This window comes from Arenimonas maotaiensis, assembly GCF_014638745.1.
In the GTDB taxonomy this organism is placed as follows: Bacteria; Pseudomonadota; Gammaproteobacteria; order Xanthomonadales; family Xanthomonadaceae; genus Arenimonas; species Arenimonas maotaiensis.
In genome coordinates, this window is sequence record NZ_BMFO01000002.1 from 221,239 (window position 1) to 278,909 (window position 57,671).

General features: G+C 65.0%; 48 protein-coding genes (2 of these 48 only partly in view). 23 read left to right on the plus strand and 25 right to left on the minus strand.

Features of this window, described 5'->3' with window-relative positions; translation table 11 throughout:
- The 4 genes in view from IEV56_RS05045 to wecB are tightly spaced (each overlapping or abutting the next) and all read left to right on the plus strand, a layout consistent with a single transcriptional unit that may run on beyond the window.
- A protein-coding gene (locus tag IEV56_RS05045; protein WP_188448422.1) for a glycosyltransferase family 2 protein crosses the window boundary here: on the plus strand, positions 1-367 show its 3' end. The gene continues 488 nt to the left of window position 1, outside the view; only the last 367 of its 855 coding nucleotides appear in the window; the start codon falls outside the window, past its left edge; the stop codon is at positions 365-367.
- Complete coding sequence (locus tag IEV56_RS05050; protein ID WP_188448424.1) at positions 360-1,541, plus strand: glycosyltransferase; 1,182 nt, start codon at positions 360-362, stop codon at positions 1,539-1,541. The genes IEV56_RS05045 and IEV56_RS05050 overlap by 8 nt, the downstream gene beginning before the upstream one ends.
- Positions 1,538-2,656, plus strand: a complete 1,119-nt coding sequence (locus IEV56_RS05055; protein ID WP_188448426.1) for a glycosyltransferase — start codon at positions 1,538-1,540, stop codon at positions 2,654-2,656. The genes IEV56_RS05050 and IEV56_RS05055 overlap by 4 nt, the downstream gene beginning before the upstream one ends.
- On the plus strand, positions 2,653-3,741 hold the full coding sequence (gene wecB / locus IEV56_RS05060; RefSeq protein WP_188448428.1) for a non-hydrolyzing UDP-N-acetylglucosamine 2-epimerase: 1,089 nt from the start codon (positions 2,653-2,655) through the stop codon (positions 3,739-3,741). The genes IEV56_RS05055 and wecB overlap by 4 nt, the downstream gene beginning before the upstream one ends.
- Positions 3,742-3,773: 32 nt before the next feature.
- On the opposite strand, the gene IEV56_RS05065 is transcribed toward wecB, so the two are convergent.
- From IEV56_RS05065 to IEV56_RS05090, 6 genes are all read right to left on the minus strand, one after another.
- Positions 3,774-4,970 carry a glycosyltransferase family protein gene (locus tag IEV56_RS05065; protein WP_188448430.1) on the minus strand — a complete coding sequence of 399 codons (1,197 nt, stop codon included), beginning with the start codon at positions 4,968-4,970 and terminating at the stop codon, positions 3,774-3,776.
- Positions 4,963-6,234 carry a lipopolysaccharide biosynthesis protein gene (locus IEV56_RS05070; RefSeq protein WP_188448433.1) on the minus strand — a complete coding sequence of 424 codons (1,272 nt, stop codon included), beginning with the start codon at positions 6,232-6,234 and terminating at the stop codon, positions 4,963-4,965. Before IEV56_RS05070 ends, IEV56_RS05065 begins: the two co-directional genes overlap by 8 nt.
- The gene (locus IEV56_RS05075; RefSeq protein ID WP_188448435.1) at positions 6,231-8,153 is read right to left on the minus strand and encodes a hypothetical protein; all 1,923 of its coding nucleotides are present in this window, start codon (positions 8,151-8,153) and stop codon (positions 6,231-6,233) included. Before IEV56_RS05075 ends, IEV56_RS05070 begins: the two co-directional genes overlap by 4 nt.
- Positions 8,154-8,237: 84 nt before the next feature.
- Positions 8,238-8,666 carry a pilin gene (locus tag IEV56_RS05080; protein ID WP_188448437.1) on the minus strand — a complete coding sequence of 143 codons (429 nt, stop codon included), beginning with the start codon at positions 8,664-8,666 and terminating at the stop codon, positions 8,238-8,240.
- 218 nt (positions 8,667-8,884) lie between these two features.
- On the minus strand, positions 8,885-10,159 hold the full coding sequence (locus tag IEV56_RS05085; protein ID WP_188448439.1) for a sigma-54-dependent transcriptional regulator: 1,275 nt from the start codon (positions 10,157-10,159) through the stop codon (positions 8,885-8,887).
- Between the two features lie 47 nt (positions 10,160-10,206).
- Entirely contained in the window at positions 10,207-11,802 is a 1,596-nt protein-coding gene (locus tag IEV56_RS05090) for a sensor histidine kinase (RefSeq protein WP_188448442.1), read from the minus strand.
- Positions 11,803-11,938: 136 nt separating this feature from the next.
- Here IEV56_RS05090 and sucC point away from each other — a divergent pair, with 136 nt between their 5' ends.
- The 3 genes from sucC to IEV56_RS05105 all read left to right on the plus strand — a co-directional run bounded on the left by sucC (position 11,939) and on the right by IEV56_RS05105 (position 15,722).
- Entirely contained in the window at positions 11,939-13,102 is a 1,164-nt protein-coding gene (gene sucC, locus IEV56_RS05095; protein ID WP_188448444.1) for an ADP-forming succinate--CoA ligase subunit beta, read from the plus strand.
- Between the two features lie 17 nt (positions 13,103-13,119).
- Positions 13,120-13,995, plus strand: a complete 876-nt coding sequence (sucD, locus tag IEV56_RS05100; protein WP_188448446.1) for a succinate--CoA ligase subunit alpha — start codon at positions 13,120-13,122, stop codon at positions 13,993-13,995.
- Positions 13,996-14,072: 77 nt separating this feature from the next.
- Entirely contained in the window at positions 14,073-15,722 is a 1,650-nt protein-coding gene (locus IEV56_RS05105) for an NAD+ synthase (RefSeq protein WP_188448448.1), read from the plus strand.
- On the opposite strand, the gene IEV56_RS05110 is transcribed toward IEV56_RS05105, so the two are convergent.
- Positions 15,723-16,574, minus strand: a complete 852-nt coding sequence (locus tag IEV56_RS05110) for an outer membrane protein assembly factor BamD (protein ID WP_188448450.1) — start codon at positions 16,572-16,574, stop codon at positions 15,723-15,725.
- A gap of 106 nt (positions 16,575-16,680) precedes the next feature.
- Here IEV56_RS05110 and rluD point away from each other — a divergent pair, with 106 nt between their 5' ends.
- Complete coding sequence (gene rluD, locus IEV56_RS05115; RefSeq protein ID WP_188448453.1) at positions 16,681-17,682, plus strand: 23S rRNA pseudouridine(1911/1915/1917) synthase RluD; 1,002 nt, start codon at positions 16,681-16,683, stop codon at positions 17,680-17,682.
- On the plus strand, positions 17,679-18,410 hold the full coding sequence (gene pgeF / locus IEV56_RS05120) for a peptidoglycan editing factor PgeF (protein ID WP_188448455.1): 732 nt from the start codon (positions 17,679-17,681) through the stop codon (positions 18,408-18,410). The genes rluD and pgeF overlap by 4 nt, the downstream gene beginning before the upstream one ends.
- A 45-nt stretch (positions 18,411-18,455) precedes the next feature.
- On the opposite strand, the gene IEV56_RS05125 is transcribed toward pgeF, so the two are convergent.
- Positions 18,456-20,885: a TonB-dependent receptor plug domain-containing protein gene (locus tag IEV56_RS05125; protein ID WP_188448457.1), complete on the minus strand. Its 2,430-nt coding sequence runs from the start codon at positions 20,883-20,885 to the stop codon at positions 18,456-18,458.
- Positions 20,886-21,094: 209 nt separating this feature from the next.
- Between IEV56_RS05125 and IEV56_RS05130 the strand changes: the two genes are divergently transcribed.
- The 3 genes from IEV56_RS05130 to IEV56_RS05140 all read left to right on the plus strand — a co-directional run bounded on the left by IEV56_RS05130 (position 21,095) and on the right by IEV56_RS05140 (position 26,558).
- Entirely contained in the window at positions 21,095-22,444 is a 1,350-nt protein-coding gene (locus IEV56_RS05130) for an APC family permease (protein ID WP_188448459.1), read from the plus strand.
- A gap of 99 nt (positions 22,445-22,543) precedes the next feature.
- Positions 22,544-25,135, plus strand: a complete 2,592-nt coding sequence (clpB, locus tag IEV56_RS05135; RefSeq protein ID WP_188448461.1) for an ATP-dependent chaperone ClpB — start codon at positions 22,544-22,546, stop codon at positions 25,133-25,135.
- Positions 25,136-25,232: 97 nt separating this feature from the next.
- On the plus strand, positions 25,233-26,558 hold the full coding sequence (locus tag IEV56_RS05140) for a dicarboxylate/amino acid:cation symporter (protein ID WP_188448464.1): 1,326 nt from the start codon (positions 25,233-25,235) through the stop codon (positions 26,556-26,558).
- Positions 26,559-26,636: 78 nt separating this feature from the next.
- Here the strand turns inward: IEV56_RS05140 and hemE are convergent, their stop codons facing one another.
- From hemE to IEV56_RS05165, 5 genes are all read right to left on the minus strand, one after another.
- Entirely contained in the window at positions 26,637-27,692 is a 1,056-nt protein-coding gene (hemE, locus tag IEV56_RS05145) for a uroporphyrinogen decarboxylase (protein ID WP_188448466.1), read from the minus strand.
- Positions 27,689-27,946 (minus strand): WGR domain-containing protein, encoded by a 258-nt coding sequence (locus IEV56_RS05150; RefSeq protein ID WP_188448468.1) that lies wholly within the window; start codon positions 27,944-27,946, stop codon positions 27,689-27,691. The genes hemE and IEV56_RS05150 overlap by 4 nt, the downstream gene beginning before the upstream one ends.
- A gap of 52 nt (positions 27,947-27,998) precedes the next feature.
- Entirely contained in the window at positions 27,999-28,184 is a 186-nt protein-coding gene (locus tag IEV56_RS05155) for a YgaP family membrane protein (RefSeq protein WP_188448470.1), read from the minus strand.
- Between the two features lie 66 nt (positions 28,185-28,250).
- Entirely contained in the window at positions 28,251-29,333 is a 1,083-nt protein-coding gene (gene aroB, locus IEV56_RS05160) for a 3-dehydroquinate synthase (RefSeq protein WP_188448472.1), read from the minus strand.
- Positions 29,326-29,871: a shikimate kinase gene (locus IEV56_RS05165; RefSeq protein WP_188448474.1), complete on the minus strand. Its 546-nt coding sequence runs from the start codon at positions 29,869-29,871 to the stop codon at positions 29,326-29,328. The genes aroB and IEV56_RS05165 overlap by 8 nt, the downstream gene beginning before the upstream one ends.
- A 52-nt stretch (positions 29,872-29,923) precedes the next feature.
- Between IEV56_RS05165 and IEV56_RS05170 the strand changes: the two genes are divergently transcribed.
- The 3 genes from IEV56_RS05170 (at position 29,924) to IEV56_RS05180 (ending at position 32,169) form a co-directional block, all read left to right on the plus strand.
- Complete coding sequence (locus IEV56_RS05170) at positions 29,924-30,709, plus strand: Rossmann-fold NAD(P)-binding domain-containing protein (protein WP_188448476.1); 786 nt, start codon at positions 29,924-29,926, stop codon at positions 30,707-30,709.
- Between the two features lie 75 nt (positions 30,710-30,784).
- Positions 30,785-31,381, plus strand: coding sequence for a pyridoxamine 5'-phosphate oxidase (gene pdxH, locus IEV56_RS05175; RefSeq protein WP_188448478.1), 597 nt, complete (start codon positions 30,785-30,787; stop codon positions 31,379-31,381).
- Complete coding sequence (locus IEV56_RS05180) at positions 31,378-32,169, plus strand: cobalamin-binding protein (protein ID WP_188448481.1); 792 nt, start codon at positions 31,378-31,380, stop codon at positions 32,167-32,169. The genes pdxH and IEV56_RS05180 overlap by 4 nt, the downstream gene beginning before the upstream one ends.
- Here IEV56_RS05180 and proC read toward each other — a convergent pair.
- Positions 32,166-32,984, minus strand: coding sequence for a pyrroline-5-carboxylate reductase (gene proC, locus IEV56_RS05185; RefSeq protein ID WP_188448483.1), 819 nt, complete (start codon positions 32,982-32,984; stop codon positions 32,166-32,168). The genes IEV56_RS05180 and proC overlap by 4 nt on opposite strands.
- 14 nt (positions 32,985-32,998) lie before the next feature.
- Positions 32,999-33,673 (minus strand): YggS family pyridoxal phosphate-dependent enzyme, encoded by a 675-nt coding sequence (locus IEV56_RS05190; protein WP_188448485.1) that lies wholly within the window; start codon positions 33,671-33,673, stop codon positions 32,999-33,001.
- Positions 33,674-33,747: 74 nt separating this feature from the next.
- On the opposite strand from IEV56_RS05190, the gene IEV56_RS05195 reads away from it, so the two are divergent.
- Together IEV56_RS05195 and IEV56_RS05200 are read left to right on the plus strand one after the other, a co-directional pair.
- Positions 33,748-34,785, plus strand: a complete 1,038-nt coding sequence (locus IEV56_RS05195) for a type IV pilus twitching motility protein PilT (protein ID WP_188448488.1) — start codon at positions 33,748-33,750, stop codon at positions 34,783-34,785.
- Positions 34,786-34,806: 21 nt separating this feature from the next.
- On the plus strand, positions 34,807-35,937 hold the full coding sequence (locus IEV56_RS05200; protein ID WP_188448490.1) for a PilT/PilU family type 4a pilus ATPase: 1,131 nt from the start codon (positions 34,807-34,809) through the stop codon (positions 35,935-35,937).
- A 9-nt stretch (positions 35,938-35,946) separates the two neighbouring features.
- Here IEV56_RS05200 and IEV56_RS05205 read toward each other — a convergent pair whose 3' ends face one another.
- On the minus strand, positions 35,947-37,533 hold the full coding sequence (locus tag IEV56_RS05205; RefSeq protein WP_188448492.1) for a GMC family oxidoreductase: 1,587 nt from the start codon (positions 37,531-37,533) through the stop codon (positions 35,947-35,949).
- 125 nt (positions 37,534-37,658) lie between these two features.
- On the opposite strand from IEV56_RS05205, the gene IEV56_RS05210 reads away from it, so the two are divergent.
- Positions 37,659-38,987 carry an NTP/NDP exchange transporter gene (locus tag IEV56_RS05210; protein WP_188448494.1) on the plus strand — a complete coding sequence of 443 codons (1,329 nt, stop codon included), beginning with the start codon at positions 37,659-37,661 and terminating at the stop codon, positions 38,985-38,987.
- Positions 38,988-38,994: 7 nt separating this feature from the next.
- Here IEV56_RS05210 and IEV56_RS05215 read toward each other — a convergent pair whose 3' ends face one another.
- On the minus strand, positions 38,995-39,468 hold the full coding sequence (locus IEV56_RS05215) for a hotdog fold domain-containing protein (RefSeq protein WP_188448496.1): 474 nt from the start codon (positions 39,466-39,468) through the stop codon (positions 38,995-38,997).
- A gap of 129 nt (positions 39,469-39,597) precedes the next feature.
- Positions 39,598-42,066, minus strand: a complete 2,469-nt coding sequence (locus tag IEV56_RS05220; RefSeq protein ID WP_188448498.1) for an acyl-CoA dehydrogenase — start codon at positions 42,064-42,066, stop codon at positions 39,598-39,600.
- Between the two features lie 131 nt (positions 42,067-42,197).
- Here IEV56_RS05220 and IEV56_RS05225 point away from each other — a divergent pair, with 131 nt between their 5' ends.
- From IEV56_RS05225 to IEV56_RS05240, 4 genes are all read left to right on the plus strand, one after another.
- Positions 42,198-42,788, plus strand: coding sequence for a TetR/AcrR family transcriptional regulator (locus tag IEV56_RS05225; RefSeq protein ID WP_188448500.1), 591 nt, complete (start codon positions 42,198-42,200; stop codon positions 42,786-42,788).
- Positions 42,789-42,855: 67 nt separating this feature from the next.
- Positions 42,856-44,604: a phosphoenolpyruvate carboxykinase (GTP) gene (locus IEV56_RS05230; RefSeq protein WP_188448502.1), complete on the plus strand. Its 1,749-nt coding sequence runs from the start codon at positions 42,856-42,858 to the stop codon at positions 44,602-44,604.
- Between the two features lie 62 nt (positions 44,605-44,666).
- Positions 44,667-45,581, plus strand: a complete 915-nt coding sequence (locus IEV56_RS05235; protein WP_188448504.1) for a histone deacetylase family protein — start codon at positions 44,667-44,669, stop codon at positions 45,579-45,581.
- 335 nt (positions 45,582-45,916) lie between these two features.
- Entirely contained in the window at positions 45,917-48,856 is a 2,940-nt protein-coding gene (locus IEV56_RS05240) for a TonB-dependent receptor domain-containing protein (RefSeq protein WP_188448506.1), read from the plus strand.
- A 126-nt stretch (positions 48,857-48,982) separates the two neighbouring features.
- Here the strand turns inward: IEV56_RS05240 and IEV56_RS05245 are convergent, their stop codons facing one another.
- Both IEV56_RS05245 and hslO read right to left on the minus strand, forming a co-directional pair.
- Entirely contained in the window at positions 48,983-49,873 is an 891-nt protein-coding gene (locus tag IEV56_RS05245) for a hypothetical protein (RefSeq protein WP_188448508.1), read from the minus strand.
- Between the two features lie 50 nt (positions 49,874-49,923).
- Positions 49,924-50,814 (minus strand): Hsp33 family molecular chaperone HslO, encoded by an 891-nt coding sequence (hslO, locus tag IEV56_RS05250; protein ID WP_188448510.1) that lies wholly within the window; start codon positions 50,812-50,814, stop codon positions 49,924-49,926.
- A 69-nt stretch (positions 50,815-50,883) separates the two neighbouring features.
- Here hslO and mtgA point away from each other — a divergent pair, with 69 nt between their 5' ends.
- Positions 50,884-51,609, plus strand: coding sequence for a monofunctional biosynthetic peptidoglycan transglycosylase (gene mtgA / locus IEV56_RS05255; protein WP_425488563.1), 726 nt, complete (start codon positions 50,884-50,886; stop codon positions 51,607-51,609).
- Here mtgA and trhA read toward each other — a convergent pair whose 3' ends face one another.
- From trhA to IEV56_RS05280, 5 genes are all read right to left on the minus strand, one after another.
- Positions 51,610-52,239: a PAQR family membrane homeostasis protein TrhA gene (gene trhA / locus IEV56_RS05260; protein WP_188448512.1), complete on the minus strand. Its 630-nt coding sequence runs from the start codon at positions 52,237-52,239 to the stop codon at positions 51,610-51,612.
- Positions 52,240-52,275: 36 nt separating this feature from the next.
- Positions 52,276-53,883 carry a peptide chain release factor 3 gene (locus IEV56_RS05265; RefSeq protein ID WP_188448513.1) on the minus strand — a complete coding sequence of 536 codons (1,608 nt, stop codon included), beginning with the start codon at positions 53,881-53,883 and terminating at the stop codon, positions 52,276-52,278.
- A 76-nt stretch (positions 53,884-53,959) separates the two neighbouring features.
- Entirely contained in the window at positions 53,960-54,706 is a 747-nt protein-coding gene (locus IEV56_RS05270; RefSeq protein ID WP_188448514.1) for a M23 family metallopeptidase, read from the minus strand.
- Complete coding sequence (locus tag IEV56_RS05275; protein ID WP_188448515.1) at positions 54,703-56,892, minus strand: putative bifunctional diguanylate cyclase/phosphodiesterase; 2,190 nt, start codon at positions 56,890-56,892, stop codon at positions 54,703-54,705. Before IEV56_RS05275 ends, IEV56_RS05270 begins: the two co-directional genes overlap by 4 nt.
- Positions 56,893-56,936: 44 nt before the next feature.
- Positions 56,937-57,671, minus strand: the 3' portion of a protein-coding gene (locus tag IEV56_RS05280; protein WP_188448516.1) for an L-serine ammonia-lyase. Its footprint extends 648 nt past the window's final position; the window shows 735 of its 1,383 coding nt (coding positions 649-1,383); its start codon lies off the right edge, out of view; its stop codon occupies positions 56,937-56,939.

A 57,671-nucleotide genomic window follows, 5' to 3' on the forward strand; every position in this document is an offset into this window, starting at 1 on the left:
GAACGGCTTCTCTTACCCCACCACCAGCACCATGGCATTCTTCCGCAGCGGCTACCCGGTGGCCTATGTGCCGGTGGACGTGCAGAAGCGCGTGGGCAACAACAGCCATATCCATCCGCTGAAGGACGGCATCCGCTTCCTGCTGATCATCTTCAAGATCGCCACGCTGTATTCGCCGGTCAAGCTGTTCGCGCCCACCGCCCTGCTGTTCTTCCTCACAGGTCTGGGCTACTACGCCTTCACCTTCATCACCGAAGGCCGACTGACCAACATGAGCACCCTGCTGTTCAGCGCCTCGGTCATCATCTTCCTGATCGGCCTGGTGTCCGAGCAGATCACGGCCTTGATGTATAAGCAGCATGGCTGAGAAGAAGCGCCTGCTGGTTCTGGCATCCACCTATCCCCGTTGGCAGGACGACCCCGAACCCGGTTTCGTGCATGAGCTGAGCAAACGCCTGACCGACGCTTTCGAGGTTACCGTGCTGTGTCCGCATGCCGCCGGCGCCAAGATCAATGAGCGGATGGACGGCGTGGATGTGCGCCGCTACCGCTACGCGCCGACTGCGCTGGAGACGCTGGTCAATAACGGCGGCATCAACGGCAACCTGAAGAAATCGCGGTGGAAGTGGCTGTTGGTGCCGGGCTTCCTGCTGTCACAGTGTTGGCACACGTTGCGGATAATTCGGCGTTTGAAACCGGATGTGGTGCATGCGCATTGGATCATCCCGCAGGGCTTGGTGCTCTGCATGGCCCGCCTGTTCACGGCGAAAGCGCCTTTCGTGTTGACGTCCCATGGTGCCGACCTGTTCACCTTGAAGGGTAGCTTGATGGCTGGTTTGAAAGCCAACATCCTGAGCCGGGCGGCATTCGTCACCGTGGTCAGCGAGCCGATGCGACAGCAGGCTTTGCGCTTGGGCGTTCAGGAAGACCGCGTGGCGGTGATGCCGATGGGCGTGGATTTCGAGAAGTTCACGCCTTCGGCCGATGTGGCAAGAAACCCGAATGAAATCCTGTTCGTCGGTCGTTTGGTGGAGAAGAAAGGCCTGTCCTATCTGGTCCGGGCGCTTGAGCGTGTCCGCCACGAGATCCCGGATGTCCGCTTGACGGTCATCGGCTTCGGCCCGGAAGAGCCCGCACTCCGCAAGTTGTCAACCGAACTCGGTTTGGATGCGCATATCGACTTCATCGGACCCAAGCCGCATGCCGAACTGATTGCCCATTACCGACGTGCGGCCCTGTTCGTGGCGCCGTTCATAGAGGCGGCGGATGGCGACCAGGAAGGGCTTGGTTTGGTCACGATTGAGGCGATTGCCTGTGGCTGTCCGGTTCTGGTAGGCGATGTTCAGGCCGTAAATGATGTGCCAATCAATCGGGTTGATTGCAGGGATGTCGATAGACTGTCTTCGGCTGTTCTCCGATGCCTGAGAATTCCAGGAAACACATCTGACGATACGCTAAGAGAATTCATCGAGCACCGTTTTTCATGGAATTACAGCGCAAAGCGCTACATTGGCGTCCTTGGCTCGAGCTGCTTGCCGTGAAAAAGTCACGCATATTTTTTGTAGGTAAACGTTACTACACGAATCGTGATGCGTTACGCGAGAAGTTCGGCCGGATTTACCAATTGCCAAGTCGCTGGGCCGACTCGGGCGAGGATGTTTCCCTCTGGCTAATGGATTACCATGGCGTAGAGTGTCGTGACCAATCGGTGGGTGGCTTGAAGATAGTTTCCCTGCCGCTAAGACGCATTCAAGGCTGGCTTGGTCTATTGTCTTTGACTTCAAAGGTGATGTTCCGACGACCCGCAGTTGCTGTAGCCAGTGGTGATTGCTATATCGGGCTGATGGTATGGCTTTTCGCGCGGATATCCGGCAGCAAGTTCATCTTTGACGTTTATGATAAATACGATGAGTTTCCGGGATATCGGCGGATTCTCGGCTTCGACTTGTTCGCATTCCTGCTCAGGCACGCTGATCAAGTCTTGTTCGCCAGCCAAACCTTGCTGTCGGCGCTCGGAATGCCGGCGCGCGGCGATTTCGTGGTTCCGAACGGTATCGAACTTGAGCGCTTCCGCCCTATGGATAAGCGGCTCGCCAGAGACGTCGTCGGCTTGCCACGAGAACGGATTTTCGTCGGTTACTTCGGAAGCATGGAATTGGACCGAGGAGTTGACGATCTTATTCAGGCGATTGGCATATTGAGGGCAAAGGGCGAAGAGGTTTTTCTACTCCTGGCGGGCAAGCTGAGAGATGGATTAAAGGTTGATTCCGATGGCGTGATGTATCTCGGAAATGTGCCTTACGAGAAAATTCCATTTTATCTTTCAAGTTGCGATGTTTTGGCAATTCCATATCGCCGTTCGGAATTCATGGACGCAGGGTCTTCCAATAAAATCGCTGAATCCATAGCGGCCGGAAGGCCGATAGTCGTTACGCGAACGCCGAACTTCCTCGCGAACTTCCCTGGCCTGGACGGACGGCTTGGATCCGCTTTGTGTGAGTGTGGCAGCCCGCAAGGTCTTGCCGACGCATTGCGTCGCCAACTCAGGGATCCGGTTTTGGTGGGTTTGCCGGAAGGCATGGATTGGGAATCAATCGCAAGCCGTTCACTCGGAAACATCATCGAAAATTTCAGGCAAGGAAAAATAGCTCAATGACTTCCGATAAAGTCGTCGCATGCATCATCGGGACTCGGCCAGAAGCCATCAAAATGGCGCCGGTCATTTCCGCCATGAAAGAATCAAGCGCCTTCAGGTGCGTGGTGGTCACCACCGGGCAACACCGTGAGCTGCTGAACCAAATGCTCGAAAAGCTGGACATCCAGCCGGATCATCATTTGGACTTAATGACCGAAGGTCAAGGGCTCTCGGATCTGTTTGCCAGGATGCTGCCTGGCCTGGAAACCGTCTTTGCCAAGGAGCGAGTCGATGTGGTTTTGGCACAAGGAGATACCGCAACCACATTCTGCGCCGCATTGGCGGCTTTTCACCAAAAAATCCCATTTGGCCACATCGAAGCCGGGCTCCGAACCAACGATTTGCTGAACCCGTTTCCGGAGGAAGGGTACAGGCAAATGGTTTCAAGAATCTCGCGTTGGAATTTTGCGCCGACCAAGTCGGCGGCGGATAACCTGATTTCGGAAGGCGTTGCTCCGGATCGGATTCATGTGACTGGCAATACCGGAATCGACTCGTTGCTTAAATATGCCGGAAAGTCGCCGGCCAAATCACTGTCAGGAAAGCGGATGATCCTGCTCACCGCGCATCGGCGCGAAAATTTCGGAGAGCCGATCAAGGCGATTTTCAGGGCAGTCAAGCGGGTTGTCGAGCGCTTCGATGACGTGGAAGTCATCTACCCCGTACATCCAAACCCGAATGTTCGCGAGCTGGCTAAAGAAATGTTGGGAAATCACCCAAGAATTTCCCTTTTGGCTCCTCTGGACTATTTCCAATTCATCGGCGCGATGAAAGAATCAACGCTAATCCTTACCGATAGCGGCGGAATTCAGGAAGAGGCTCCGGCGCTTGGGAAACCTGTATTGGTGATGCGTGAAACTACCGAGCGGCCGGAGGCCGTGCAAGGCGGGCATGCGCTGCTTGTCGGCATGGCTGAATCGTCAATTTTCTATGCGACAGAAAATCTGCTTACCAATCATAAGCTGCTCTCGGCTATGAGTAGGTCGGGATTTCCGTTTGGTGACGGGAATGCGTCGGGGAGGATTCTCGGGGTTTTGCTGGATTAGGCCTGTTACGGCTCGTCTTCCGCCAGTGGATTTCAAGTATGGCTATTTAAGATGATTTCATTGTAGTTTTTCACCACGCCATCCGGACTGAAATGACTGTTGAGCTGCGGGCTTACTTGGAGGCTGCTTTTCTCGATTGAAGTCAGTGCGTTTAATATGCTGTCTGAGTCATGTCCGCATACGATTCCGCCATTGGATTCCGATATAAGCTTCGCGGAAGGGCTCTGCTTTCCGGTTATAGCCAAAATCGGAAGTGTTATGGAGCTGTAATCGGCAAGCTTGCTTGGCAGGAACGGGTATTCTTCCATCTCCGCCTCAATCAGCAAAAGCGCATTGCCCTCTGATGACTTCTTCATGGCTTCCTCTTTAGCCAGCAATCCTGTATACCGGACACGGCTTGAAGCGCCGCTCCGTTCAAACGCATGCCGCATCTCGTCATTTACATTCCCTATGAAGTTAATGACAACGGCGCTTTGTTCCGGAAGCCTCGACAAGGCGGACGCTAGACTAAGGCATACCCTTTCGCGTGACAAAGACCCGCAGTGGCTAATGACGAACTCGCCGGTTCTTTTCTGGCTTCCTTCTAATATGCCAGGCGCTATATGTGGGATGATGGATGATTTCGATTCCGAAACGGATTGATAGTACTTTTTCATGAAATCAAGCTGATCCCTGCAGGTAAAAACCAGGTGGTCCGCAGACTGCAAAATGTCGCCAACCACTTTTTTCTGCGCATGGGAAAGAAAAGGGATTGAGAAGTCGGAATACGGCTTTGGCAAAATTGACTCGGGCCATGGGTCGCTCATGCACGCGATCCACTGCCGCGGCCGGACTTTGGCGTTAAGCACCGCCAAATGCGACTCCATCGGCAAGGCGATTGAAATGACGGCGGAATAATCATTCGTAGCGCTGAGTTTCGATATTCTGCGGGCGGCATTCAATGACCATTTGCTTTGGATAATGGAGACTAGGCTGCGATACAGTTTTCTATGTATTTTTCGGATCAGGGATTTTCCGTCAGAATGCCAGCTGGCCGGTAGCGCGAAGAGCCTTGCGTTCTGAGGGATTTTTACTCCATCTAATTGGCCGGTCCGGCTATCCGCAGTGACGATGTCCAAATAATATCCGGAGTCGCATAATGCATTTACTAGGGCAAATGACTGCTGTGACTGGGCATCTGACATGTCCAGAAGATTTTTTGTAACTAGAAGAACTCTTTTCTCATTCATTCTTGGATCTCATGATCAGTGTAATCCATGCTATAGCAGCCATGGTTGTTTCCGATGCAGTGACAGCGATGCATAGACCCATCACGCCGTGCTTAGGAAGTAAAGTAACTGCCAATAGAATCAGTAGAGTCACGCCAATGCCTTCGATTGCTGATCTGTAAAGCGGCATGGATTGCGTAGTTAGGATTGTCGTTCCCGATATCCTCAATGAAAGCGAGATGGAAAAAACAGATAGATACGGCAGGATTTCGGATAAATAGGCATACTCACTTCCAAAAGCAAGACTTAACAGTGGCGCGGCATGCCAGGTCGTGGCCGCCAAGAGCAGTCCATACAGCCCCGAAGCCGTGAATATTGCAAGCGTTTTCTGTTTCGCGGCGGAACGATCTTTTTCTCCGAACAGGGAGGGCATCACAGAAATCATCAGTGCCATTACCGGAAGCGTGGCGGCACTAATCAGCCTGGCCGAAAGTGAGTAGTGGCCTGCTATGTCGGCAGTCAGAAGCTTGGCGGCGACTGTCTTGTCCGCCTCGGATGGACCTATTGTGGTAGCGCTCTGCACAGCAAAGCCTGATGCGGATTTCACTTCTGCCATGGTCGGTCTCCGCCAGTATTTAGGTCCTGGCCATTTGCCTGGCTGCAGCTTAATTGCTACGAATAGGCTTATTACTGATGATGCCAGGTACAATCCGGCATAAGTTGACTCAACGTTCTCGTTTGGCCAAGCGGCAAGGAAAAAGACAGAAGCACACCGCAGGGCAATTGGCAGGGTGAGGATTATCTGAGATCGGGCTATCTGATTCCTTGCTTGGTACTCCATGCAAGACAGTAGAATAAATGGCTGTATGACGGTTTCTGCTATTCCCAAGGCTATGACCGTATGCAAGTTCGCGCCCAAGTTTATTAAACTCAACGCAAACAGATACAGAAGAAGCATTAAGATTCCGGCCACGAGCGTTGTCCAGAGAGCATATTCAGCTACTATGCTTCTGCTCTTGCCTTGATCCCCTGCCGATGCTTTCAGGATAATGAAATGCATGCCAAGCGTTGATAGTGAACCGGAAAGCACTGCCGCCGCGGAAAGTCCGGCAAAAATGCCGAAACTTGAGGCTCCCAGAGTCTTGGCAAGAACAATCAGCGTTGAGGCCTGAAGGAAAAGTCTGAGCAGGAGTACGTTGCTAGTCAGTAGCGTGTTTCTGGCAACTGATCCCTGGCTAAAATGCTTTTTCATGAATGGCATCATGATTCGTAATTTTTTGATCATTCAGGTGGTGGAGCTATTTGGGATTGGCTCATTTTGGCTATTTCAATAGCCTTCAGCCATTTGCGGGACTGATCTTTTGGATCGTACATCAGCGTGTCGAAAAAAGGCTGTTTGATTTCCAGGCCTTTTTTAAGCCATTGCTCCGCGTCATCCACTAGGCCGGCACTAAGCAGCACTTCAGCGATTTTCTGGGTCAATTCCACCGATGGCCCGACTGTATATGCCCTCTCAAGTTCGGTCATGGTCAGGTCGAGATCGCGTCGGTGAATAAACAGCTTGGCGCGCTCCACACGGATGTGCTGTTCCGACACGGCGCGGAATTTGGGGTTGGCGAGCAGGGCATCCGTCAATGTAAGCCATTGCGTCTGATCGATGGCGTCCGGACAAGCGTTTTCCTGCACGGCCTGGCGAAGCAGCAACAGGCTGCTCAAGACGCTGTTCGAATAGCTGCTGACCCCAATTGCCTGAGTACTGTCTTGGTATAGGTCACGGCTTGTCTGAACAGTGGGATTCCAGCATTTCACCAGCAGAGCCGCCATCGGCAGGTCGGCCTGCCGGATGCCGCCGTCGTAGGCCTGCATCAGGCCATCCAGCGCCTCTTGCGGCTGTCCGCTATCGTAACGGTACTTGGCGACGTCTTGCGCGGCGCGAAGGGACAGCGGCCGCTCCTTGACCCAAAGCGCCGTCATCAGCTCCGCGTTGCCCCACACCGGTGCCTGCAATGCGGTAATTATCGCCAACAATGCAAGCCATAGTGAAAACAGTGCGGTAGCTAGGCGTTGACGCTCGCCCAATAGAAAAGGCAGTGCTGACAGCGCCAAGACCGGGCCGAGCAGGGGCAGGTAGTTGCGGTGCTCGAAGAACAGTTCCAGGTCCAGGATGCTGGACTCCATGGCATGGCCGGCGAAAAACCAGAGAATGGCGAAACTCAGTATTGGGAAACGCTTCCGTTTGGCGATAGCGAACAGCAGACTTGCCGCGAATCCTATCGCCAGAAGTAGGGTGCTGACCGGCTGAGTCCAGGAGCGGGTCACCGGATAGTCGTCAAAGTAGATGCCGCTACCGGACAGGCGAGGCATGAAAATATGGCGTAGATAGTCGGCCAGTACATGCATTTGCGTCATCAGCCGCTCCGGCATGTTGAAGTCGCGGCTGGAAAATGTACCAGGGCGTGTAGCCATGTACAGTATGGCGGCAAATACGGCCAAGGACGGCAAGATGCACGCCCATTGGATAAAGCGGCGAATGGCTAATGGTTTACCTGCTAGCGTTTCGCGAAGCAGGGTGGCATTCAATACCAAAGCAAATAGTGGCAACAGCGCGCCGTTTTCCTTGCTCAAGGAGGCCAGAATGGTACAGATGCCGAGCACGCTGAGCGCGGCGAATGCGCTCAGTACCGATTTGGCGCGTTGCAGCAGGGCGATATAGCCCCACAAGCCGATGAAGCAAAAGGCGGCGGACAGCAAGGTCATCCGTTGTACTACCAGCATCTGCGCCGAGAGCTGGAGCGGGTGAAACAGCCAGGCGGCCATGGCCAGCAAGGGCCAGAACGGGCTTTGTGGCAGGGATGGGTTGGCCTTGGCCAGTTGCCGTAGCAAGCCGAACAGCAGCACGCCGTTCAGCAGATGGATCATCAGGTTGGTGTATTTGAAGCTGAATGGATCGCTGGGCCAGGCGCTGTCGTTGATCAGGAAGCTAAGCGCCGAAATCGGTCGGCCGGGGCTTCCAATGAAAGACGTCAAATAACGGCCTAGATTGTCCCCTGCATTGCCGCTGAGTAACTCCAGGTTCTGCAGATTAGGGAAATCGTCGAACACGAATGGCCCGCTGAGCGCCGGCCAACCCAACCCGGCATAGACCACCAATAACAGCAGTAAAGTAGCAGATGGAATCAATGCATGTTTGCGGGTCAGAATCATGATGTGCTCAAAAGTCGGGACCGAACCAATGTGGCATAAAAAAGCCCCCTTGCGGGGGCTTTTACATCTTCGATAATTCGAAAATTAACGGCAGTTAGACGGACGATACTTGTCATCCACGCTACCGCCGGTTTTGCAGTCCCAAGTGACCGAGCCACCGGCAGCGGCCGGGGTCAGCACCAGAGTGTCATTATCAATGTTGGTGTCGGTCGAGGAATAGGTAATGGTGATGATACCGCTGTTACCCACGGCAACTGAACCCACGTCATTACCTTTGATGGAGCCAGAGGCCGGCAGGCCAGCGGAGGCGTTATTAGTCGGGAACGCGCCAGTGGACGACTTGGTTTCAGCCACAGCCAGCTTGGCGGCGCCGGCGAGGTTCATGCCTTCCGAGACCTTCGAGCGGGTGGTGTAGTCTTGGTAAGCCGGGATGGCGATGGCCATCAGGATGCCGAGGATCGCGATCACGATCATCAGTTCGATCAGCGTAAAACCTTTTTGAATAGCTTTCATGGTGGAACTCCCTGAGAGGTAAATGGACTCGCACTGCGGCAGCGGTTCAATGCAGCCGCCGTGGGGTGCGCTATCAAGATGCCCCAATTCAAGGCCGTATGCAAGTTTTTTTTGATTTGCCCCAGTCCGGGCAAATGTGAAAGAAATGAGGCGCTTAAAGCCGGAAAAACGGCCCAAAAACCGGCCCTGAGGGGCAGAATGTGACGCTGTGCGTCACCTCATTCCATGCCCAGTTTTTCCATCTTGTAGCGCAGTGCGCGGAAGGTGATGCCTAGGTGCGCGGCGGCCTTGGTCTTGTTGAAGCGGCAGGCTTCCAAGGCGGCCTGGATCTGGGCGCGCTCCAATTGCTCCACCGCTTCGGGCAGGGCTTTGGCCGTGGCTGCGGCCGGTGCGGCCGGCTCCGGACGGCTGAAACGCAGGTCGCCGGCGTCGATCAGGTTGCCGTCGGCCAAGGCCGCGGCGCGTTCCAGTACGCTTTCCAGCTCGGGCACGTTGCCCGGGAACGGATGCGCCAACAGGGTCTGTTCGGCGGCCGAGGTCAGGCTCAGGGCGTGGCCGTCGCCGCCGATTTCCTCGAGGAAGGCGTGCGCCAGCGGCAGGATGTCCTCGGGCCGTTCGCGCAGCGGCGGCACCGGCAGCTCGATGACGTTGATGCGGTACAGCAGGTCGTGCCGGAAGCGTTGGGCGGCGGCTTCGCGCACCAGGTCCTTGCGGGTGGTGGACAGGATGCGCACGTCGATGGCGGTGTCGGCGAAAGCGCCGATGGCGCGGATGGCCTTGTCCTGAATGGCTTTGTGCAGCTTGATCTGCACCGGCAGGGCCAACAGATCGACATCGTGCAGCAGCAGGCTGCCGCCTTGGGCGGCCAACATGGCGCCGGCCTTGCCGAACAGCGAGGCTTCCTGCTGGTCGGGCGCGATGGCGGCGCATTCGAACTCGATGAAAGGCGCCGGCGCGCGCGGACCTTGGCGGTGGATCTGCTTGGCCACCAGGCATTTGCCCACGCCCGCCTCGCCGGTGATCAGCACCGGCGCCTGGCTGCGGGCCAGGCGCCCGATCTGCTCGCGCAGGCTCTGCAGGCCGGCCGACTCGCCGACCAGGGTCTCGCCGGTATCGGTCTGCCGCTCGCGCAGGGCCAAGGCCTGCTGCACCAGCTGGCGCAGGGTGCCCAGGTCGACCGGTTTGCTGACGAAGTCGAAGGCGCCGGCCTTCAGCGCGTTGACCGCCGACTGCACGTCGCCGTAGGCGGTGATCATCGCGATCGGCATCGCCCGGTGGTGTTCCGCCACGTGCGCGATCAGGTCCAGGCCGCTGCCGTCGGGCAGGCGCATGTCGGTCAGGCACAAATCGAAGCGCCGGGCCAGCAGATGCTCCTTGGCCCGGGTCACGGTTTCGGCGGTCTCGACCGCCAATCCCATGCGCGACAGCGCCAGGCTCAGCAGGTCGCGGATGTCTTGTTCGTCGTCGACGATCAGGGCGGAGGCGTTGGGCATGGGCTCAGTATAGGTCAGTGTCGGGGAATCGGCGGGCGCTCATCGGATCAGCCCGGCTTGCCGAGCAGGTCGCGGCCGCCGGCCAGGCGCAGCAGGAAGCGGCTGCCGCCGCCGAGCATCGGCTCGAAGCGCAGTTGCGCCTGGTTGGCGTCGCTCAGCTGTTTGGCGATGTACAGGCCGAGGCCGGTGCCGTGTTCGCTGGTGGTGTGGAACGGGCTGAACAGATGCTCGCGCATCGGCTCGGGGATGCCCGGGCCGCGGTCGGACACGTCCAGCACCGGCTGCCGGCCGTCCAGGCGCACGCTGAGCGTGACCTGCGGCGCCTCGTGCGGATGGTGACCGTAGTGCAGGGCGTTGGTCAGCAGCACGGTCAGCACCTGGTGCAGGTGCGAGCGGTCGAACAGGCCATGCAGGGCGGTGGCGTAAGGGGCCAGGCGGATGTTGGCGCGGTCCTGCGGGTGGGTGCTGAGGTGTTCGTCGAGGAAGGCCTGCACGAAGTCGTTGAGTTCGATGTCCTGCGGGCTGGCGGTCTCGCGCCGGGCCAGGCTCAGGATGTTTTCGATGATGCCGTTCAAACGCTGCGCCTGCTTGCCGATGATGTCGAGCAGCTTGCGGTCGCCCTCGGACAGCTCGGGCGAGTCGGCCATCAGCTGCTGGGCGTAGCTGATGGCGGCCAACGGGTTGCGGATCTCGTGCGCGATGCTGGCCGACAGCCGGCCCAGGTTGGCCAGCTGCAGCTCGTCGGCGCGGCCGGAGAACACCCGGCTGTCCTCCAGGAACACCAGGTAATGCAGGTCGTGCAGCGGAATGCCGACGAAGCGCGGAATCACCACCGGGCCGCCGACGTACAGGGACAGCGCCTCCGGCCTCTGGTCGGGCTGCCGGCGCCAGGCGATCAGCCGGCGGTCCAGCTCGGGCAGCGAGGCGCGCAGGGCCGTGCCGCGCTCCAGCGTCTTCTGGCTGAGTTGGTCGGCGGCTTCGTTGTGCAGCACCAGCCGGTGGTGCTTGTCGAGCAGGATCACGCCGGTGCGCATGCGCTTGATGATCAGCTCGTTCATCTGCGCCATCTCGGCCAAGTGCTGGCCGCGCTCGTCGGCCAGGTCCTGGCTCAGCCGGGCCTGCGCTGCCAGCATCTGGCAGAACGCCACGGTGGCCGCGTAGCAGGCCGCGAACATCAGCGCCTGCACCAAGTCGCCGCCGCTGCCGCCCTGCAGGCGGGCGCCCAGATAATGGCCGAGCACCACCAGCATCGCCGCCGCGGTGATCGCGGCGCTGGCGCGCCGGCCCAGCAGCACGCCGCCGGCCGCCAGGTTGACCAGCATGATCAACGCCACGCTGTAGAAGCCGGCCGGCAGCAGCCAGGCCAAGCCGGCGAACACCGCCAGATCGAGCGACAGGCCGGACAGCGTATGGTTCGGGTTCGGCCCCATGCGGTTGAGCAGCAAAATCAGCGCCGAGCCGATCAGGTAGGCGGCGCTCAGGCCTTGCAGCAGGCCATTGGCGGTCTGTTCGCGGATCGGACCGTAGGGCGAGAACACCCACAGCGCCAGGATGGCGGCCTCCAGGCAGCGGAACAGCGCGAAGAAATACATCTCGCGTTGGCGCAGGCTGTCGGAACTGGCGGCTTTCAGGGCTAAGGCCATTGATTTCGCAAGGGTTCGGGCGGGCCGGTTGTCTTGGAGTATACGGGGGAATTCCCGGTTTTTGCCTTTGACCGCGCAAAAATGCGACAATAATGGCCCTTTTCCGGGTCCTGCGCCCGTTCCCACAAGGTGTCGAATGAACTTCCACGAATACCAAGCCAAACAATTGTTCGCCGATTACGGCATCGCCGTGCCCAAGGGCATCGTGGCGCGTACCGCCGATGAAGCGGTCGCCGCCGCCAAGCAGATTCCGGGCGAGATGTGGGTGGTCAAAGCCCAGATCCACGCCGGCGGCCGCGGCAAGGCCGGCGGCGTCAAGCTGGCCCGCAGCTTCGATGACGTCAAGAAGTACGCCGACGCCATGCTCGGCACCAAGATGGCCACCTACCAGACCGCCGGCGTCGAACTGCCGATCGACTCGGTGCTGGTCTGCGAAGGCACCGACATCGCCGCCGAGATGTACCTCTCGGTGCTGGTCGACCGCGCCAGCAAGACCATCACTTTCATCGCCTGCGCCGAAGGCGGCATGGACATCGAGGAAGTGGCCCGCACCAACCCGTCGGCGATCAAGACCGTGCACGTCGACTACGTGCAGGGCCTGCAGGCCTACCAGTGCCGCCAGCTCGGCTTCGATCTCGGCCTGAACGCCAAGCAGGTCGGCCAGCTCAGCAAGATCATGCTCGGCCTGTACAAGCTGTTCAACGAGAAGGACCTGGCCCTGGTCGAACTCAACCCGCTGGCGATCCTGACCAACGGCGACCTGGCCGTGCTCGACGGCAAGATCAACTCCGACGACAACGCCACCTTCCGCCATCCGGAACTGGCCGCCATGCGCGACATCCGCCAGGAAGACGAGACCGAAGTGCTGGCCAGCCAGCATGACCTGAACTACGTCACCATGGACGGCGACATCGGCTGCATGGTCAACGGCGCCGGCCTGGCGATGGCGACCATGGACGTGATCTCGCTGAACGGCGGTTCGCCGGCCAACTTCCTCGACGTCGGCGGCGGCGCCACCAAAGAGCGCGTGACCGAGGCCTTCAAGCTGATCCTGAGCTCGGACAAGGTCAAAGCCATCTTCGTCAACATCTTCGGCGGCATCGTCCGCTGCGACATGATCGCCGAGGGCATCATCGCCGCGGTCAAGGAAGTGGACGTGAAAGTGCCGGTGGTGGTGCGCCTCGAGGGCACCAACGTCGAAAAGGGCAAGGAACTGCTGCGCAGCAGCGGTCTGGCCATCACCGCCGCCGACGACATCAACGACGGCGCCCAGAAAGTCGTGGCCGCCGCGCGCGCCTAATTGAAGGAATCGAAAGCATGAGCGTTCTCGTCAACAAAAACACCAAGGTCATCGTGCAGGGCTTCACCGGCCAGCAAGGCACCTTCCACGCCCAGCAGATGCTGGATTACGGCACGCAAGTGGTCGGCGGCGTGACCCCCGGCAAGGGCGGCACCCAGCACATCGGCCTGCCGGTGTTCAACACCGTCAACGACGCGGTCAAGGCCACCGGCGCCGACGCTTCGGTGATCTACGTGCCGCCGCCGTTCGCGGCCGATGCGATCCTGGAAGCGGCCTCGGCCGGCATCAAAATCATCGTCTGCATCACCGAAGGCATCCCGGTGCTCGACATGCTGCGCGTCAAGAACAGCCTGAAGGCCTATCCGGGCGTGACCCTGATCGGCCCGAACTGCCCCGGCATCATCACCCCGGGCGAATGCAAGATCGGCATCATGCCGGGCCACATCCACCTGCCGGGCAAGATCGGCATCGTGTCGCGCTCCGGCACCCTGACCTATGAAGCGGTCAAGCAGACCACCGACGCCGGCCTCGGCCAGTCGACCTGCATCGGCATCGGCGGCGACCCGATGCAGGGCATGAACTTCATCGACTGCCTGCGCCTGTTCCAGGACGATCCGCAGACCGAAGGCATCATCATGGTCGGCGAGATCGGCGGCAGCGCCGAAGAGGAAGCGGCCGAGTTCATCGCCAAGCACGTCACCAAGCCGGTGGTCGGCTTCATCGCCGGCGCCAGCGCCCCGGAAGGCAAGCGCATGGGCCACGCCGGCGCCATCGCCTCCGGCGGCCAGGGCACCGCGGCCGGCAAGTTCGCCGCGCTGGAGAAGGCCGGCGTCACCACGGTGAAGTCGCCGGGCGATCTGGGCAAGGCCATCGCCGCGCGCATGGCGAAGTAATCCCGCGCGCAAAACGTGCGGTAGGGGCGGCCCGATGCGGCCGCCCTTTTTTTTGCCGTCGACCGTACAATACGCCGATGGAAAGCACCCTCCGCCTCGCGCTCGCGCAATACGATTTTCCGGTCGGCGCGTTGGCGCGCAACGCCGACACCATCCTCGGCCTGATCGCGCGCGCCAAGGCGGCCGGCGCCGACCTCATCCTGTTCCCCGAGCTGGCGCTCAGCGGCTATCCGCCGGAAGACCTGCTGCTGCGCCCCTCGTTCCTGGCCGATTGCGAGGCCGTGCTGGCCGGCATCGCCGCCCAAGTCCGCGGCATCACCGTGGTGCTGCCGTCGCCGCGCGCCATCGGCTCGGTGGTGTTCAATTCCGCCAACATCCTGCGCGATAGCCGCATCGAGGCGGTCTACCACAAGCAGGAGCTGCCGAATTACGCGGTGTTCGACGAGCGCCGCTACTTCGCGCCCGACCGCGACGCCTGCACCTTCACGGTCAACGGCGTCAGCGTCGGCGTGATCATCTGCGAGGACGTCTGGTTCGCCGAGCCGATCGCCCAATGCGTGGCCGCCGGCGCGCGCCTGGTGCTGGTGCCGAACGCCTCGCCGTTCGAGCACGGCAAGACCGCCCAGCGCGACGCATTGCTGGACCAGCGCGTGCGCGAGACCGGTGCCGCCATCGCCTATCTGAACGCCGTCGGCGGCCAGGACGAGGTGGTGTTCGACGGCTCCAGCGTGCTGGCCGACGCCGACGGCCGCATCCACGCCAATGCCGCCTGTTTCGAAGACCATCTGCTGTTGGCCGATTTCGACGCCGCCGCCGGCACGTTCCGCAAGGTCGAGTGGACCGACGAACGCGACGAGTGCGAGGAGTCGCTGGCCTACCGCGCCATGGTGCGCGGTATCCGCGACTACTGCGGCAAAAACGGCTTCGACAAGGTCCTGCTCGGCTTGTCCGGCGGCATCGATTCCGCCCTGGTGTTGGCGTTGGCGGTGGACGCCCTGGGCGCCGAGCGGGTGACCGCCGTGCGTCTGCCGTCGCGTTACACCTCGGAGGCCAGCAACGATTTGGCCGCCGAGCAGGCCGCGCGCCTGGGCGTGGCGCTGGAGACGGTCGCCATCGAAGCGCCGTTCCGCGGCTTCCTCGATGCGCTGTCGGCCTCGTTCGCCGGCTTGCCGGCGGACGTCACCGAAGAGAACCTGCAATCGCGCTGCCGCGGCGCGTTGCTGATGGCGCTGGCCAACAAGAAGGGCGGCTTGGTGCTGACCACCGGCAACAAAAGCGAATACGCGGTCGGTTACGCCACCATCTACGGCGACATGTGCGGCGGCTACGCGCCGATCAAGGATCTGTACAAGACCGAGGTGTACGCGGTATGCGACTGGCGCAACCGCCAACCCGGCGGCGAAGTCATCCCGCATGCGGTGATCGAGCGTGCGCCCTCGGCCGAATTGCGCGAGAACCAGGTCGACCAGGATTCGCTGCCGCCGTACGCGCTGCTGGACGCCATCCTGCGCGCCAGCATCGACCATGAAACGCCGGCGGCGGACATCGTCATGGCCTTGCAGGCGGACTGGCCCGGCCACGATGTGGCCGCCGAAACCGCGCGCGTGCTGCGCCTGGTGAAGATCTCCGAATGGAAACGGCGCCAAGCGGCGCCGGGTCCGAAATTGTCGCGGCGCGCGTTCGGCCGCGAACGCCGGTACCCGATCAGCTCGGGGTATACCGGCTGATCAGCGCCGGACTTCGCCGGCGAACGGATTGAGCTGGCTCCAGCGCGAACGGCGCTCCGGCCAGCCTTTGCCCAGATACGGGTGTTCCGGGTAGTTGCTTTCCAGCACGCGCTTGGCGTCGGCGGCCAGCGCGTCCTGGCCGAGCTTGGCGTAGGACGCGGCCAGCAGGGCCACGGCATCGGCGTCATAAGCCGATTGCGGGTAGGTCTCCACGATGTAGCGGGCGCGGCCGGCGGCCGAAACATAGGCCTCGCGCTGGTAGTAGTACAGCCCGACGTTGAGGTCGTGCAGGGCCAGACGGTTGCGCAGGTAGATCATGCGCTGGCGCGCCTCTTCGGCGTACTGGCTGGTCGGGAAGCGGCGGATCACTTCGTTGAAGTCGTTGTAGCTTTGCGTGGCCGCGCCCAAATCGCGGGCCGAGACGTCAAGCCGGGCGATTTTGGCCAGCCAGCGGTTCTCGCGGTCGAAGTTGACCAGCGCCTTCAGATAGTAGGCGTAGTCGATCTGCGGATTGGTGGGATAGGTCTTGATGAAGCGGGTCAGGGTCGAGACCGATTCTTCCGGCTTGGACAGCTTGTACTGCGCGAAGGCCAAGTCGATCTGCGCCTTCTCCGACAATTCGCCGTACGGGAAACGGGCCACCAGGCGGGTGAACACGCGCTCGGCCTTGTCGTAGTTCTCGTCGTCCATCGCCTCTTTGCCCAGCGCGTACAGCGGCTCGACCTCGAGCGTTTCGATCTTGTCTTTGGTCGAATCGCCGATGTTGAACAGGTTCTTGGTGGTCTGGCAGGCGCCCAGCGAGGCGAGCAGCATCAGGATGGCAAGCAGGCGGACAGGGCGGGACAGCGTCATAGTGGTCATATTGGCAAGCGCCGTATCGGCAATTAGTGGATAATACCCCAAGCCCGATACGAGCTCCACGGTTATTTCCCGCGCGCCGCGCTAAGCCCTTGATTCCATGAACCCGACCGCGCCACACGCCACCGAAGAGAACGACATCGAACCGATCGAAGCCACGGTGCCCGAGCACCTGGCTGGCAAGCGTTTCGACCAGGCCTTGGCGGAAATGTTCCCCGAGTTCTCGCGTTCGCGGTTGACCGAGTGGATCAAATCCGGCGACGCCCTGCTCAACGGCGAACTGAGTAAGCCGAAGATCGCCGTCAACGGCGGCGAAACCGTCACCCTGGCGGCCAAGCAACAGGTCGAGACCGATGCCGTGGCCGAGGACATCCCGTTGACCGTGGTTTACGCCGACGCCGACGTGCTGGTGGTCGACAAGCCGGCCGGCCTGGTGGTGCACCCGGGCGCCGGCAATCCGCGCGGCACCCTGGTCAACGCCCTGCTGCATTACGATGCGTCCCTGGCCAACCTGCCGCGCGCCGGCATCGTGCACCGGCTCGACAAGGACACCTCCGGCCTGATGGTGGTGGCGCGCTCGTTGCGCGCGCACGCCAGCCTGATCGAGCAGCTGTCCTCGCGCGCGGTGCACCGCCAGTACGTGGCGGTGGTGCAGGGTCCGATGGTGGCCGGCAATACCGTCGACGCCCCGATCGACCGCCATCCGCGCGACCGCATCCGCATGGCGGTGGCCAAGGAAGGCGCGGGCCGCGAGGCCATCACCCATTACCGCGTACGCGAGAAGTTCCGCGCCCATACCTTGGTCGAGTGCCGTCTGGAAACCGGCCGCACGCACCAGATCCGCGTGCACATGGCCTACGTCAAGCACCCGTTGATCGGCGATCCGCTGTACGGCGGATCGTTCAAGCTGCCGAAGGCCGCCACCGAGGCGCTGGTGGCCGCGTTGCGCGGCTTCCGCCGCCAGGCCCTGCATGCCGAGAAGCTGTCGTTCGTGCATCCGGTCAGCGGCGAAACCCTCAGCTTCGAATCGCCGTTGCCGGCCGACATGGTCGCCCTGATCGACACCCTGCGCGACGATACCCGCCAATTCAACGCGGCATGAGCGACATCATCCAGCCCGACTGGCCGGCGCCGGCGAACGTGCATGCGTTCACCACCACCCGCAACGGTCCGGGCGCTTCCCAGTTGCCGTATTACCGCTTCAACCTCGGTGCCCGCTGCGGCGACGATCCGGCCGCGGTGGCGCGTAACCGCGACACCCTGCGCGCACACTATGCATTGCCCGGCGAACCGCTGTGGCTGCACCAGGTGCACGGCATCGATGTGGTCCGCGACGACGGCCGGCGCGACGAGCCGATGGCCGACGCCTCGGTCACCGCGGAAACCGGTTCGGTGCTGGCGGTGCTGACCGCCGATTGCCTGCCGGTACTGTTCTGCAACCAAGCCGGCACCGAAGTCGCGGCCGCGCACGCCGGCTGGCGCGGCTTGGCCGCCGGCGTGTTGGAGGAAACCGTGGCCGCGATGCGGTCGCCCGCTACAGAGTTGATGGCCTGGCTCGGTCCGGCCGCCGGCGCGGCCCGTTACGAAATCGGCGAGGACGTCCGTCAAGCCTTCCTGCGTCACGATGCCGGCAGTGAGGCCGCATTCACGCCCACCCGCCCGGGCCATTACCTGATCGACCTGCCGGCCATCGCGCGCCGGCGGCTGGCTGCGGTCGGCGTCAGCCGCGTGTACGGCGGCGAATTCTGCACCCTGGCCGACATCCGCTTCTACTCGCATCGGCGCGAACAGCGTACCGGGCGCATGGCCAGCCTGATCTGGCTGGCATGAAAAAACCGGCTTGCGCCGGTTTTTTCATGCCGCTTGCCGCGGCAATCAGAACGTGAAATCCAGACGCGCGTAGTAGTACGCGCCGTTCATGCCGATCGGCGACAGGAAGTCGTACGGGAAGTTGCCGAAGTAGTTGATGTCGGCGCTCGACAGGTCCGGATAGTTGTCGAGCAGGTTGCTGCCGCCCACGGCCACGGCCACGGCCGGATTGAAACGGTAGGCCACTTCCGCGTCCAGCTGCCATTCGGCGCCGTAGGTCTGCTGCGGCTCGAAGCCGCCGCCGAAGTTGAACACGCGCGTGGCCGAGCCGTGCCGCGTGGCGCGGCCGAGCCAGGACCAGGCCGCGCCCTGCCATTGCGCGCTCAGCACGGTGCGGTTGGTCGGCGCGGCGGTGGTCAGCGTGTTGCGTTCCTCCACGCCCACCAGCACGTAGTCCGGATCGATCGCCAGCAGTTCGGCCGGCGTGGCCTGCAGCGAGCGGATGCGGGTTTCGGCATAGCTGTAGGCGCCGGTCAGGTTGAGCCGGCCGTTCCAAGCTTCGGTGCCGTAATCCACCACCAGTTCGGCGCCCTTGGTGCGGGTGTCCACGGCGTTGGTGAAGAAGTTCACCGAAGCGATGTCGGTGATGCCGAACTCGTCGGCCAGGAACGCCGCCAGCGCGTCGCCGCCGATGCGTTCGGACACGGTGACGCGGTCGTCGACGTCGATGCGGAAGGCGTCGAGCGAGATGCTCAGGCCGTCCAGCGGGCGGGCGGTCAGGCCGAGGCTGATGTTGCGCGAGGTCTCGGCCTCCAGCGGCTTGGCGCCGAGCGCGCGCGCCACCGGATCGTCGACGCCGAGCAGGCGCACCTGCGACAGCGCGCCGCCGTCGCCGAAGTTGGTGACGGTGAAGCGGTAGCCGGTCTGGCTCAGGGACGGCGCGCGGTAGTTGGTGGACAGCGCGCCGCGCAGGGCGACGGCCTCGGTCAGCGCGAAACGGCCGGCCAGCTTGCCGGTCAGCGCGCCGCCGAAGTCGTTGTAGTCTTCGTAGCGGACCGAGGCGCTGCCGAACACGCGTTCGCTGACATCGCCGCTGAGTTCGGCATAGGCGCCGAACACGTCGCGCGACAAATCGACGGCATCGGCCGGCGACAGGCCGGGACCGGCCTGGGCGCCCGGCGGGCTGCCGGTGTTCGGACCGGCCGCGTACGAGGCCGGATCGCCGGCACGGGTTTCGTAGGATTCGCGGCGGTATTCGGCGCCGGTGGCGAAGGTCAGGTCCTTGCCGCCGAGGGTGACCGCGCGATTGGCGTCGACATTCAGGCTCAACTGGCCGAACGTGTAGCGGGCCAGGTCGAAAGCGGTCGGGCTGGCTGCGCCGAGCGAGGGGTTCAGCGATTCGCGCAGGCCGAGGTCGAAGCGGTTCTGGCCCCAGGTCAGGCTGCCGTCCACGTTCCATTCGCCGGCGCGGCCGCGCAGGCCGGTGCTCAGCGAAACGTCGCGGTTGTCACCCAGGGTATCCGGACGGTAGCCGTCCGGGTAGACCGACGGCACGTTGGCGCTGCTGTCGGGGTAGCGGTAGAACGCGGCGCCCACCGAGTCGCGCTGGTTGTAGGTGGCGAAGCCGTACCAGGACAGGTTCTCGCTCACGTCCACCGCGCTGTTGAGCCACAGGTTCAGGTCTTCGGTCTTCGGGTCGCCGGGGTGGTAGTTGCGGCGGCCGATGGTGGCCAGGTTCTCCGGCGATGGGTTCTCGAAGAACGGCAGCTGGTCCAGACCGGCGCGGTTGGTGGCGTTGCGGTCCTTGTATTCGACGCCGAAACGTACGGAGCCGGCGTCGCCGATGGCGTTGCCGACGCTGGCGCTGGCGGTCAGGCTCTGGCCGTCGATCAGGGTTTCGTCGCTGGGCTTGAAATCGGTGCGGTGCGCGCCGTAGCTGATGCTGGCCGAAGCGCCCTCGGCGCGGTCGTCGAGGATTACGTTGATAACGCCGGCGATGGCGTCCGAACCGTACTGGGCGCCGGCGCCGTCACGCAGCACCTCGATGCGCGCGATGGCGCTGACCGGGATGGAGTTGAAATCGACCGGGTTGGTGCCCTTGCCGGTCTTGGCTTCCAGATTGACGATGGCCGAGGTGTGGCGGCGCTTGCCGTTCACCAGCACCAGCGCCTGGTCCGGGCTCAGGCCGCGCAACTGGGCGGCGCGCACGTGGTCGGCGCCGGTGGCGTTGGATTGGCGCGGGAAGTTCAGCGCCGGCAGCAGCACCTGCAGGGCTTGGCCGAGTTCGCCGTTCAATACGCCGGCCTTGGCCAGGTCCTGGCGGTCGAGCACGTCGATCGGCGACGCCGATTCCAGCGCGGTGCGTTCCTGGCCGCGTACGCCGGTGACCACGACGTTGTCCAGGGTCTTGGCTTCGGGCGCGGATTGCGCGGCGGCGGTGGCGCTGAGCGCGCCGAGGATGGCGGTGGCCAGCAGGGTATAGGCGGGGTTGTTCATCGTTCTCACTCGCAAGGGCAGGGGGAATCGGGCGGCGGCCGGCGGAAACCGGCAGCCGGGCCCCTCATTGAGACACAGTTTTTCCGAACTGTAAACATCCATCCGCATGAAGAGATATATTTTTTAGGCATGGCTTCATATCCGAATGGATATATGGCAATACGCCGCGCCTGCGCTACCCTGTGCCATTGCCCTTCGCCCGCCGAACCATGACCGACTCCCGCACCGACGCCAGCCAACCCCGCCGCCAACTCCATGTCGGGCATGCCGCCGCGGTCTGCGTCGGCATGGTGATCGGCGCCGGGATCTTCCGCACCTCGCCGGAGGTCGCCGCCCATCTCGACGGCCCCGGCACCCTGATGCTGGCCTGGGCCATCGGCGGCGTGCTGTCCTTGGTCGGCGCCCTGTGTTTCGCCGAAATGGCCGCGGCCTTCCCGGATACCGGCGGCGATTACCACTTCCTGCGCCTGGCGTACGGCCAGCGCATGGCCGTGCTGTTCGCCTGGTCGCGCTTCGCGGTGATCCATACCGGTTCGATCGCCCTGCTGGCTTTCGTGTTCGGCGACTACCTCAACCAGCTGGTGCCGCTCGGCCCGTACGGCAGTCCGGTGTTCGGCAGCCTGCTGATCCTGGCCTTGGTCGCGCTCAACCTGCGCGGGGTCTCGGTCGGCGTCGGCGCGCAGTTTCTGCTGATGTTGCTGGTGCTGGCCGGCCTGGTGGTGGTCGGCCTGGCCGGCGTGCGGCTAGCCGCGTCCGGTTTCGTGCCGCCGTCCGCCGCGGCGCCGGCCGCCGTGAGCCTGGCCGGCTTCGGCCAGGCCATGGTGTTCGTGCTGCTGGCCTACGGCGGCTGGAGCGATGCGGCCACGCTGTCGGCCGAAATGCGCGATCCGCGGCGCGGCATGCCGCTGGCCTTGGCCGGCGGCTTGGCCACGGTGTTCGCGCTGTATCTCTGGGTCAATTGGGCGTATCTGCAGGGCTTGGGATTCGCCGGCTTGGCCGCAAGCAACGCGCCGGCTGCCGACCTGATGCGGGTCGCCTTCGGCCGGCCCGGCGAAGTGCTGATCGTCGGCATCGTCGCCGTCACCTCGATCAGCGTGATGAACGCGCTGCTATTGGCCGGCTCGCGCACCACCTACGCCACCGCCCGCGACCTGCAGGCGCTCGGCGGCATCGGCCGCTGGGACGGCGAGAAGGGCGTGCCGCGCGGCGCGCTGCTGGCGATGGCCGCGGTTTCCATCGGTCTGGTCGGCTTCGGCACGCTGACCCGCGGCGGCTTCTCGACCATGGTCGATTACCTGTCGCCGGTGTACTGGTTCTTCCTGATGCTCAGCGCGGTGGCGGTGATCGTGCTGCGCCGGCGCTTCCCGGATGCGCCGCGGCCGTTCGTGGTGCCCTGGTATCCGCTGCTGCCGCTGCTGTTCGCGGCTTCCTGCGCGTATCTGTTCTATTCCAGCCTGGCCTATGTCAAATCCGGCGCCGTGGCCGGCGTCGCGGTGATCGTGCTCGGCGCGGTGCTGCTCTGGCCGCTGATGCACTGGCATCGCCGACGCCGGGCATAGGCTGTCCGGGCGCTGAACACGGCCGCTTGAACGCGCGGCCGGTCGCCCTCACTTAGGAAGCAGGCGCCCAGCGCGCACTCACCGAACGGGGGTTAGATCATGCGTATCGACAAATTCACCAGCAAGTTCCAGCAGGCCTTGAGCGATGCCCAGAGCCTGGCCGTGGGCCGCGACCACAGCCTGATCGAGCCGGCGCACCTGTTGCAGGCGCTGCTCGAACAGACCGGCGGCAACAGTGCGCCGTTGCTGCGCCAGGCCGGCGTCAATCTGCCGGTGCTGAAACAGAAGCTGGCCGAGGCGCTCGACCAGCTGCCGAAAGTGGCCGGCCAGGACGGACAGGTCTCGCTCGGCAACGAGCTGGCGCGCCTGCTCAACCAGACCGATAAATTGGCCCAACAAGCCGGCGACCAGTTCATCGCCAGCGAATGGTTCCTGGCCGCATTGGTGTCCGATGCCGGCCCGGCCGGCCGCGCGCTGAAGGCCGCCGGCGCCGAGAAGGCGAAGATCGAGCAGGCCATCCAGGCCCTGCGCGGCGGCGAGACCGTGACCGATGCCAACGCCGAGGAGAACCGGCAGGCGCTGGAGAAATACTGCCTCGACCTGACCGCGCGCGCCGAATCCGGCAAGCTCGATCCGGTCATCGGCCGCGACGAGGAGATCCGCCGCACCATCCAGGTGCTGCAGCGGCGCACCAAGAACAACCCGGTGCTGATCGGCGAGCCCGGCGTCGGCAAGACCGCCATCGTCGAAGGCCTGGCCCAACGCATCGTCAACAACGAAGTGCCGGAAGGCCTGCGCGGCCGCCGCGTGCTGGCGCTCGACATGGGCGCGTTGATCGCCGGCGCCAAGTTCCGCGGCGAATTCGAGGAGCGCCTGAAGGCGGTGCTGTCCGACCTGTCCAAGCAGGAAGGCAACGTCATCCTGTTCATCGACGAGCTGCACACCATGGTCGGCGCCGGCAAGGGCGAGGGCGCCATGGACGCCGGCAACATGCTGAAGCCGGCACTGGCGCGCGGCGAGCTGCATTGCATCGGCGCCACCACGCTCGATGAATACCGCCAGTACGTGGAGAAGGACGCCGCGCTCGAACGCCGCTTCCAGAAGGTGCTGGTCGGCGAGCCCTCGGTGGAGGACACCATCGCCATCCTGCGCGGCCTGAAGGAACGCTACGCCGTGCACCACGGCGTCGAGATCACCGACCCGGCCATCGTGGCCGCGGCCACCCTGTCGCACCGCTACATCGCCGACCGCCAGCTGCCGGACAAGGCCATCGACCTGATGGACGAGGCCGCTTCGCGCATCCGCATGGAGATCGATTCCAAACCGGAGGAGATGGACCGCATGGAGCGCCGCCTGATCCAGCTCAAGATCCAGCGCGAGGCGCTGAAGAAGGAGAAGGACCGCGAATCCAGGCAGCGTCTGGACGATCTCGAGCAGGAAATCGACAAGCTCGAACGCGAATTCAGCGACTTGGAGGAAATCTGGAAAGCCGAGAAGGCCACGCTGACCGGCGCCACCCGCATCAAGGAGCAGCTGGAGCAGGCGCGCCTGGAGCTGGACGCCGCCCAGCGCAAACAGGACATCGCGCTGATGAGCGAGATCCAGTACGGCCGCATCCCCGAGCTGGAGAAGCAGCTGCAGGCGGCGCAGGCGGTGGAGAGCCGCGGCTTCAGCCTGCTGCAGGACAAGGTCACCGCCGAGGAGATTGCCGAGGTGGTGTCGCGCTGGACCGGCATCCCGGTCAGCAAGATGCTGGAAGGCGAGCGCGAGAAATTGCTGCGCATGGAGGACGAGCTGCACCGGCAGGTCATCGGCCAGCACGAGGCGGTGACCGCGGTCTCGGCCGCCATCCGCCGTTCGCGCGCCGGCCTGAGTGATCCGAACCGGCCGAACGGCTCGTTCCTGTTCCTCGGCCCGACCGGCGTCGGCAAGACCGAGCTGTGCAAGTCGCTGGCCGGCTTCCTGTTCGACAGCCAGGACGCGATGGTGCGCATCGACATGAGCGAGTTCATGGAGAAGCATTCGGTGTCGCGCCTGATCGGCGCGCCCCCGGGCTACGTCGGTTACGAGGAGGGCGGCTACCTGACCGAAGCCGTGCGCCGCCGGCCGTATTCGGTGATCCTGCTCGACGAGGTCGAGAAGGCGCATCCGGACGTGTTCAACATCCTGCTGCAGGTGCTCGACGACGGCCGCCTGACCGACGGCCAGGGCCGCACCGTGGATTTCCGCAACACGGTGATCGTGATGACCTCGAACCTCGGTTCGCAGCACATTCAGGAAATCGCCGACCGCCAGGGCATCGGCAGCGAGGCCTACGTGCAGATGAAGGCGGCGGTGATGGGCCAGGTGGCATCGCACTTCCGGCCCGAGTTCATCAACCGCTTGGACGACATCGTGGTGTTCCATCCGTTGGCGGCCGAGCACATCCGCGCCATCGCCGGCATCCAGACCCGCGGCTTGGCCAAGCGTCTGGCCGAGCGCGGCATCACCCTGAGCCTGACCGAAAAGGCGCTCGACCTGCTCGGCTCGCAGGGCTTTGATCCGGTGTACGGCGCGCGTCCGCTGAAGCGTGCCATCCAGCAGCTGCTGGAGAACCCGCTGGCCAACCGCATCCTGTCCGGCGCGTTCGCCGCCGGCGATACGGTGACGGTGGACGCCGAGGGCGCCGGTCTGAGCTTCGCCAAGGCCTGATTGCGCGCCGCCGACGGGGCCGGGCTTGTCGCCGGCCCCGGTTTTCCGCCACAATGGCCCGATTGGGCGCAGTTGCCCGGAATTTGCGGAGAATCGGATGTCGGCATTGAACAGCAAACGCGGCGCGGAGAAGCTCGCCGTCTACATCGTGCTCGGCATGATCCTCGGCGTCGCCTTCGGCTGGATGGTCAACACCGGCCTGATCGCGGTCGACATGTCCTACATCTCGGTGCTGTCGACCCTGTTCCTGCGCGCGATCAAGATGATCATCGCGCCGCTGGTGTTCTCCACGTTGGTCATCGGCATCGCGCACATGGGCAACACCGGCGGCATCGGCCGGGTCGGGGTCAAGGCCCTGGGCTGGTTTGTGATCGCCTCGGTGGTTTCGCTGCTGCTCGGCCTGCTGTTCGCCAACCTGCTGCATCCGGGCACCGGCGCCGGCCTGTCGCCGCCGGACGCGGCCCAGATCGCCGCCGCGCGCGCCAAGCTGGAGGCGTTCCAGACCGGCGTGCACGATTCCGGCTTCGTCGCCTTCGTCACCAACCAGCTGGTGCCGACCTCGATCATCAACGCCGCCGGCGGCAACGCGCTGGGCGAGAACCGGCTGCTGCAGATCGTGGTGTTCTCGCTGTTCTTCGGCGTCGCCCTGGGTTCGCTCGGCAAGGCCGGCCAGACCCTGCAGGACATGATCGAGCAGCTCTCGCACGTGATGATCAAGATCACCGGCTACGTGATGCTGTTCGCGCCGTTCGCGGTGTTCGCGGCCATGGCCAGCGCGGTCGCCAGCCAGGGCATCGGCATCCTGTACACCTACCTGAAGTTCATGGGCAGCTTCTACGCCGCGCTGGTGGTGCTGTGGGCGGCGCTGGTCGCGGTCGGCTGGTATTTCCTCGGCCACCGCATCAAGCGCCTGCTGCACGAGATCAAGGAGGCGTTCTTCCTGTCGTTCGCCACCGCGTCCTCGGAGGCGGCCTACCCGAAAATCCTGGACGCGCTCGACCGCTTCGGCGTCAGCCGCAAGATCTCCAGTTTCGTGATGCCGCTGGGCTACTCGTTCAACCTCGACGGCTCGATGATGTACTGCGCCTTCGCCTCGATCTTCATCGCCCAGGTGTACGGCATCGACATGCCGCTCGGCACCCAGATCGCGATGCTGCTGACGCTGATGGTGACCTCCAAGGGCATGGCCGGCATCCCGTCGGCCTCGCTGGTGGTGATCGCCGGCACCCTGGCGCAGTTCGACCTGCCGGTCGAGGGCATGGTGCTGATTCTGGGCATCGACCGCTTCCTGGACATGGGCCGTTCGGCCACCAACGCCGTCGGCAACTCCATCGCCTCGGCGGTCATCGGCAAGTGGGAGGGCGAACTGCTGACCGAAGAGGACGCCGAGCGCCGGCATCGGGCCGCCACGCCGGCCGCGTGATTCCGTAGGGGCGAACCTTGTGTTCGCCCTTTTTTACGGGTGGTGTAATTCGGGCGAACACAAGGTTCGCCCCTACGTTCAGGCGTGGTACGGGCGGCTCAGTTCGTGCACCGCATCGACCAGCACTTTCACATGTTCCGGATTCATGTCGGGCGACATGCCGTGGCCGAGGTTGAACACATGGCCGCTGCCGTGGCCATAGCTGGCCAGCACGCGCGCCACTTCGGCGCGGATGGTGTCCGGCTCGGCATACAGCGTGACCGGGTCGAGGTTGCCCTGTAGCGCGACCTTGCCGCCGGTACGCCGGCGCGCCTCTTCCAGCGACACCAGCCAATCCACGCCGAGGCCTTCGGCGCCGCTGGCGGCCAGCTCTTCCAGATATGGGGCGTTGCCCTTGCCGAATAGGATCAGCGGGGTGTTGGCCTCGCCGTCGCCGCGCGGCAGTTCGGCCGCGATGCGCTGCAGATAGCGCAGCGAGAACTCGCGGTAGGTGTGCGGGGCCAGCACGCCGCCCCAGGTGTCGAACACCATCAGCGCCTGCGCGCCGGCGGCGCGTTGCGCGGCCAGATAGGCGATGACCGAATCGGTGACGACTTCCAGCAGCCGGTGCATCAATTTCGGTTCGTTCAGCGCCAGCGATTTGATGCGGGCGAAGTTGTCCGAGCCGCCGCCCTCGACCATGTAGCAGGCCAGGGTCCATGGGCTGCCGGAGAAGCCGATCAGCGGCACGCGGCCGTCGAGCTCGCGGCGGATCAGACTGACCGCGTCGGTGACGTAGCGCAGCTCGCTGCCGATGTCCGGTACCGCCAGCTTGGCGATGTCGGCGGCGGTGCGCACCGGGCGCGCGAAACGCGGGCCTTCGCCCTCGGCGAAGCTCAGGCCGAGGCCCATGGCGTCGGGCACGGTCAGGATGTCGGAGAACAGGATGGCGGCGTCCAGGTCGTAGCGGTCCAGCGGCTGCAGAGTCACTTCGCAGGCCAGTTCCGGATTCGTGGCCAAGCCCATGAAGCTGCCGGCCTTGGCGCGGGTGGCGCGGTATTCCGGCAGATAGCGTCCGGCCTGGCGCATCAGCCAGACCGGCGTGGCGTCGACCGGCTTGCCGGCGATGGTGTCGAGGAAACGGGTGTTTTTCATGGTTTGGGTTCCGCCGCGCCCTGCACGAACATGACCTGGAAGCCTTTCTTGAGCTGGGCGGCGCGCGCCTTCTCGAAGGCCGCCAGCGCGGGTTCGGTGTCGAGGAATTGTTCGCGTTTGAGTTGGGATTTACCGCCGATTTGGCCGGATTCGCGCATCAGCGTCCAGCCGCCCAGCAGATCCTGCTGCAGGCTGATGCTGACGTAACGGGGGGCTTCGGAGCCTTGGGGCGGTTGTTGCAGGAGGACGCGCATAAGCCGTCATTGTATCGCGAATCCGTGCGCGCCCGCCCCTGGCCCGGCGCGTTCAACCGCGTTTGCAGGTGGAGATGCCGAACGGCAGGTAGGCCGGGCACCAGCGCAGGAAGGCGGTGGCCAGCGGCACCAGGCCGATGGCGCCGAGCCAATTCTGGCTCATGGCGCCCCAGGCGATGATGGCCAGGCCGAGGACGATGCGGATGACGCGGTCGGTGTTGCCGATGTTGGCTTTCATGGACATGCTCCGGTGGCGGGTGTGGCTACAGGGTAATCCAATCCGCCCGGCGCGGCGTGATTGCGGTCAATTACCGGCCGATTGCGCGGCCAGGAAGGCGGTCAACGCCCCGGCATCGACGTCCCCGGCGATGAAGGCCTTGCCCACGCCGCGCCAGAGGATCAGCCGCAACCGGCCGGCGGCGGCTTTTTTGTCCAGACGCATCTTGGCCACCACGGCGTCGGCGCCGAGTCCCGTCGGCAACGCCGTCGGCAAGCCGAAACGGTTCAGCAGGGCGCGTAGGCGCTGGCTGTCGCCGATATCGGCATGGCCGAGTTCGACCGAGAAATCGGCCGCCAGCTGCATGCCGATCGCCACCGCTTCGCCGTGCAGCAGGGTGCCGTAGTCCAACAGCACTTCCAGCGCATGGCCGAAGGTGTGGCCGAAGTTCAGCAGCGCACGGTCGCCCTGTTCCGTCTCGTCACGCGCCACGATGTCGGCCTTGTGCCGGCAGCTGAGCAGGATGGCGCCTTCCAGCTCCGCGGCATCGCGCGCCAGCAGGGCCTCGGCGTTGTCTTCCAGCCAGCCGAAGAAACGCGCGTCGGCGATGGCGCCGTATTTCAGCACTTCCGCCAGGCCGGCGCGGAATTCGCGCTCGGGCAGGGTGGCCAGCACGTCCGGGTCGATGTACACCGCCTGCGGCTGGTGGAAGGCGCCGACCAGGTTCTTGCCGGCCGGCAGGTCGACCGCGGTCTTGCCGCCGACCGAAGAATCGACCATGGCCAGCAGGGTGGTGGGAATCTGCACGAAGGCGATGCCGCGCATATAGCAGGCGGCGGCAAAGCCGGCCAGATCGCCGATGACGCCGCCGCCGAGCGCCAGTACCCGCGCGTCGCGGGTCAGGCCCCGTTCCGCCATGTGTTCCAGCAGTTCGCCGAAGCGCGCCAAGGTCTTCTCGGCTTCACCGGCCGGCATCCGCCAGACCGGGCAGTCCGGCCGGCCGATGGCCTGCTTTAGGGCATCGGCGTACAGCGGTCCGACGTTGTCGTCGGTCACGATCAGCATGCGCTCGGGCGCCTGCGCCAACGCGGCGATGCGCCGCCGAAGCAGGCCGGATTCGATGTGGATGGGATAGCGGCGCGCGGCCAGCTCGACGTGCAGTTCAGGCATGGTGGGGTTCCGCGCCCTCGGCGCGCTCGTTCAGGCATTCGATGAGGTGATGGCGTACTTTCGACATCGGCATCCGGCTCAGATCGATGTGGATGTCGGCGCAGGCGCGGTACAGTGGCGTGCGGATTTCCGACAGCTGTTGCAGGCGGCCGGCGCGGTCGGCGCATTGCAGCAGCGGCCGCTTGCGGTCGCCGGCCAGGCGTTGCAGCTGCTGCTCGGGCGGCAGGTGCAGGTGGATGACCGTGCCGCGCGCCTTCATCAGCGCGCGGTTGGCCTCCGACAGCACGGTGCCGCCGCCGGTGGCCAGCACGATGCCGTCCGAAGCCAACACTTCGGCCAGCGCCTCGGATTCGCGCCGGCGGAAGCCGGCCTCGCCTTCCAGGTCGAAAATGTGGCTGATGCTGGTGCCGGTGTGCTGTTCGATGTGGGCGTCGAGGTCGACGAAACGCCGCCCGAGCTGGCGCGCCAGCCATTTGCCGTGGGTGGTTTTGCCCGCGCCCATCGGGCCGATCAGGATCAGGTTGGCGTTGGCGCTCATGGCTCAATGCTACCATTGCGCCGTCAACCGCGGAATGCAGGCAGGTTCATCCATGGACATCGCGATCATCGGCGCCGGCGATCTGGGCATGCGGCTGGCGGCCTTGCGGGTCGCCGCCGGCGATACGGTGACGGCGCTGCGGCGCCGGGTGCTGCCGATGCCCGCCGGCGTGCAGGCGGTGTACGGCGATCTCGACGCCGAGGCCGACCTGCGGCGCCTGCCGGCGCGGCCGGATTGGCTGGTGTTCTGCGCCACGCCCGACGCCCGCAACGAATCCGCCTACCGGCAGCTGTATGTCGACGGTCTGGCGCGCGCCATGTGCGTGCTGCAGCCGCGGCATACGCTGTTCGTCAGTTCCACCGCGGTGTACGCCCAGGATGCCGGCGAATGGGTGGACGAGGACAGCGCCGCCGCCGCGCAGGGCTTCAACGGCCGGGTATTGCGCGAGGCCGAGGCGCTTTGCCTTCAGCAGCCGGAAAACCGCGTGCTGCGCCTGAGCGGCATCACCGGCCCGGGCCGGCGCATGCTGGTCAACCGGGCCCTGCTCGGCGAGGGCGTCACCGGCGATTGGACGAACCGCATCCACATCGACGATGCCGCCGCCGCCGCCGCGCACCTGATCGATGCGCCGGGCGCCTCGCCGGTCTGGATCGCCAGCGACGACGAACCGGCGGTGCAGGTCGAGGTCGCCAACTGGATCCGCGCGCGCCATGGATTGCCGCCGTTGCCGGCACCGCCCGGCCCGGCCCGTGGCCGGCGGGTCTCGAACGCCAAATTGCGCGCCGCCGGCTGGCAGTCGCGCTACCCCAGCTACCGCGAGGCCTACGCCGACGCCTGAGCATGGTGCCGATTGACCCAAATCACGCCGGCTTGCCGCCGGGTCGGCGACAATGAGGCAACCGAGGAGGACACCATGACCGACGCCCTGTATCAAGACGCCCTGAACACTTTCACCGACTTGCTTGAGCAGGCCAAGCGGAGCCCGGATCCGGAACCGACCGCGATGACCGTGGCCACCGTCGGCCGCGACGGCCGTCCGGCGGCGCGCACCGTGCTGCTGAAAGCCTTCGACGAGCGCGGTTTCGTGTTCTTCACCAATTTCAGCTCGCGCAAGGGCCGGCAGCTGGCGGCCAATCCGCAGGCGGCGCTGCTGTTCCACTGGAAGCATCTGCGCGAGGGCGTGCAGGTCAAGATCGAGGGCACGGTCGAGCCGGTGTCCGCCGCCGAGGCCGACGCCTATTTCGCCAGCCGCCCGCGCGGCAGCCAGATCGGCGCCTGGGCGTCGTTGCAGTCGCAGCCGCTGGCCTCACGCGAATTGTTCGACCGGCGCGTGGCCGACGTGGAAAAACGCTACGAAGGCCAGGACGTGCCGCGGCCGCCGCATTGGTCGGGCTTCCGCCTGGTGCCCGAACGCATCGAGTTCTGGTACGGCGCGCAGTTCCGCCTGCACGAGCGCCAATGCTACGAGCGCATCGACGGCGCTTGGACGCAGGCGATGCTGTATCCATGAGCGGTCCGCGCCGGATCGTCTGCCTGACCGAAGAGCCGACCGAAGTCCTGTACGCCCTCGGCGAGCAGGCGCGCATCGTCGGCATCTCCGGATTCACCGTGCGGCCGCCCGCCGCGCGCCGCGAAAAGCCGAAAGTCAGCGCCTTCACCAGCGCCAAGATCGATGAGATCCTGGCGCTCAAGCCGGATTTCGTGGTCGGGTTCTCCGACATCCAGGCCGACATCGCCGCCGCCCTGATCAAGCAGGGCGTGGAGGTCTGGATCAGCAACCACCGCAGCGTCGAGGGCATCCTCGATTACGTCCTGCGCCTGGGCGCCTTGGTCGGCGTGCCGGAGAAAGCCGCGGCCTACGCCGGTTCGCTGCGCGCCGGACTGGATGCGCTGGCCGAACAGGCCGCGCGCCTGCCGCGCCGGCCCAAGGTCTATTTCGAGGAGTGGGACGAGCCGCTGATTTCCGGCATCCAGTGGGTCGCCGAACTCATCCGCATCGCCGGCGGCGACGACATCCTGCCGGAACTGGCCGCCGAACCGATGGCCAGGAACCGCATCATGGCCGACGGCAGCCGCGTGATCGCGCGCGATCCCGACATCATCTTCGGTTCCTGGTGCGGCAAGAAATTCCGGCCGGAGAAGGTCGCCGCGCGCCCGGGTTGGGCCGGCATCGCCGCGGTACGCGACAGGCAATTGTTCGAGATCAAATCACCGATCATCCTGCAGCCCGGCCCTGCGGCGCTGACCGACGGCGTGGCCGCCCTGGCCGCGCACATCCGGGCCTGGGCCGAGGCTTAGTCGTTCTCGCGGCTGAGCGCGATGCCGCGCGCGGTCGCCGCATCCAGCGCGGTCTGCACCAGTCGCCGCAGACCGCCGTCCTCGAATGCGGTGATCGCCGCATGGGTGGTGCCGTTCGGCGAGGTCACCCGTTGCCGCAGCACCTCGACGCTTTCGCCGGATTCGGCCAGCATGCGCGCCGCGCCGACGAAGGTCTGCACCGCCAGATCGCGCGCGGCCTCGGCCGGCAGGCCCTGTTTGACCGCCGCCGCCTGCATCGCTTCGCACAGCAGGAACACATAGGCCGGGCCGCTGCCGGACAGCGCGGTCACGGTGTCCATTAGCGCCTCATCGGCGATCCAGGTGCACAGGCCGGTGGCGCGGAACAGGCGTTCGGCCAGCGCCTTCTGCGCGGCATCCACGCGGGCGTTGGCGAACAGGCCGTTGGCGCCGGCACCGAGCAGGGCCGGGGTGTTGGGCATGATGCGCACCACCGGCAGGCCGCCGCCCAGCCAGCTATCCAGCTGGGTGGCGGTGATGCCGGCGGCAATCGAGAGCACCAGCGGCCGTTCGGCCTGGGCCAGCTCGCGCAGTTCGGCGCAAACGGTTTTCATCACCTGCGGCTTGACCGCGAACAGCCAGACCGCGCTGCCGGCGGCAACACGTCGGTTGTCGTCCAGCACCGTGATGCCGAGTTCGGAAGCCAGCGCTTCCCGCGTCGGCGTGTAGGGTTCGGACACGCGGATGGCGGATTTGTCGAAGTCCTGCGCCAGCAGGCCGCCGATCAGGCTACGGGCCATGTTGCCGCCGCCGATGAATGCGATTTGGGGGTCCATGGGATTCCTCGGGTTTACGGGCCGCGGCGGCCGAACAGCGCGCTGCCGACGCGGACCAGGTTGGCGCCGTGCGCGATGGCGGCCGGGAAGTCGTCGCTCATGCCCATCGACAGCGTGTCCATCGTCGGATACGTGCCGCGCAGTTCGCGGAACAGCCGTTGCATCTGGGCGAAGGCCAGGCCGTTGCCGCTGGTGGCCGGATCGGGAATCGCCATCAGCCCGCGCAACGCCAGCCGCGGCTCGGCGGCGACGCGCGCGGCCAAGTCGGCGGCCTGCGCCGGCGCGCAGCCGGACTTGCTGGCCTCGCCGTCGACATTGACCTGGACCAGCACGTTCAACGGCGGCTGGTGCGCCGGCCGGTGCTTCGCCAGCAGCGGGATGATTTTGGCGCGGTCGACGCTCTGCACCCAGTCGAAGTGCTCGGCCGCCGCCTGGCATTTGTTCGATTGCAGCGGGCCGATCAGATGCCATTCCAGGCCGAGCGGCGCCAGCTCGGCGATCTTGCCGAGCGCCTCCTGCACATAGTTCTCGCCGAAGGCCTTTTGGCCGAGTGCCGCGCACTCCGCGACGCGGGCCGCCGGATGGGTTTTCGAGACCGCCAGCAGCGCCACCGGATGCCCGCTCTGGGCGGCGCAGGCGTCCAGCGCGGTGCGCAGTTTCCGGTAGTTTTGGGCGAGGTTTCCGGTCACTTGTCGAAAACTCCCATGGGGTTATACTTGAACCGATACTGTGCCATGATAAGCCACGGATTAGGGGAACACCAATGGATATCGCCGAACTGCTCGCGTTTTCGGTCAAGAACAAGGCCTCCGACCTGCACCTGTCCTCCGGCCTGCCGCCGATGATCCGCGTCGACGGCGACGTCCGCCGCATCAACATCCCGGCCCTCGACCACAAGCAGGTGCACGCGCTGGTGTACGACATCATGTCCGACAAGCAGCGCCGCGACTACGAGGAGTTCCTCGAAGTCGACTTCTCGTTCGAGATTCCCGGCCTGGCCCGCTTCCGCGTCAACGCCTTCAACCAGAACCGCGGCGCCGCCGCCGTGTTCCGCACCATTCCCAGCCAGGTGCTGACCCTCGACGAGCTGGCCTGCCCGAAGATCTTCCGCGAGCTGATCGAGCAGCCGCAGGGCCTGATCCTGGTCACCGGTCCGACCGGTTCCGGCAAGTCCACCACCCTGGCGGCGATGGTCGACCACATCAACAAGAACGAGTTCGGCCACATCCTCACCATCGAGGACCCGATTGAATTCGTGCACACCTCGCAGAAATGCCTGGTCAACCAGCGCGAAGTGCACCGCGACACCCACGGCTTCGAGGTCGCCCTGCGCTCGGCGCTGCGCGAGGACCCGGACTATGTCCTGGTCGGCGAACTGCGCGACCTGGAGACCATCCGCCTGGCGCTGACCGCCGCCGAGACCGGCCACTTGGTGTTCGGGACCCTGCACACCAGCTCGGCCGCCAAGACGATCGACCGCATCATCGACGTGTTCCCGGCCGCCGAGAAATCGATGGTGCGCTCGATGCTGTCCGAGTCGCTGCGCGCGGTGATCTCGCAGAGCCTGCTGAAGAAGACCGGCGGCGGCCGCATGGCGGCGCACGAGATCATGGTCGCCACGCCCGCCATCCGCAACCTGATCCGCGAGGACAAGGTGGCGCAGATGTATTCCGCCATCCAGACCGGCCAGGCGGTCGGCATGCAGACCCTCGACCAATGCCTGCTCGACCTGACCAAGAAGGGCCAGATCAGCAAGACCCAGGCCTGGGGTTACGCCAAAGACAAGCGTCTGTTCGAATAAAGCCGTTTCCGGAGCACTGCCATGAGCAGCATCGATTTCACCTCCTTCCTCAAGCTGATGGCCCACAAGAAGGCCTCCGACCTGTTCATCACCGCCGGCGTGCCGCCGTCGATCAAGGTCCAGGGCAAGGTCTCGCCGATCACCCAGAACCCGCTGACGCCGCAGCAGAGCCGCGACATGGTGCTGAACGTGATGAGCCCGGCCCAGCGCGAGGAGTTCGAGAAGACGCACGAGTGCAACTTCGCCATCGGCGCCGCCGGCGTCGGCCGCTTCCGCGTCAGCTGCTTCTACCAGCGCAACCAGGTCGGCATGGTGCTGCGCCGGATCGAGACCAAGATCCCGACCATCGAGGAGCTGAACCTCCCGATGATCCTGAAGTCGCTGTCGATGACCAAGCGCGGCATCATCATCTGCGTCGGCGCCACCGGCACCGGCAAATCCACCACCCTGGCGGCGATGATCGGCTACCGCAACCTGAACTCGACCGGCCATATCATCACCATCGAGGACCCGATCGAGTTCGTGCATAAGCACGAGGGCTGCATCATCACCCAGCGCGAGGTCGGCATCGACACCGACAGCTGGGACAACGCGCTGAAGAACACCCTGCGCCAGGCGCCGGACGTGATCATGATCGGCGAGGTGCGCACGCGCGAGGGCATGGACCACGCCGTGGTGTTCGCCGAGACCGGCCACCTGGTGTTCTGCACCCTGCACGCCAACAACGCCAACCAGGCCATCGACCGCATCATCAACTTCTTCCCGGAAGAGCGCCGCGGCCAGCTGCTGATGGACCTCTCGCTGAACCTGAAGGCGATCATCGCGCAGCAGCTGGTGCCGACCGCCGACGGCAAGGAGCGCCGCGTCGCCATGGAGATCCTGATCGGCACGCCGCTGGTGGCCGACTACATCCGCACCGGCGAAGTGCACAAGCTCAAGGATGTGATGAAGGAATCGACCCTGCTGGGCATGAAGACCTTCGACCAGAGCCTGTTCGAGCTGTACCAGGCCGGCGAGATCAGCTACGAATCGGCGCTGCGCTTCGCCGACTCCAGCAACGAGGTTCGGCTGCGCATCAAACTCGCCCAAGGCGGTGACGCCAGCACCCTGTCGCAGGGTCTGGACGGCGTCGAGATTTCCGAGAACCGCTGACGGCAGCCGTCAGCCGGCCTTGATCAGGTCGGCCACGCGCTCCGCCAGCATGATGACCGGACCGTTGGTATTGCCGCCGATCAGCTTCGGCATCACCGACGCGTCGACCACGCGCAGGCCGCGCACGCCGCGCACGCGGCAGTGGCTGTCGACCACCGCGTCGCGGTCGTCGTCGGCGCCCATCTTGCAGGTGCCGACCGGGTGGTACACCGTTTCCGCCTTCTCGCGCACGAACGCTTCCAGGTCGGCATCGGTCTGCGCCGCCTCGCCGGGAAACACTTCCGGGCCGCGGTAGGGGTCGAACGCCGGCTGCGCCAGCAACTGGCGCGAGAGTTTCGCCGCCTCGACCATCACCCGCAGGTCGAAGCCGTCCGGATCGCTCAGATAGCCGGCCTCGATGCGCGGCTTGTTGTGCACGCTGTCGCCGGTCAAGTACAGGCGGCCGCGGCTCTTGGGCCGCAGGAAGCAGGCGTGCAGGGTATAGCCCGAACCGCGCATGCGGTGCCGGCCGTGGTCGTCGAGCTGGGCCGGCACGAAATGGAACTGGATGTCCGGACGCTCGTCCTCGGCCAACGGCGAACGCCAGAAGCCGCCGGCTTCGGCCACGTTGCTGGTGCCGGGCCCTTGTTTGAACAGATAGAAGCGCAACGCCGTCAGCAACGGATTGACGGTGTCGTAGGTGACGTCCTGCAGGCATTTCTGCAGGGTGCAGACGTCCAGGTGGTCCTGTAGGTTGCCGCCGACGCCGGGTGCGTCGACGCGCACTTCGATGCCATGCTGGCGCAATTGCGCGGCCGGACCGATGCCGGACAGCATCAGCAGCTGCGGCGAGTTGATGCTGCCGCCGCACAGGATCACCTCGCGCGCCGCGGCCTCGCAGAAGCCGCCCTTGCCGTCCACCGCGTACACCACCGCGCTGGCACGGCCGTCCTCGAACACGATGCGCGAGGCAGTGGCCTTGGTAATCACCTTCAGGTTCGGGCGTTTGCGCGCCGGGCCCAGATAGGCGACCGCGCTCGAACAGCGCCGACCGCCGCGGGTGGTGGTCTGGTACAGGCCGAAGCCGGCTTGGCGCGCGCCGTTGAAGTCGTCGGTGAGGCTGAAACCGGCCTGTTCCGCGGCCTGCAGGAACACCTGGCTGAGCGGATTGACATGGCGCGGGTCCGACACCGTCAGCGGGCCGTCGCCGCCGTGCAGGTTTGATGCGCCGCGCACGTTGCCTTCGGACTTGATGAAGTAGGGCAGCACGCTGTGCCAGTTCCAGCCGGCGCAGCCGAGGGCTTCCCATTCGTCGTAGTCGCGGGCGTGGCCGCGGATGTAGCACATGGCGTTGATCGAGCTGGAGCCGCCGAGCACCTTGCCGCGCGGCCACCACAGGCTGCGCTGGTTCAGTTGCGGCTCGGGCGCGGTGCTGTAGTTCCAGTTCACGCCCTTCTGGCCCACCAGCTGCGCGATACCGGCCGGCATGTGCACCAGCGGGTTCCAGTCGCGGTCGCCGGCTTCCAGCAGCAGCACGCGCACCGCAGGGTCCTCGCTGAGCCGGTTGGCCATGGCGCAACCGGCGGAACCGGCACCGACGATGATGTAATCGAACATATAAGCCCGCTTTATAGTGACTATTGGCAGACTATGCCCGCACCCTCGAGCATATGCTCTAACCGGCGGCGCGCAGGCGGACGGCGACTGTGATTTAATGGGCGTCCGCCACCGGGTCCCCCAGCATGCTGCAAGCCCTCGTCCGTTTCCGCGACCACAACCGCCAGACGCCGGCGTTGCTGTGGGCCTTCGTGTACTTCTTCTGCCTGTTGACCGGCTATTACCTGCTGCGCCCGGTGCGCGAGGCGATGGGCGCCGACAGCGACGTGCGCGCGGTGTTTCCGGCCGGCCTGGTCGACTGGTTCGCCGGCCGCGGCGTGTCCCTGGGCGACTTCACCCTGCAGTTCCTGTTCACCTGCACCTTCATCCTGATGGTGCTGCTGCAACCGGTGTACGGCGCCTTGGTCAGCCGCTACGCGCGGCGCGTGTTCCTGCCGGTGGTATACGGTTTCTTCATCGCCTGCCTGTTGGCCTTCCATTTCGTGTTCGAGAGCGCCCTGCCGGGCCGCGGCATGGCGTTCTTCCTGTGGCTGACGGTGTTCAACCTGTTCGCGGTGGCGGTGTTCTGGAGTTTCATGGCCGACGTGTTCTCCAACGCAGACGCCAAGCGGGTGTACGGCTACATCGGCGCCGCCGGCACGCTGGGCGCCATGCTCGGCCCGCTGTTGACCCGTACGTTGGTGGAGGCCATCGGCATCGGCCAGCTGCTGCTGGTCTCGGCCGGGTTCCTGATCGTCTGCCTGCTGTGCATCCTGCGCCTGCGGCCGTGGGCGGTGGCGCGCGAACTCGAACAGAACCTGGCCAGCGGCGAAGTCCCGATGGGCGGCGGCGTGCTGGCCGGCCTGCGGCTGGTGGCGCGCGAGCCGCTGCTGCGCGCAATCGCCATCCTGGTGTTCTTCGGCGTCGGCGTCGGCACCCTGCTGTACAACGAGCAGGCCGCAATCGCGCGGGCCTATTTCACCGACGCCGCCTCGCGCACCGCCTATTACGCCGGCATCGACCTGGCGGTGAACGGTCTGACCCTGCTGGTGCAGCTGCTGCTGACCCGTTGGCTGTTGACCCGCCACGGCATCGGCCCGGCCCTGCTGATTCCCGCATTCGCGATCCTGATCGGCTTCGCCGCGCTGGCGGCCTCGCCGTTCCCGCTGCTGGTGGCCGCGGTGCAGGTGGTGACCCGCGCCAGCGAGTTCTCGCTGGCCAAACCGGCGCGCGAAACCGTGTACACCCGCGTGCCGCGCGAGTGGCGTTACAAGGCCGGCGCCGCCATCGACACGGTGATCTACCGCGGCGGCGATTTGACCTTCGTCTGGCTGCACAAGGCGCTGTCGGTGCTGGGTTCCGGCGCGGTGTTCCTGACCGGCATGGCGGTCACCGCCGGCATGGCCTTCGGTGCCTGGCGCCTGGTGCGCGAGCAAAGCAAATTGCCGGACGAGCGTCCGGCCGCGGGCGGTTGATCCGATCTCAGCGTTTCGGCGACAGCCACATCCGGATTTCGGCGTGGAACACCCTGTCGCCGGCCGGATCCAACACATCGACGTTGACCGGCAATTCGTAGCCGGATTCGGCCACCACGACCGCGATCATCGGCGTGGCGACGGCATGCATGCGGCCCTTGGCGCGCTTCAGATACGACACCGTCATGCCTTTCGGGATCCAACGCATGCCGGCCGGCAGGCTGGCGTCGGTCATCACCCCGGCGGTGAGCTCCGCCAGATTGCACAGGGCGATGGCGTGCACGCTGCCGATGTGGTTGTGCACCGCGCGCCGGTCGCGGATGACCGCTTCGCAGCGGCCGTGTTCGAGCCGGACGATGCGCGGCGCGATGCTGCCGAAGTAGGGCGCCTTTACGCAGACCGCACGCGAGAACAGCCAATGGCCGAGCGGCCAGCGCGTGATTTTGCGGTACAGCGTCAACAGCCGGTTTGCGTCAGTCATCGTCAACCCCCGTAGGGGCGGACCTGTGCGTCCGCCCTTTAATCAACATGCGGCGGATATGTCCGCCCTTCCATATTGCCATGCGAATCAGGGCGGACACGCAGGTCCGCCCCGACATGATTCGTCGCCTCAGGCCGCGCGTACGACGGCGCCGGTACCTTTCAGGCTGGAAGCGGCGACCAGCTCCGAGTGCTCGAAGTCGTCGACGCGGATGGTGTCGATGGTCATCACCCGCAGCTCTTCCAGCTGACGGCGTTCCTCGGCGTTGATCACGCCGCGGCGCATGCCTTCGTCGAGCTGGGCCTCGAAATCGAGGGTGCTCAGGTGGCTGTCCTTCATCGCCTTCAGGAACTTGCGCTCCACCGGTTCGGCCAGCACCACTTTGGTCAGGTAGCTGTTGATGCGGCCGGCCGGATTGTTGGCGCAGGGCGTGGTGAACACGCCGTCGGCCATCCGGTCGCGCGCTTCGTTCGGGCTCATCAGCAGGGCGGCGACGCGGCGGCCCAGGCGGTCGGACGGCGCGGTGGCGCGGCGGCCGAACGGGAACACCAGCAGCCACAGCGCCCAGCCGACCGGACGGATCGGGAAGTTGCGCAGGGCGGTCGACAGCGCCGATTCCATCTTGTGCACGGCGTCGATCACCGAGTACGCCACCAGCGGCTGGTCGGCGACCGGGCGGCCCTGGTCTTCGTAACGCTTCAGGATGGCGCAGATGATGTACAGCTGGCTGAGCACGTCGCCCAGGCGGCCGGACAGCTTCTCCTTGAACTTCAGCTTGCCGCCGAGGGTCAGCATCGAGACGTCGGCGCACAGCGCGAGCGCCGCCGAGTAGCGGTTGAGCTTGCGGTAGAAGCGCTTGGTGTGGGCGTCGCCCGGCGCCGAGCCGAAGGCTGCGTTGGTGATGCCGAACCACAGGCTGCGCACGGCGTTGGAGATGGCGGCGCCGATGTGCCCGAACAGCAGCCGGTCGAAGTCGCGCAGGCCCTGGGCGCGGTCGGGGTTGGTGGCGGCCTTCATTTCCTTCAGCACGAACGGATGGCAGAGGATCGCGCCCTGGCCGAAGATCATCAGCGAGCGGGTCATGATGTTGGCGCCCTCGACCGTGATCGAGATCGGCGTGGCCTGCCAGGCGCGGCCCAGGTAGTTCTGCGGGCCGAGGATGATGCCTTTGCCGCCGTGCACGTCCATGGCGTCGCTGACCAGCTGGCGCGACATCTCGGTGCAATGGTACTTGGCGATGGTCGACGGCACCGCCGGCAGTTCACCGCGCCAGACCGCGGCGGCGGCGGCTTCCGACAGCGCGCTGATGGCATAGGCGTTGCCGGCGATGCGGCTCAGCGCCTCCTCGACGCCCTCGAAGCGGCCGACCGACAGGCCGAACTGCTTGCGGATGCGGGCGTAGGCGCCGGTGACCACCGCGCCCATCTTGCTGCCGCCGGAGGCGGTCGAGGGCAGGGTGATCGAACGGCCGATCGACAGGCATTCGACCAGCATCTGCCAGCCCTTGCCGGCCATTTCTTCGCCGCCGATCAGCTGCGACAATGGAATGAACACCTCTTTGCCGCGCACCGGACCGTTCTGGAAGGGGGAGTTCAGCGGCATCGCGCGCCGGCCGACTTCCACGCCCGGGGTGTCGCGCGGCAACAGCGCCAGGGTGATGCCGATGTCGGCCTGGTCGCCGAGCAGCTTGTCCGGGTCGTACATGCGGAACGCCAGGCCGATCAGGCTGGCCACCGGCGCCAGGGTGATGTAGCGCTTGTCGAAGGTCAGCTTGACGCCGAGCACGTTGGCGCCGTTCCACTGGCCTTTGCAGACCACGCCGTAGTCGGGGATCGAGGTCGCGTCGGAGCCGGCCCACGGACCGGTGAGGCCGAAGCAGGGCACTTCACGGCCGTCGGCCAGGCGCGGCAGATAGTAGTCCTTCTGCTCCTGGGTGCCGTAATGCATCAGCAGTTCGCCCGGGCCCAGCGAATTCGGCACGCCGACCGTGGACGACACCACCGAGGACACCGAAGCCAGCTTCTGGATGACCTTGTGGTTGGCAAGGGCCGAGAAGCCGAGGCCGCCGTATTCCTTCGGAATGATCATGCCGAAGAACTTGTTCTTCTTGATGAAGTCCCACAGTTCGGGTTGCAGGTCGGCATGCACATGGGTGATTTCCCAGTCGTTGACCATCGTGCACAGCTCTTCCACCGGTCCGTCGAGGAAAGCCTGCTCCTCGTCGGTCAGCATCGGCTTGGGCTGGCTCAACAGCAGGTTCCAGTCCGGCTTGCCGGAGAACAGCTGGCCTTCGAAGCCGACCGTGCCGGCCTCCAGCGCGGTGCGCTCGGTGGCCGACAGCGGCGGCAGGATCCTGGTGTAGAAGCCCAGCAGCGGCGAGGTGATCAGGTGGCGGCGGATCGGAGTGATCAGCAGCGGCAGCACCACCACGGCCAGCAGTCCGGCGGCCACCGCCAAGGAGGTCGGCTCGGCGCCGAGCAGGCCGCAAGCCACCAGGGCGGAGCCGGCGAGTGCGGCGAACACGGCGAGGGAATAGCGATGGTAGCTGGCGAAAGCGGCAATCAGCAGGACGGCCAACCAAGGGGCGATGACGCTCATATGAATTCTCCGGGAATAATTCGTGGCGGGTGCGGCCGAACTTGCGGGCAACGACACCATACGCTAAAGTATCGTCAAGCCGGTGCGGGTTTGTCAATACGCGCCCGTATGGAATCTTCACGGACCCTTGCATGTCACTGAAACCCCAGGCCATTCAGGAAAAAAACCGCTTGTCGGCCGGCGATTGGCAGCAGGCGGCGCTCGATGCCCTGTCCGAAGCCGGACTGCAGGGCATCGCCATCGAAATGCTGGCCAAGCGCTTGGGCGTGACCAAGGGCAGCTTCTATTGGCATTTCGAATCGCGCGATGCCCTGATCCAGGCCGCCTTGGAGCTTTGGGAATCGCAGGAGCAGGAGCAGGTGTTCGGCAAGCTCGATTCCCTGCCGGACGCACAGGCGCGGCTGAAGGCCTTGATCGCCTTGGTCGCCAGCGAATTGCGGGCGCATAAAATCTACAGCGAGCTGCTGAAAGCCGTCGACCACCCCTTGGTCCGGCCGGTGCTGGAGCGCGTTTCCAAGCGCCGCATCGACTACCTGACCGCCAGCTTCCGCCAGGCCGGCCTGCCGCGCAGCGCCGCCATCAACCGCGCCCGCCTGACCTACGCCGCCTATGTCGGCTTCCTGCAGCTCAACATGCAATTGGGCTATCCGAAGTTGAATCACGACGAATTCGAGCAGTATGTGGCCCATCTGAGCGAGACATTGATTCCCGCCAGCGGTTAAAATAAGGGCGCGTCATACACCATAACAACGCCGGCAGTCGCCGGATCCACCGCACAGAGAGAGCCCGATGAGCAGCAAACTTGCCGAATTGAACGCGTGGGTCGCCCACTATGCCGACCTGACCGGTGCCGACCGGGTGCACTGGTGCGACGGCTCTGAGGAAGAAAGCGCGCGTCTGGTCGAATTGATGCTCGGCAGCGGCGATCTCATCGCCCTGAACCCGCAGACCCATCCGAACTGCTTCCTGCACCGCTCCAGCGTCTCGGACGTGGCGCGTGTCGAGCACCTGACCTTCGTCTGCACCGCCAACCGCGACGACGCCGGTCCGAACAACCACTGGATGGATCCGGAACAGGCCAAGGCCAAGATGGCCGCGCTGTACAAGGGCTGCATGAAAGGCCGCACGCTGTATGTGGTGCCGTACTGCATGGGCCCGATCGACTCGCCCTTGGCCCGCTGCGGCGTGGAAATCACCGACAGTCCGTACGTGGTGGCCAACATGCGCCTGATGACCCGCATGGGGGCCGCGGCGCTGGCGCGCATCGAGCGCGAAGGCACCTTCGTCAAGGGCGTGCACTCGACCGGCGACCTGAATCCCGACCGCCGCTTCATCATGCATTTCCCGGAAGAGCTCGGCATCCAGAGCTTCGGTTCCGGCTACGGCGGCAACGCGCTGCTCGGCAAGAAGTGCCATGCGCTGCGCATCGCGTCCTGGCAGGCGCGTCAGGAAGGCTGGCTGGCCGAGCACATGCTGATCCTCGGCGTCGAGAATCCGCAAGGCGAGACCCACTACATCGCGGCCGCGTTCCCCAGCGCGTGCGGCAAGACCAATCTGGCCATGCTGATTCCGCCGCAAGGCTACCGCGAGGCCGGCTGGAAGATCTGGACCGTGGGCGACGACATCTGCTGGATGCGTCCGGGCGCCGATGGTCGCCTGTACGCCATCAATCCGGAAGCCGGTTACTTCGGCGTGGCGCCGGGCACCAGCGCAAAGACCAACCCGAACGCGTTGGCCATGCTGACGCATGACGCCATCTTCACCAACGTCGCGGTCACCGCCGACAACCAGCCCTGGTGGGAAGGCCTGCCGGACGGAACGCCGGTCGCCGACTGGCAGGGCCGCGCGTTCGATCCGGCCAACGGTCCGGCCGCGCATCCGAACTCCCGTTTCACGGTGTCGGCCAGGCAGTGCCCGAGCTATACCCCGATGGCCGAGGACCCGCAGGGCGTGCCGCTGTCGGCCATCGTGTTCGGCGGCCGCCGTGAATCGCTGGTGCCGCTGGTGTTCGAGGCCCGTGACTGGACCCACGGCGTGCTGGTCGGCGCCGGCATGGCGTCCGAGACCACCGCCGCCGCCACCGGTGCGGTCGGCGTGGTGCGCCGCGACTCGATGGCGATGAAGCCGTTCGCCGGCTACAACTTCGGCGATTACTTCGCGCATTGGCTGTCGTTCGATAAGCCCGGCGCCAAGCTGCCGAAGATCTTCCACGTCAACTGGTTCCGCAAGAACGCCGGCGGCAAGTTCCTGTGGCCGGGCTTCGGCGACAACATGCGCGTGCTGGAGTGGATGATCAAGCGCGTCAAGAACGAGGTGCCGGGCCACGCCACCGCCATCGGCATTCTGCCGGGTGAAGGCGAGCTCAACCGCGACGGACTGAACATCGACGCCGCCGACCTGCAGGCGCTGCTGCATGTGGACACCCACGCCTGGCGCACCGAAGTCGGCGCCATCGCCGACTACCTCGAAGAGTTCGGCGAACGCACGCCGGCCGCGCTGTTCGAGGAGCTGGACAAGACTGCGCGCCAGCTGGTGTAAACCGGGTCCGCGTTCATTTGGCGAAATCCCCGCTCCGGCGGGGTTTTTCCTATCATGGGCGGATGCACGCCTATTACTGTCACCACTTCGTGTTGCCGCTGCCGCCGGAGCACCGCTTCCCGATGGCCAAATACCGCCTGCTGTACGAGCGCGTGCAGGCGTCGGCCGATGCGCTTGGCATCCGTCTGCACGAACCGCCGGCGGCGGAGTTGGACGATCTACTGCGCGTGCATTGCCCGGACTACGTGGCGCGCATGCTGGACGGCCGCGCCGAGGAGCGCGAGATGCGCCGCATCGGGTTTCCCTGGTCGCCACAGATGGTGGAGCGCTCGCGGCGTTCGGCCGGCGGCACCATCCAGGCGCTGAAGCGGGCCATCGCCGAGCGCGGCGTGGCCGCCAACCTGGCCGGCGGCACCCACCACGCCGCGTATGACCGCGGCGGCGGCTATTGCGTCTTCAACGACGCCGTCATCGCCGCCCGTCACGTGCGACACCACGGCTTGGCGCGCAAGGTGCTGTTGATCGACCTCGATGTGCATCAGGGCGACGGCAGCGCCGCGCTGTGCGCCGCCGATCCGGGCGTGTTCACCTTTTCCATGCATGCCGAGAAGAACTATCCGGCGCTCAAGCCGCCGTCCGATTACGATGTGGCGCTGGCCAGCGGCACCGGCGACGAGGCCTATCTGCAGGCTTTGGATTGGCATCTGCCCCTGGTATTGAGTTTGGCCGGCGCCGATGCCGCGGTGTATCTGGCCGGTGCCGATCCCTTCGCCGGCGACCGGCTGGGGTATTTGGCGCTGAGCAAGCCCGGCTTGGCCGCGCGCGACCGCCGGGTGCTGGCGGCTCTGGCCGATGCCGGCATCCCGACCGCGGTGGTGATGGCCGGCGGCTATGCCGAAGACGTGCAGGATATCGTCGACATCCATTTCGAGACCCTTCGGCAGGCCGCGTGCTTGGCGGGAAGTTCCGTGGTCTGAGCAGTCCGGTACGCCTGATACCATAATGGGCGCAAATTAACGAATAAATAACGAAACTGACCGGATTGGGCTAAGTTCAAATCTGAACGGATGCCGCCGAGGCCGTGTTTCCGGGTTTTTGATTTTCATCCATCCATATGATTTTTATAAATAATTTTATAATTTCCGGTAATTCGGGCCGTTCAGCTTTGGTGGCCTGGGATTAACGGAATTTTTTCAAGTCAAAGTGTTGGCATGACGTAAAAATTGCGTTAGAGTTGAAAGTGCCTGAACCCGGATTAAACATCCATCCGGGTTCACCAAAGGCTACTTTTATTAACTGGAGAGAGACAACCATGTCTAATGTGACCAAGCTTTCAGACGCGATCAAGTTCGCGTTGTTTGTCGGCGCCGCATCTTCCGCCGCCACGGTTTCCGCCGTCGCCCAGGAAAGCGATGCCAAGACCCTGGACCGCGTTGAAGTGACCGGTTCGCGCATCAAGCGCGTCGATGCCGAAACCACCCAGCCGGTGGCCGTCGTTACCCGTGCCGACATCGAAAAGACCGGCCTGACCAACGTGTTCGACATCCTGAACAACATCACGTCCTCGGACGGTTCGGGTCTGTCCACCACCACCACCCAAACCAACGGCTCTGACGGTTCGCAGCAGATCTCTCTCCGCGGCCTGGGCGCCGACCGCACCCTGGTGCTGGTTGACGGCAAGCGTTGGGTGACCGATCTCGACGGCACCGTCGACCTGTCGACCATCCCGGTCGCCATCATCGAACGCATCGATGTGCTGAAAGACGGCGCCTCCGCCATCTACGGCTCCGACGCCATCGCCGGCGTGGTCAACATCATCACCCGCAAGAACTTCGAAGGCGCCCAAGTCGGCGTCAGCTACGGTCAAACCGAGAAAGGCGACGGCGCCCAGCGTTCGGCCGATATCACCATCGGTGCCGCCGGCGAGCGCGCTTCCGGCGTGGTTTCGATCAGCTATTCCGAGCAAAAAGAAATCATGGCCGGCGACCGCTACATCTCGAGCGAGCCGTACTACGAGTGCACCAAGTACTTCCAGGCCATCTACGGTGCCTCGGCGGTCACCACCTGCCCGTACGGCTCCGGTTCGAACGTCTGGGGCCGCTTCAACGTCGGCGGCAACAAAACCGTCGATCCGAACGCCAACCTGAGCGACGGCTACCAGCTGGCCGACACCCGCGCCTACAACGGCTTCACCGATGCCTACAACTACTCGCCGGTCAACTACCTGCAGCAACCGGCCCAGCGTCTGAACCTGTTCGCCGCCGGCCGCTTCCAAGTGACCGACAACATCACCGCCTACACCCGCGTCAACTACACCAAGCGCTACTCGAACCAGCAGCTGGCCGAAGTGCCGGTGACCGCCTCGGTGGCCGGTGCCAACGGTCCGCAGTGGAAAATCGGTATCAGCTCCGCGATGCCGTTCAACCCGTTCGGCGTTGACATCAACACCTGGAACCACCGCTCCATCGCCGTCGGTCCGCGTAACCCGAGCTACGATTACGACATCTTCTCGCTGCAACTGGGCCTGGAAGGCAGCTTCGAAATCGGCGAGCGCTTCTTCTCCTGGGATCTGGCCGCCATGCGCAACGACGGTCAGTACGACTCGAAGGGCACCGGTTACCTGAACCTGCAGAACCTGAAGAACGCGGTCGGCGCCGGCGGTTACGATGCCGGTTCCAACAGCCTGTACTGCGGTGCCAGCTACGCCACCCGCATCCAAGGCTGTATCCCGTACAACGTGTTCGGTGGTCCGACCCTGGGTCTGGGTACCCAGATCAACGGCGCCGCTCCGGGCCGCACCGTGACTGCCGCCGAAGTGCAGCAGATGATCAACTACGTCAGCTACACCCAAGTCGGCACCTCGGGCAACACCACCACCGGCTACTCGGGTAACCTGAGCGGCGACCTGTTCGAGCTGCCGGCCGGCATGATGAGCTTCGCCGTCGGTTTCGAAACCCGCCGCGACAACACCTTCGACCAACCGGACGCCCTGGTTTCCGGCGGCTTCTCCTCGGACAACTACTCCGAGCCGACCAAGGGTGAAACCAAGGTCACCGAGTACTTCGCCGAAATCACCGCGCCGCTGCTGAAGGACGTGTTCCTGGCCAAGGAACTGGAAGTCCGCGCCGCCGTGCGTCAGTCCGATTACTCGGCCCAAGGCTTCGTCGGTTCGACCTTCACCACCAACGATCCGGGTTCGCCCACCAACGCCATGTACGGCCTGAAGTGGAAGCCGGTCGATGACCTGATGGTCCGCTTCTCGATGGGCGAAAGCTTCCGCGCGCCGTCGGCGCTCGACCTGTACGGCGGCGGCGGCGAAAGCTTCCCGCAAGTGGCCGATCCGTGCCGTTCGAACGTGGCCGGCACCGCTTGGAACACCCCGGCCAACGCCGCGGCCTGTACCGCGGCCGGTCTGAGCGGCCCGGGCGGCGTGGGCGTGTTCCAAGCCAACGCGCAGATCCGCACCTTGGTCGGCGGTGACGCCAACCTGAAGCCGGAATACGGCGACACCATGACCTACGGTTTCGTGTACAGCCCGCGCTTCATCGAAGGCCTGGACCTGACCGTGGACTACTGGGAAGTCGACATGTTCGACCTGCAGACCACCCTGTCGGCCGGTAACGTGATGGCCCGTTGCGTGGGTACCAGCGGCTTTACCCCGGACGCCACCTTCTGCGCCAACGTCGATCGTGACGCGGCCGGTTCGGTGAACAGCGTGCGTACCGCCCGTACCAACCTGGCCCGCTACCGTGCTTCCGGTATCGACCTGGGTGCCGTGTACCGTTGGGATGCCGGCGAGTGGGGTAACTTCCGCTTCGCTCTGGACACCAGCTGGATGGAGAACGCCCAGTCGTTCAACAGCACTAGCGGCACCTGGAACAGCAGCGAAGTCGGCACCTACACCGGTGCCCCGACCTTCGAATACCGCAACGTCGCGACCATCGACTGGAGCAAAGGTGACTTCAACGTCCGTTGGACCACCCGTACGATGTCCAACATCTACGAAAGCTGCTTCCTGTACTGCAACGACTACGACGGTTCGGGCCGCAACAACTCGGGCTTCTATGCCGTTCACGACCTGAACGTCAGCTGGAACGCTCCGTGGGATGCCCGCATCTCGGCCGGTGCCCGCAACCTGTTCGGCAAAGAACCGCCGATCTTCACCAACAACACCTTCGCCCACAGCTTCGATGCGGCTTACGATCTGCCGGGCGGCGCCTACTGGTACATGCAGTACCGTCAGGATTTCTGATAAAGCAACACCAATTGCTGTACTCGACCGCCGGCGCAAGCCGGCGGTTTTTTTTCGCCCTGCGGAATGCAGGCGATAAAAAACGGACCGTAGTCCGTTGCTCCGGCTCCCGAATGGCTACGTACGCTATAAGTCGATCTCAACGCGCACGTACGGCCTCACCCCGTCGATGCGCTGGTCGGTGATCGGCGCCACGCTGGCGCTGTCCAGCGAGCTGCGGCCCTGGCTCAGCAGGCCTTCCGCGCCGACCGAGACCTTGCCTTTCCACGGCGTCTTCCAGCTGACGCCGGCGCCGATCGACTGCAGATTGGAATCCTGGCCCGGGATGGTGACCACGTTGCCGACCACTTCGCCGGAAATCGCGCGTTCGCGCGCGGGAATCTCCAACACGTCGCGATCCCATTCGGTCGGCACGCCTTTCGGGAACTGCGAAGCCGGAATCAACTTGGCGCGGCTCAGGTTGCCGTTGATCGAGACCCAGCCTTCGCTGGCCTTCGGCGTCGGCGCGATGCGTCCGCCGGAGGTGCTGAACGTGTCGAATTCGGTGGCGAGCAGTCGGCGTTGGGAGGACGAAATGCCGATCAGCCCGAGCTCGGCGGCGCCGCTCTTGCGTTGCAGCATGGCCTGCGTTTCCAGTCCAGGACTGTTGATGGCCGGATAGCGGGTCGATTTCTTGCCGAGCTGGCAGGTGTCGAGCAGCGCCAGCTGGTTGAAGGCGTTGCTTTGCCCGGCGCAGAAAATCGCCATGCCGCTGTCCAGGTTGACGGCTTTGCCGGTCTGTCCGCCCGCCGCCTGCTTCTGCGCGCCGCGCGCCCGCACCCAAGGGCGCCCCGGCGTTGCCTGCTCCAGCACCAACAGGGCCTCAATCTGGCCGCTGTGCACGTTCCAGACCGGAATCAGGGTCGGCGTGGTGTTGGGTTTGAGCATCTGCGGGGTTGAATTCTGGCCCGACGCCGCGGGCGCACCGCCGAGGGCGGCTGCAATCAGCAGGGGCAGGATGCGTCTCATGCAGGCCATTGTAGTCTCCTGCCGGTTGGACAGCAAAAGCGCAGTCGGGTTCCGCCCGTTCAGTGCAGGCGGCTGGAACCCGGCGCCGAAGGCTTGGGCCAGAACAGGGACAGGCCTTCCTCGGCGCTGAATTGGTAAGTCTGGCCGCAGAAATCACAGTGCACGGTGATTCCGTCGTTTTCCGCCACGGCCTCGGCGATTTCGGCTTCACCCAGGCTGATCAGCGCGTTCTCGACCCGTTCGCGGGTGCAGGAGCAGGCGAAGGCCAGCGCTTTGCTTTCCAGCACGCGCACCGTCTCCTCGTGGAACAGCCGGTACAGCACCTCTTCCGGCGACAGATCGAACAGCTCGTCGGCGGTCAGGGTGTCCAGCAGCATCTGCACCCGGGTCCAGTCGTCTTCCGAGCGCGCGGACTCCGGCAACTGCTGGATCAGCAGGCCGGCGGCGCGATCGCCGCGGTTGAACAACAGGATGCGCGTGGGCAGCTGTTCGGATTGCCGGAAATAGCCCTCGAAGGCCGAGGCCAGCGAATCCGCTTCGAGGCCGACCAGCCCCTGGTAGCGTTGCGGTTCGCGTCCGACCAGCGCTTCGTTCTCGATGGTGATGGCCAGCATGGCTTTGTCGCCCAGCGCCGAGAGCGGCAGGTCGTCCGGCACCGGCGGGTCGAAGTGGGCGATGCCGCGCACGGTGCCCTCGGTGGTGCACTCGGCGAACAGGCGGCGAATCGGCGCCTCGCCGCGCAGCTGGATCGACAGCCGGCCGTTGATCTTGACGGTGGCGGTGAACAGGGCCGAGGCCACCGTGCATTGCGCCAGATAGGCGGCCACCGCCGGCGGGTACTCGACGCGTTCGGCGATGCTGCGCCAGGCCGGCCCCAGATGCACGAGGGCGCCGCGCACATCGGCGCGTTCAAGCAGGAAACGGGTCAGGCTGTCGTCGGAAGGGGGCATTCGGTCTCCGCATCACAAGGCGGTTTGGTTACACTAGGGCATATTTTACGCGCAAACACGGGGATCGGATTGGCTCGCAGGACGAAGACGCGGCGTTGGCTGAAGCGGCTGTTCATCGGCTTGCCCTTGGCGTTCACATTGCTGACTGTAGCCCAGGTGCTGGTGCTCCGGTGGCTGGATCCGCCGGCCACCAGCTTCATGGCCGGCCGACAGCTGTCGGTGCTGCTAGGCGATGACGAGCGCAGCCTGCGCCTCGATTACCGCTGGCGCAATCTGGAGCGCATCTCGCCGCAATTGCCGCTGGCCGTGGTGGCCGCCGAAGACCAGCGCTTTCCCGCGCATCACGGGTTCGACCTGGAAGCCATGAAAAAGGCCTATCACGGCAACCAGCGCGGCCGCAAAATCCGCGGCGGCAGCACCATCAGCCAGCAGTTGGCCAAGAACCTGTTCCTGTGGAGCGGACGCAGCTACCTGCGCAAGGGGCTGGAAGCCTGGTACACCTTCTGGATCGAACTGCTGTGGCCGAAGCGGCGCATCCTCGAGGTCTACGTCAATGTGGTCGAATTCGGCGACGGCGTGTACGGCGTCGAAGCGGCGGCCCAACGCTATTTCGGCAAGCCGGCCGTGCGCCTGAGCCGTAGCGAGGCGGCGCGGCTGGCGGCGGTGCTGCCCAGCCCGCGGAAATACAGCGCGCGCAAGCCCGGTCCGTATGTGCAGCGGCGGGCGCGGGCGATCGAGCGCCAGATGCGCGGTTTGGGCGGAACCTCGTATCTGAGCGGCTGTTGCCGCGAGTGATCACAGCACCAAGTAGCTGATCGCCACGAAGTGGCTGGCGCTGCCGGCCAGCACGAAACCGTGCCAGATCGCGTGGTTGTGGCGCAGACGCTCCCACAGATAGAACACGGTACCGAGACTGTAGAACAGGCCGCCGATGCCGAGCCAGACCAGTTCGGTTGTGCCGACATGGCGCAGCATCGGGCCGGCGGCGAACACCACCAGCCAGCCCATGGCCAGATAGACCAGCGTCGACAGCAGCTCGAAGCGGCCGGTGAAGAACAGCTTGAACACGATGCCGGCCGCGGCCAACGTCCAGATGGTGCCGAACAGCAGCCAGCCGCCGTCGCCGCGCAGCGCGATCAGCGCGAAGGGCGTGTAGCTGCCGGCGATGAGCACATAGATCATGCAGTGGTCGAGGACCTTCAGCCGGCCTTTGGCCTTCGGCTCATGCACCGCATGGTAGAGGGTGGAGGCGGTGTACAGGCCGATCAGCGACAGCGAGAACACGATGGCGCCGGTCAGCTGCCAGCCGTTGCCGTACAGCGAGGCGAGGGTGACCAGCACGGCGCCGCCGATCAGGCTCAGCACGGCGCCCGCACCGTGGGTCAGGGCGTTCCAGAACTCGGCGCGCAGGTGTTCGGCGTTCATGGCGTCATCCTCGCACGGCCGGTCTGGAGCATTTGCTCAATCCAGGGCCGCGGCGTGCGCGTGCTCGCGGGTGGCCAGGAACTCGATGTCCGGCCAGCGTTCCTGGGTCAGCTGCAGGTTGACCCGGGTCGGCGCGATGTAGACCAGTTCGCCGGCGGCGTCGATGGCCAGGTTCTGCGCGGCCTTCTCGCGGAATTCCTCGAGTTTGCGGGCGTCCTTGCAGCGTACCCAGCGTGCGGTGCTGATCGAAATCGGCTCGAACGTGGCGTCGACCGAATACTCGTCCTTCAGCCGGTAGGCGACCACGTCGAACTGCAGGGTGCCGACCGCGCCGAGGATCAGGTCGTTGCTCATCAGCGGCCGGAAGAACTGGGTGGCGCCTTCCTCCGACAGCTGCGCCAGGCCCTTCTGCAGTTGCTTCAGCTTCAGCGGGTCGCGCAGGCGCGCGCGGCGGAACAGTTCCGGGGCGAAGTTCGGGATGCCGGTGAAGCTGATCGCCTCGCCGGCGGTGAAGGTGTCGCCGATCGAGATGGTGCCGTGGTTATGCAGGCCGATGACGTCGCCGGGGTAGGCGGTCTCGACGTGTTCGCGGTCCGAGGCCATGAAGGTCAGCGCGTTGGCCAGCTTCACCTCCTTGCCGCTGCGCACATGGAACGCCTTCATGCCGGCGTCGAAGCGTCCGGAGCAGACGCGCAGGAACGCCACGCGGTCGCGGTGCTGCGGGTCCATGTTGGCCTGGATCTTGAACACGAAGCCGGAGAACGCCTCTTCCTGCGGCGAGACCTCGCGCGCGGTGGTGGCGCGCGGCTTCGGCGCCGGCGCATGCTCCACGAAGAAATCCAGCAGCAGCTGCACGCCGAAGTTGTTGACCGCCGAACCGAAGAACACCGGCGTCTGCCGGCCGGCCAGGTATTCGGCCTGGTCGAACGGATGCGAGGCGCCCTCGACCAGTTCCAGCTCGTCGCGCAGTTCGGCCAGCATCGGCGCGCCGATGCGCTCGGCCAGCGCCGGGTCGTCGAGCGAGGCGAAGATGGTGGAGTCCTGGCGGGTGAAGTTGCGGCCGGGTTCGAACAGATGCACTTCGCCGGTCAGCAGGTGCACCACGCCCTTCAGGCGCTGGCCCATGCCGATCGGCCAGATCACCGGTGCGCATTGGATGCCGAGCACCGATTCGACCTCGTCCAGCAGCTCGATCGGCGAGCGGCCCTCGCGGTCGAGCTTGTTGATGAAGGTCATGATCGGCGTGTCGCGCAGGCGGCAGACCTCCATCAGCTTGATGGTGCGTTCCTCCACGCCCTTGGCTACGTCGATCACCATCAGCGCCGAGTCGACCGCGGTCAGCACGCGGTAGGTGTCCTCGCCGAAGTCGGCGTGGCCGGGGGTGTCGAGCAGGTTGACGATGCGGCCCTCGTACGGGAACTGCATCACCGAGCTGGTGACCGAAATGCCGCGCTCCTTCTCCAACGCCATCCAGTCCGAGGTGGCGTGCCGGGCGGCCTTGCGGCCTTTCACCGAGCCGGCCATCTGGATGGCGCCGCCGAACAGTAGCAGTTTTTCGGTCAGGGTGGTCTTGCCGGCGTCGGGGTGCGAGACGATGGCGAACGTGCGACGGCGTGCCGTCTGCAGGGCGTGTTCGGAGCTCATGGGGCGTTTTGCCTGAAAAATCAACGCGTAATTATAGCATCGCGGGGCGGGCCCGCCCGCCGGCGGCGCTTGCCGTTCAGGGTGATACGATCACCGAACCGTCCGCCGCGCGCAGGCGGAACGGCACCGATTCCAGCCGCATGCCGGCGTTGACCTGCACCGCGAAGTGCAGATGCGGCCCGCGCGAGTAGCCGCTGTTGCCGCTTTGCCCGATGACCGCGCCGGGCGCCACCCATTGCCCCGGCTTGACCGTGATGCTGCCTTGCATCAGATGCGCATAGACCGCCATGCTGCCGTCCTCGTGCAGGATGCGCACTAGGTTGGTATTGTCGCGGTCCAAGGCGCGGCCGCCATCGTCCGGAAAGCCGTCCACCGCCTCCATCACCGTGCCGCTACGCGCGGCCAGCACCGGCGTGCCCATAAGTAGCGCGAAATCCACGGCGTAGGCGTTGGCGGCGTCTTGGTGGCTGGCCTCGCCATGGAAACCCTGGCTGATCGACCCGTCGGCATAGGCGCTGAACGGCTGGCGGTATTCGCTGCCGTCATGCCTGGCCGGTTTGCCGGGCACCGCCGTCAGGCGCAGGCCGGCCAGTCCGTCGGCGGCCACGCCGTCGATCCGGAACCGGCCCGGACCGTTCAGCACCCGTTCGTCGAGCACATGGCCGTCGGGTGCCGACAGCCGGATCTGGACCGGTCCGAACAGCACGGTTTCGACGCTGACCGCATCCGCGCGCGCCTGCCGATTGAGCACCAGTTCGGTGTGGGCGCCCGCCGGCCCGGCCAGCAGCAGCGCCAGCGCGCCGAGGACTCCGTGCCGGCTCACGCGGCGAAATAGTCGTCGATCGGCTGCGGCCGGTGGATGCCGAAGCCCTGCACCTTGTCGACGCCGAGCGCGCGCAGCTGCGTGCCCAGCTCCTCGGTCTCGCAGTGTTCGGCGACCGTGGTCTTCTTGAGCACATGCGCGATTTCGGTGATGGCGCGGATGACCGACTGCGACAGCTCCGAGGTCTGCATGTCGCGCACGAAGCCGCCGTCGATCTTGAAGATGTCGACGTCCAGGGTCTGCAGGTACTTGAACGAGCAGAAACCCGAGCCGAAGTCGTCGAGCGCGAAGCGGCAGCCCAGCCGGCGCAGTTCGGCGATCAGCGCCTGCGCGTGCGCCAGGTCGTGCATGGCGCTGGTCTCGGTGATCTCGAAGATGATCTTGTACGCCGGGAAGCTGGAGCGCGACAGGCGCTCGCGCAGGAACGGCGCGAAGCTTTCGTCCTGCATCGAGCCGGCCGACAGGTTGATGGCGCAGGCCGACACCGTGCGGGCCTCGGCCGGGTGCGCCTCCATCCAGCCCAGGACCAGGTCGATCACGTGCCGGTCGATTTTCGGGCCGAGCTGGAAACGCTCCGCCGCCGGGATGAACAGGCCGGGCGGGAGCAGCCGGCCGCTGCCGGGTTCGCGCAGACGCAACAGGATCTCGAAATGCCGGCCTTGCCCGGCGCCGTCGCCGAGCGTGCGGATGTCCTGGCAATGCAGCTCGAACAGGTTCTGGTTCAGCGCCTGCCGGATGCGTACCGCCCATTGCATGGCGTCGGTACGGTCCTGCAGCGCGGCGCTGTTCTGGTCGGCGATGCACAGACGGTTGCCGCCCAGCTCCTTGGCGGTGAAGCAGGCGGCGTCGGCCTGCGACAGCAGCTGCGCATAGTCGCCCTGGCCGGGCTTGAGCGTGGCCAGGCCGATGCTGGCGGTGGTCGACAGGATATGCCCGTCCCAGCCGGTACGGAAGGATTCGACCGCGCGCAGCACGCGTTCGGCACGCAGTTCGGCCTCACGGCCTTGGCATTGGAACAGCAGGGCGAACTCGTCGCCGCCGATGCGGAATACGCGGTCGCCGGGATACAGGCTGGTGCCGAGCAGGGACGCCACGGCTTTGATCAGGGCGTCGCCGGCGGCATGACTGGCGGTGTCGTTGACCAGGGTGAAGTGGTCGAAATCGAGATAGCCCAGGGTCCATGGCGCGCCGGTCGAGTCCAGCAGGCCGCGTGCGGTCACCTCGAACGCGGTCCGGTTCGGCAAGCCGGTGTCGATGTCGGTGGTGGCGCGGTGGAACAATTGGCGCGACGACTTCCGGATTTCGTGGGTGCTGGCCATCAGAATCATCGGAAACAGGGCCAGCAGCACCAGGAACACCAGCAGATACAGGCGGTCGGTCATCTCGGTCGGCGGTTCGAATCCGCTCAGCCCCAAGCCGATCATGTTGGCGATGGCCAATCCGGTGACCGCATTGCCGAATGCGGTCCAAATCGGCGGCAGGCGGATGGCGCTCCAGACCACCAAGGCCACCGGTACCACCGAGAGGCCCAGGACGTAGCTGCTGCGGCCGAAGCCGCTCATGAAGATCAGCAGCAGCGACAGCGTCAACAGCACCAGCCACAGCAGTTTGCCGCGGGCGCCGGCGTAGTCGAGCTCGGCGGCGGCCTCGACCGATTCCCGCGTGCGCGACAGGGCCAGCAGGGTGGCCGGCGTGATGCAGACGATGCCGAGCAGGTCGCCCAGCGCCCACTGCAGCACGCTGGGCCAGAACAGGTTGCCGGCGGGATCGCCGATCAGGCCCAGGCCGCCGATGCCGACCAGGCCGCTGACCAGCGACATCAGCATGGCGGCCTGCAGCAGCAGGAAGCCGCCGCGGATGGACAGCATGCGCTCCTCGCCGCGCCAGCGCAAATACAGCAATGCGGCGACCAGCCCGCCGACATTGGCGCCGATGGACACCACGGTGAGCAGTCCGGGCTCGCGTTCGAACAGGCTATGGAACAGGAACAGGGCGACGGCCAGCGGCAGGCACCAGATCAGGCCGTAGCGCAGGGCGAAGGCCAGGGCCAGGCCGGAGGCCGGCCAGAGCAGCGATACCTGGTCGGGCGCGCCGATGGACGCCAGCGCCAGGTAGCAGAGCGCGAGATAGAGCACGACGAAGGTCGTGACCTTGCCCCATGTCAAGCTGCGAAAAGCCTCTTTCACGGCGTCGTCCCCCGTTGCCGATCGCGGGAAGCCCTATCCCTGCCTCAGCATTCAATCACATTTACCGCCAACCCGCCACGCGAGGTCTCTTTGTACTTTTCGGCCATGTCGCGGCCGGTGTCGCGCATGGTTTTGATCACCTTGTCGAGCGAGACGAAGTGGCTGCCGTCGCCGCGCAGGGCCATCCGGCTGGCGTTGATGGCCTTGACCGCGCCCATGGCGTTGCGTTCGATGCAGGGAATCTGCACCAGGCCGCCGATCGGGTCGCAGGTCAGGCCCAGATTGTGCTCCATGCCGATTTCGGCGGCGTTCTCGATCTGCCCCAAGCTGCCGCCGAGGGCCGCGGCCAGGCCGCCGGCAGCCATCGAACAGGCCACGCCGACCTCGCCCTGGCAGCCGACTTCGGCGCCGGAGATCGAGGCGTTCTCCTTGTACAGGATGCCGATCGCGGCGGCGGTCAGCAGGAAATCGCGCACGCCTTGGCTGTTGGCGTTCGGACAGAAACGGTCGTAGTAATGCAAGACCGCCGGAATGATGCCGGCGGCACCGTTGGTCGGCGCGGTCACCACGCGCCCGCCGGCGGCGTTTTCCTCGTTCACCGCCAACGCGTACAGATTGACCCAGTCGAGTACGGTCAGCGGGTCGCGCAGGGCCGCTTCCGGGCGCGCCAGCAGCTCGCGCATCATCGCCGGCGCACGCCGCGCCACTTTCAGGCCGCCCGGCAGGGTGCCGCCGGTGCGGATGCCGCGCTGCAGGCAGGCCTGCATGGCCTGCCAGAT

Coding starts and splice junctions, on each gene's coding strand:
- IEV56_RS05265 (WP_188448513.1), bottom strand. CDS start 53,883: ATGAGCTCCGAACACGCCCTGCAGACGGCACGCCGTCGCACGTTCGCC.
- IEV56_RS05125 (WP_188448457.1), bottom strand. CDS start 20,885: ATGAACAACCCCGCCTATACCCTGCTGGCCACCGCCATCCTCGGCGCG.
- IEV56_RS05230 (WP_188448502.1), top strand. CDS start 42,856: ATGAGCAGCAAACTTGCCGAATTGAACGCGTGGGTCGCCCACTATGCC.
- IEV56_RS05195 (WP_188448488.1), top strand. CDS start 33,748: ATGGATATCGCCGAACTGCTCGCGTTTTCGGTCAAGAACAAGGCCTCC.
- rluD (WP_188448453.1), top strand. CDS start 16,681: ATGAACCCGACCGCGCCACACGCCACCGAAGAGAACGACATCGAACCG.
- pgeF (WP_188448455.1), top strand. CDS start 17,679: ATGAGCGACATCATCCAGCCCGACTGGCCGGCGCCGGCGAACGTGCAT.
- IEV56_RS05085 (WP_188448439.1), bottom strand. CDS start 10,159: ATGCCCAACGCCTCCGCCCTGATCGTCGACGACGAACAAGACATCCGC.
- wecB (WP_188448428.1), top strand. CDS start 2,653: ATGACTTCCGATAAAGTCGTCGCATGCATCATCGGGACTCGGCCAGAA.
- IEV56_RS05155 (WP_188448470.1), bottom strand. CDS start 28,184: ATGAAAGCCAACATCGGCAACACCGACCGCGTCATCCGCATCGTCCTC.
- IEV56_RS05180 (WP_188448481.1), top strand. CDS start 31,378: ATGAGCGGTCCGCGCCGGATCGTCTGCCTGACCGAAGAGCCGACCGAA.
- IEV56_RS05165 (WP_188448474.1), bottom strand. CDS start 29,871: ATGAGCGCCAACGCCAACCTGATCCTGATCGGCCCGATGGGCGCGGGC.
- IEV56_RS05150 (WP_188448468.1), bottom strand. CDS start 27,946: ATGCGCGTCCTCCTGCAACAACCGCCCCAAGGCTCCGAAGCCCCCCGT.
- IEV56_RS05220 (WP_188448498.1), bottom strand. CDS start 42,066: ATGAGCGTCATCGCCCCTTGGTTGGCCGTCCTGCTGATTGCCGCTTTC.
- IEV56_RS05050 (WP_188448424.1), top strand. CDS start 360: ATGGCTGAGAAGAAGCGCCTGCTGGTTCTGGCATCCACCTATCCCCGT.
- IEV56_RS05140 (WP_188448464.1), top strand. CDS start 25,233: ATGTCGGCATTGAACAGCAAACGCGGCGCGGAGAAGCTCGCCGTCTAC.
- proC (WP_188448483.1), bottom strand. CDS start 32,984: ATGGACCCCCAAATCGCATTCATCGGCGGCGGCAACATGGCCCGTAGC.
- IEV56_RS05105 (WP_188448448.1), top strand. CDS start 14,073: ATGGAAAGCACCCTCCGCCTCGCGCTCGCGCAATACGATTTTCCGGTC.
- pdxH (WP_188448478.1), top strand. CDS start 30,785: ATGACCGACGCCCTGTATCAAGACGCCCTGAACACTTTCACCGACTTG.
- sucC (WP_188448444.1), top strand. CDS start 11,939: ATGAACTTCCACGAATACCAAGCCAAACAATTGTTCGCCGATTACGGC.
- IEV56_RS05090 (WP_188448442.1), bottom strand. CDS start 11,802: ATGGCCTTAGCCCTGAAAGCCGCCAGTTCCGACAGCCTGCGCCAACGC.
- hslO (WP_188448510.1), bottom strand. CDS start 50,814: ATGCCCCCTTCCGACGACAGCCTGACCCGTTTCCTGCTTGAACGCGCC.
- IEV56_RS05130 (WP_188448459.1), top strand. CDS start 21,095: ATGACCGACTCCCGCACCGACGCCAGCCAACCCCGCCGCCAACTCCAT.
- IEV56_RS05080 (WP_188448437.1), bottom strand. CDS start 8,666: ATGAAAGCTATTCAAAAAGGTTTTACGCTGATCGAACTGATGATCGTG.
- IEV56_RS05200 (WP_188448490.1), top strand. CDS start 34,807: ATGAGCAGCATCGATTTCACCTCCTTCCTCAAGCTGATGGCCCACAAG.
- clpB (WP_188448461.1), top strand. CDS start 22,544: ATGCGTATCGACAAATTCACCAGCAAGTTCCAGCAGGCCTTGAGCGAT.
- aroB (WP_188448472.1), bottom strand. CDS start 29,333: ATGCCTGAACTGCACGTCGAGCTGGCCGCGCGCCGCTATCCCATCCAC.
- trhA (WP_188448512.1), bottom strand. CDS start 52,239: ATGAACGCCGAACACCTGCGCGCCGAGTTCTGGAACGCCCTGACCCAC.
- IEV56_RS05215 (WP_188448496.1), bottom strand. CDS start 39,468: ATGACTGACGCAAACCGGCTGTTGACGCTGTACCGCAAAATCACGCGC.
- IEV56_RS05240 (WP_188448506.1), top strand. CDS start 45,917: ATGTCTAATGTGACCAAGCTTTCAGACGCGATCAAGTTCGCGTTGTTT.
- hemE (WP_188448466.1), bottom strand. CDS start 27,692: ATGAAAAACACCCGTTTCCTCGACACCATCGCCGGCAAGCCGGTCGAC.
- IEV56_RS05110 (WP_188448450.1), bottom strand. CDS start 16,574: ATGACGCTGTCCCGCCCTGTCCGCCTGCTTGCCATCCTGATGCTGCTC.
- IEV56_RS05065 (WP_188448430.1), bottom strand. CDS start 4,970: ATGAATGAGAAAAGAGTTCTTCTAGTTACAAAAAATCTTCTGGACATG.
- IEV56_RS05075 (WP_188448435.1), bottom strand. CDS start 8,153: ATGATTCTGACCCGCAAACATGCATTGATTCCATCTGCTACTTTACTG.
- IEV56_RS05225 (WP_188448500.1), top strand. CDS start 42,198: ATGTCACTGAAACCCCAGGCCATTCAGGAAAAAAACCGCTTGTCGGCC.
- sucD (WP_188448446.1), top strand. CDS start 13,120: ATGAGCGTTCTCGTCAACAAAAACACCAAGGTCATCGTGCAGGGCTTC.
- IEV56_RS05235 (WP_188448504.1), top strand. CDS start 44,667: ATGCACGCCTATTACTGTCACCACTTCGTGTTGCCGCTGCCGCCGGAG.
- IEV56_RS05245 (WP_188448508.1), bottom strand. CDS start 49,873: ATGGCCTGCATGAGACGCATCCTGCCCCTGCTGATTGCAGCCGCCCTC.
- IEV56_RS05070 (WP_188448433.1), bottom strand. CDS start 6,234: ATGATCAAAAAATTACGAATCATGATGCCATTCATGAAAAAGCATTTT.
- IEV56_RS05210 (WP_188448494.1), top strand. CDS start 37,659: ATGCTGCAAGCCCTCGTCCGTTTCCGCGACCACAACCGCCAGACGCCG.
- IEV56_RS05205 (WP_188448492.1), bottom strand. CDS start 37,533: ATGTTCGATTACATCATCGTCGGTGCCGGTTCCGCCGGTTGCGCCATG.
- IEV56_RS05170 (WP_188448476.1), top strand. CDS start 29,924: ATGGACATCGCGATCATCGGCGCCGGCGATCTGGGCATGCGGCTGGCG.